Genomic DNA, 57,671 nt, shown 5'->3' with positions numbered 1-57,671 from the left:
GTGATACTCACTTCAGAAGATCCGATAATGCATCAGCAATTAATAATCCGTTCGTAGGCAATTACATTATGGACAGTTTCACTACTGAAGCTTTTGGTGAAGGATATGTTTTCTACAAAAACTTTATAGGTGTAGTGGGTGTTTCTAATGGTAAACTAGACCAAACAGCAGTGAAAACTACGCTACAATATTCACCTACTGTATATGGTAAAATTGGATATGACAAGCAGATTGATCAGGATTTAAGAGTGAGATTAACAGGATCCTACCTTCAGACTAATGGAGATAATACTGCGAGATTGTACAATGGAGACAGAGCAGGATCAAGATACTACTTTGTGCTTTTAACTGAAAATGATGAAATGGGTGAAGCTAATTTTACAACTGGTAGATTTAACCCAGGATTCAAAAATGTCAAAGCTTTCCAAGTGAATCCATTCGTTAAATATCAAGGACTCGAATTCTTCGGAGTTTATGAATATGTAACAGGTCTAAAAGGAACTGCTGCGACCAGAGGAAATTATACTCAACTTGGTGGTGAATTGCTTTACAGACTTGGTGGTCAAGAACAGTTCTACCTCGGTGCAAGATATAACTCTGTAACAGGAAAAGATAATGACACTGCAGCTGAAAGAAAAATCGACAGACTGAACTTAGGTGGTGGTTGGTTTATGACCAAAAATGTACTTGCAAAAGTAGAGTATGTTAATCAAAAATATAACGATGATGCAGTTTGGGGAGCAACTAGTGCTCTAAGAGGAGGTAAGTTTAACGGTGTAATGTTTGAAGCGACCATAGGTTTCTAATTTTTAAATATTTTAAAGGGAAAAGGGGTTGATTATTAACCCCTTTCTCTATCTTTAATCATGAAAAATAAAATCATCATATTCACGCTCATTCTTTTCTCAGCAAGTCTTTTCGCGCAGAAAAATGGACTGGAGATTAATGGTTGGACGAATATTAATACATTTAAATGTAGTAATCCTAAATTCAAAAACTCAAGTTCGGTTTATTCTTTTACCGGAAGTCAACTGCCAAATATCAGCGTTGCTGTAGAGGATTTTGATTGCAGAAATAAAATGATGACTGCTGATTTTAGAAAAGTATTGCAATCGGATAAATATCCGTACATGACGATTAAGTTTTTAGAATTCAAAAAATCTACAGGCAATAGATTTGAAGCAGTAGTCGAAGTGAAAATGATGACCGTTGCTAAAAAATATAACATAGAGTTTTCTAATTATAACAACAGTTTAGTAGGAAATAAAAGATTGAAGTTTTCTGACTTTAAGATTGTTCCCCCGAAAAAAATGGGCGGTATGGTCTATGTTAAAGATGAACTCGATCTCGTATTCAGTCTAGAAACAAAAGATTAAATTTAATTGATTTTCCTTTTTTAAGTTCCCTTCATCGGGAACTTTTTTTGTAATATTCCCAAACTGTTTCTAATTCTTAATTGTTTTGTGACAAGTTAGTAAAGCAAGAAATAATTAATTTTTACAAACAAATGCTTGTTATTCATTAAAATGAAACGACATTTCAAAGTAGTAGAAAAAATAAAAATCAGGTTTATTTATAGTGCTGAAAAATCCCGAAATCAGTCGGAGTCCAAAGTGCTGCTTTTTGCCCAGCGGTTTTCAATGCATCATTCGTCCAGGTATTACAGGTGTATAGAAAACTATAACTTCCTTTGGCTTCATAAAATGCATCATCGTTGCTATAGACAGCATTCGTCGGAATTAAAATATTCTGTCCTGCTGAGTTTTTATCAAATTTTGAATCTACAAATTTAATTAGATCTGCATATTGTGATCGAGTGAGCAGTATTTTTTTACAATCCTCACCTTCTTTCATTGTTTTATAAAAAGTGCAATGCATAGCCGAATCTCCCAACCAGAAAGCTGCATAAAATGCCGTAGACACTTTCAGTTCTGCCCAAGTTGGCGTATCTAAATAGAATCCTTTGTCGCCCCAACCAATTCCAACATAATTAAAATCTGAACTTTTAGAAAGAGTATTATCAAATAAAATCTTATTGCTCCAATCTATTTGATTATTCTTAATTGGAAGAACAATATCAGTATGAACGCCGTTGGTGTAAATATAAATGGGAACTTCCGCAATTTCAGTCGTGGCTTTTTTCGGAACAGGAATTAAAGGTATTGTTACTGCAAGAATAACGTAGAGTAGAATCAGGCCTATAATTCCGGCAAGACCTTTAAAGATAATTTGAAGTGTTTTTTTCAATGTGAATATTTTTACTTGATAGAGATGTTATTATTGTATTAAAGGGTTTGCGCTTTTATGTTTACAAAAAAGGACGCAATTTTACGTTTAATAATTTTAATTAAAGTTTTGGAATCGTAGAATCGGTCAAAAATTCTATATTCCTTTTCAGCCCTGCAAATTTCGTTCTCTTTACTGGCGATTTGCGAAATATTTCTGAAAATAATTCTTGGGATAGTTCTTTCCAATCCGATTTTTCTAAATTTTTTAGGTAAGAATTGGGCTTAAATTTTTCCTGTTGATGAGGTTTTGCAAATCGATTCCACGGACAAACATCCTGGCAAATATCGCAGCCAAACATCCAGTCTTCCATTTTATTTTTGAAACTATCTGGGATTTCATTTTTTAATTCAATGGTTGCGTAAGAAATGCATTTGCTGCCATCGATGACACGGTCAGAAACAATCGCATTGGTCGGACAGGCATCAATACATTTTCTGCAAGAACCACAATGATCTGTTGTAGAGTGATCTGTTTGCAATTCTAAGTCGCAAATGATTTCTGCTAAAAAATAAAAGGATCCGGTTTGTTTGGTGATGAGGTTTGCATTTTTTCCAACCCACCCAATTCCAGATTTTCGAGCCCAACTTCTCTCCAAAATCGGTGCAGAATCGGTGAAAACTCGATATTGAAAATCGCCAATTTCTTCCTGAAGTTCGGCAACCATTTCCCGTAAAATTTCTTTAATGATTTCATGGTAATCTTCACCATAAGCATATTTTGAAATTTTTAACTGATCAATTCCAAACAAATCTTCTTCTGGGAAATAGTTATATGAAAGAGAAATTACTGATTTTGAACCTTCAACCAATAATCTTGGGTCCAGTCGTTTGTCGAAATAATTTTCCATGTAGGACATTTCGCCATTGTAATTTTTGTTGAGCCAACTTTCAAATGGTTTTGCATCTTCCTCTAGAAAATCTGCTCGGGAAATTCCACAACTATCAAAACCAAACTTTTTTGCTTTGGCTTTGATGAGGTTGGCGTAACTTTCGGGACTTTGTAACATAGATTGCATTGCAAAACTAACAATATTTTATAAATTTGCTACTTAAATATTTACAACCAATAAATTACATAATATGTCAATAGAAGAAATTTTAAAATCAGGAAAATACCATTTAATAGATGTTCGTGAACCAATGGAATTAGAAATGGATGGTGAAATAGAATCAGCGCTTAATATCCCTTTAGGTGAAATACAAGATCGTAAAGAAGAAATTGAGAAATTGGAAGGTCCTAAAATCTTTTTCTGCAGAAGCGGAAACAGAAGCGGAAAAGCAGTTGATTTTTTTAGGTCTCAAAATTTAGATGAGATCTACAACGGAGGTGGATATGTTGATGTTAATAATGCATTAGAAAATCTGTAAAGAATTTTTTCTAAAAAAATAAGAGAGTCGATATTTCGGCTCTCTTTTTTTATTTAAAATAGGTCGTTTAATTATTATTGATAAAATGGCACAAAAATCTAAATGCTTGTTTAATTTGTTATTTTGAACTATATACCTGTTAGTCAGTTATTTAAAGTGATTTAATCTAAAATATTTAAAAGATTATTCTATTTTGGCACGATTTTGACAATTATGTTCCTGTAAAATTTAAACGTAAAAAAATTTAGAATTATGAAATCAATGAAGAAAACAATCCTTGCATTAGGATTAATGACCGCAGGATTAGTAAGTGCACAAAGTGCAGATATGACAAACATGCTAAAAGTAGGAATTAACGGTGGTATCGCTGTTCCTGCAGAGAATGCTGGTGGAACTGTAGGGGTAGATTTATCTTATCAAAATTTAATAACTCCAGGATTCGGTTTAGGTATTGCAACAGGTTATAACCATTTCTTTGGTAGAACAAATAACGTAAACGGAGTGGATATTAATAACAACGATTTCGGAGTAATCCCTGTAGCCGCTTTAATTAGAGTTTACCCAAAACAAATGGGATTCTATTTAGGAACTGATATTGGTTACGGTTTTATCGTAGGTGATGATAAAGTTGCTTCAAATGTTGGATCTGCTGACAGACCAGATGGTGGTTTGTATATTAAACCAGAAATTGGATACCACAATAAAGATTGGAACTTCTCTTTGAACTACCAAAAAACCTTCACAGGTGACAAAGGAGAAATGCTTGGACAAGACTTTAACGCTGGTGCAATCGGTGTAGGAGTTGGTTACAACATTCCACTAGGAAAATAATCTTACTCAACAAAATTTTTTCGACCTTCTCTGGCAACAGAGGAGGTTTTTTGTTTTTTTTAGTGCTTTTTTAAAAACTATTATTATCTTTGGTTGACAACATTACAACATGGAAACTAACAATAAATTCAAACTTTTTTTGCCTGGTATTACTTCAGATAACAATGATAATGTCTCTTTAATCGCTGCCGATCTTAGAGACGGAATCACATTGATCGGACATTATGGCGCTGAAAATAAAAAGGTGTTTCTAAAAACTGAAAAGTCATATTCAACTAAAGAATATAGTTCTTTTTCAGAAATGGTTAATCTTTTTATTAGTGAACATTCCTTAGAAAATATTTCAAAAATTGCGGTTGCCGTTCCTGGTCCAGTGATTGGTGGGAAAAGTGCACCACAGCGTTTACCTTGGAAATTAGATGCAGAAGACATAAAAAACGATACGCAGGCTAATGAAGTTTATTTAATTAATGACTTAGAAGCGTCGGCTTATGGATTAGAAAATATGGCCGAAAGTGATCTTTTGGTAATTCATGATTCTGGAAATTTTACACCTGGGAATGCTGTTATATTGTCTCCTGGTGTAGGATTAGGTGAGGCGGCTTTATTTTGGGATGGTTCTTATTTAAGACCTTTTGCGACCGAAGGAGGACATTGTGAATTCTCCCCAAGAACAAACGATGAAGTTGAATTTTATTCTTTTCTACAAAAAATATATGGAATTGTAAGTTGGGAATCTGTACTTTCAACTGCCGGTTTATTTAATGTTTATCGATTTTTGAGAGATGTAAAACGTCAGGTTCAGCCAGATTGGCTGACTCAGGAAATCGAAGCTGGAAATTTTACTGAAGCAATTATTCGTGGAGCGGTCGAAAAAAGAGACCGTATTTGTACCATGACTATTGAAACCTTTTTGATTTTTCTTGCGCGGGAAGCCAACAGTTTAGTCCTAAAAATGAAAGCAACCGGCGGATTGTTCCTTAGTGGAGAGATCCTCATCATGCTGGAAGAATTTCTTAACAACAAAAAGTTTTATAAGAATTTCATCATTAGTGACAAAATGGAAAATATCCTAAAAGATATTCCAATTTATTTGGTCAAAGATGAGAAAACAATCATCAATGGAGCAGCCTTGTACGCCGCTTTTTATAAAAAATGTTAATTACATTAGCATATCTAAACTTCGCTTCTTGGCGAAGTTTTTTACTTTTAATAGTGTTATAGTTTCATCAAATATATTGTAATGAAAAAGTTAGTTCTTATACTATTGGGTTTATTCTCAATTGCGTTATTTTCTCAATCCAAAGAAGTCATTTCATCCGAGATTCGCTGGAAGGCTTATAAAACACTGAGAGCAGAATCTCTTTCTCATTTCGGAACGGTGAAATTAAAATCTGGGAATCTTGTTTTTAATGGATCAGAACTTATCGGCGGTAATTTTGTAATGGATTTGAAATCCATTGATGCTGAAGATATGAACAGCGATCCCAAAATGAAAAAGATGCTCGAGAATCATTTAAAGAGTGATGACTTTTTTGATACCAATCAATTTCCGGTTGCTTCTTTTCAAATTAAATCGGTAAAAAAGATAAATAATTCCAATTATAATTATCAAATTGCCGGAACATTATCCATCAAGGGAGTTTCTAAACCACTTGCTTTCCCGGTGAAAATTTCTCAAAGCAATGCTGTTTATACTTTAACTTCTGCGCAATTTACTTTTAACAGAAAACATTTCGGACTGAAATATAATATATTCGAAGATATGTTAATCAGCAATGATGTTGAAATGAATGTCATGCTTAAGGCTAAATAAGTTTTTCTTATCCTACATCAATGCTTACTTTATATAATTTTCAATAAGTTTGCACTTGAAAATTTAACAAAAAAATATGAAAAATTTAGTATTAGCTGCACTTTTAGCCGGAGGAATGATGTTTGGACAAACTAAAAAAGTGATTAACTCAAACGTTGAATGGTGGGGTTATAAATTAGCAAAAACAGAAGCATCATCTCACAATGGTGTAGTTAATTTAAAATCTGGCGATGTGATTATGAAAGGAAATAACATCGTTGGTGGTACTTTCTCTTTGGATATGAACAGCATTAATGCAACTGATTTAACAGGAGAGTATCAAACCAAATTAAACAACCATTTAAAAAACGGTGACTTTTTTGAAACCGATAAATTTCCGCAAGCAACGTATAAAATCACTTCTGTAAAAAAGAGCAATAACAAAGCATTTCCTTACTTAGTTAATGGAGATTTGACTGCAAAAGGAAAAACAAATCCTGTTTCTATCCCTGCGAAAATTTCATTGAAAAACGGAGTCTTAAATATGGTTTCAGACAAGTTTTCTTTTGACCGTCAGAAATTCGGAATCGCTTATGCTTCAGCAGCCAAAGACGTTGTCGTAAAAGATGAAATCGATATGGTGATCAACATTACAGCGAAGTAAATTTAACAAAATATTAGTATTGAAAGAGCAGCATTGTCTGCTCTTTTTTCTATTTTTACTTTATGAAATTGTATGTCATCAGTGGTCTTGGAGCCGATTTTAAAGTCTTGGAAAAAATCGATTTCCCCCATAATTTAGAAGTCGTTTTTTTAAATTGGCTCATTCCGGAAAACAAAGAAGATTTTCATCATTACGTTTCAAGAATGGCTGATAGAGTAGATGGTTCAGAGCCTTTCGCTTTATTAGGTTATTCATTCGGTGGCCTTATCGTACAGGAAATCGATAAAATAAAACCGGCAGAAAAAGTAGTAATTCTCGGAAGCATCAAATCTGATAAAGAGAAATCAAGATTTATAAAGTTTGGTGAAATTTCTAAGATTACCAAATATCTGCCTACAAGCATGTTCAATATAAAATCTGCCGCAATCTATTCGGTCGCCAGAAATATTGTTGATCCGAAAAATCCAAAACTGATGGAATACTTTACGGTTCGCGATCAATATTATTTAAAATGGGGAATCGACAAAGTTTCCAACTGGAAATTCGAAGCGAATCCAAAAGTTATTCAAATTTTAGGTAGCAAAGACATCGTTTTCCCCGTCAAATATTCGAAACCAGATTACATTGTTGAAAATGGAACCCATCTTTTCCCGGCGACCAAACCAAAACAAGTTTCCAAAATATTAGCAGAGATTTTTAAATAACAATAAAATCCCCTCAATCTGCGAGAAATTTTAAGCGCACAGATTCCACACATTTTCACAGAGCATTTATCCGTGCAAATCTGTGAGATCCGTGAGGAGAAAAATCCGCTCAATCTGCGAGAGTCTATAATCGCACAGATTCCACACATTTTCACAGAGCATTTATCCGTGCAAATCTGTGAGATCCGTGAGGAAAAAAATCCGCTCAATCGGCGAGAGTTTATAATCGCACAGATTCCACATGTTTTCACAGAACATTTATCCGTGTAAATCTGTGAGATCCGTGATTGAAAAAAATCTGCATAATTCGCTTAATCTGCGAGAGATTGCAAACAGACAGATTGAACAATTTAGTGGTCTTTGTTCGCCCTTGAAAGTCTATGAATAAAAATACATTGCTAAGTGTAACGCCTTTCCGTCCTTAAAAAGCATTTCAAAAACATTCGAATCGGAAAGATTTCTTTGCGTCTTTGCGGTTAATAACTGCCGAATTAGAATACCGAATTTCATTCAAAACTCACTTCCCCAAATCTCAAAAATAGAATTATCTTTGTTTAGACAAATCCTTTAGAAATAGATATGGAATCAATCAGTGTTTTTGAAATTATAAAAGTTGGAATTGGCCCTTCAAGTTCTCATACCATGGGACCGTGGAACGCAGCGGAAAGTTTTATCAGAAAAATAAAAACCAGTCACCAGCTTCACGATGTAAAAGAAGTTTTTGTGGAATTTTTCGGCTCACTCGCAAAAACCGGAATCGGCCACGGAACCGATATCGCAGGAATGCTCGGACTTTCCGGGGAAAATTTTAAACTGATTGACACTTCTAAAATTGATGAAAAAGTTCAAGCCATTAAATCTTCAAGCACTCTAATTCTAAATGGGGAAAAAGAAATTCCATTTATTTACGGGCATCATTTGATTTTAAACAAACAGAAATCACTCGATTTTCATCCAAACGGAATGATTTTCAAAGCCATATTTGAAAATGGCGAAGAACTCATTCAGGATTACTATTCCATCGGTGGCGGATTTATCGCTACCCAAGAAGCCAATTCTTACGAAAACCATTGTACCAGAACATTATATCCATGTCACAATGGAAAAGATATCGATAAAAATATTGCAAAATTAGGTTTGGATAAAATTTCAGATCTCGTTTTTCTAAATGAAGAATCTTGGCGAACCAGAGAAGAAACTGAAAAAGAAGCATTATATATTTGGCAACAGATTAAAGAATGTATTTATAAAGGCGTAAACAAAGAAGGTGTTCTTCCGGGTGGACTTAATGTTACCCGTCGTGCTGCGGGTTTAAATAGAAAACTGCTGGGCGATAAAGTCTATAAAAACATCCACGAATGGTATCAATATTTGGTCGATGCCGATTTAAGTTTCACCAATATCAACAAATGGGTTTCCTGTTTTGCCTTGGCTGTGAACGAAGAAAATGCCAGTTTCGGACGAATTATCACGGCGCCAACTAATGGTGCAAGTGGCGTAATTCCCGCGGTTCTCATGTATTCCCAAGTTTTCACAGAATTTAAAAGTGACGAAAATGTCATTCGTTTCCTTTTGGTAGCGGGTGAAATTGGGACGCTCTTTAAAAAGAACGCCACCATTTCTGCAGCCATGGGCGGTTGCCAGGCCGAGATTGGCGTTTCCTCTGCCATGGCTGCGGCTGGTCTCACCGAAATCATGGGCGGCACTCCGGGTCAGGTTCAAATGGCTGCCGAAATTGCTATGGAACATCACCTCGGCATGACTTGCGATCCGATTGGTGGTTTGGTTCAGATCCCGTGTATTGAGCGTAATTCTATGGGCGCCATGAAAGCGATTACTGCAGCCAATATTGCTCTAGAATCCGATCCTGCCAAAGCGCGTGTGACTTTAGACGAGGTTATTCAATCCATGTGGGAAACTGCTCAAAGCATGAATGACCGTTTCAAAGAAACTTCCGAAGGTGGTCTCGCCATCGCGGTTAATGTCGCTGAATGTTAGAATTATATTTCTGATTTTTAGGAGCAAGAAGATTTTCGTTTCTTTCAAAAACCGTCCCGCTTTCCACTTTATCTTTTGCTCGTCCTTCGTCCTCACAAAAGGATGCCGTTGCAATCGGGGCTAAAAATTCTTTTATTTATTATTTGAAAGAACGTAACTATTTGCATTCAATAAAAAAGTTATTTTTGATTGATGTTAAGTGATTTTTACTATTTTAGCAATGATGTAATTTATCAATAAGTTCATAGAAATACATCATTATTTGGTGGTCTTTATGTAATTTTGACATATGCATAAATCGTTAGCGTTCATGCTAAAAAAAATGAAGACTTAAATAACTTTAAAAATGAAAAAATGAAAAAACAAATCAAAACATTATTTGCAAGTTTAATTTTAATCTTTGCTAGTTTTAGTGTGAATGCTCAAGACAGAATCATAACTGAAAACAAACTGCCAAAAGAAATTAAAACATATATTAAAAAACATTTTCCTAATAATACTATAATTCAAGCATCAATTGATAAAGATTTGATGTCTAAATCTTATGACGTAATATTAAAAGAAAATATTAAATTAGAATTCGACTCGAAAAATAAAATAAAAGAAATAGAAGGAAATTCTAAATTACCTAAAAGTGTAATACCTAATCAAATTCTAAAATATGTTCAAATTAATTATCCTAAAAACTTTATTACTGACTGGGAATTAGACAATAATAATCAAAAAGTTGAACTAGAAAATGGTATTTCTTTGGAGTTCAATATGAAGGGTGAGTTTTTAAGAGTAGATAATTAAATAGATGCCCGAACTTGGCAATATGCAAAATTGAAAGCCAGGGGATTGGAGTCATTAACTTTATGCATCAAACCTATATTTTCAGCACCTTAAGAACAACCACAGACCATATCACCCCATTTCTTTTTTAAATAAATCCTTTATCATTTCCAATTCCTCTGCATAAGAAGTCTTTTTTCGACAGGCAAAATAAAGCGTATTGACTAATTTATTGTGACCTTCCCAAAGCATTTTTACTTGTCCATTTTCTATCGCCTTGTCACAGAGAAAATCAGGTATCACCGCCAAGCCGGTGCCACTGCTTAAACAACGTACAATTGAGTTAAGGTTCGGGACAATATAGTTAGGCCGGAAATCAGGGGTATGCCCGAAATTCAACTGCCAAAAACGAAATAAATGTTCCATATCGCCAGTCGTTCCGTACCACTTTTGTTGATTCAACCATTCTTCTGCTTCTGAATAGTTTTTCGCCTTAATCAATTGGTCAAAACTGACATCATCCGTGTTTTTTCCACCTACCAATACAATAGTTTCGGAAGAAAACTCTTGGTATTCTATATTTGGCATATTCCCTTTTTGTGGCGTAACAATTAAGTCCAAAATACCTTTGTCTAAGTTATCCAACATTTCATGGTAATCACCAAAGCGAATAATTACATTAAAAGGCAAGGAAGAAATATACTGCTCTAAAGTAATTTGAAATGTTTCAAAACACATCCCGATACTAATGGTAGGGGTATGTTTTTCGGTACTGCGTTTAAAGTTATTTTCTGCTTCTTCTAATATCTCTAAGCCTTGCGAAACTACATTAAATAAAATTTTTCCCCGTTCGGTCGGTATCATTTTTCTGCCTGTTCGGTCAAAAAGTTTGTAACCTACATAATTTTCCAACGAACTCAAATGCAAACTCACACCAGGTTGCGAAATAAACAGAGATTCTGCTGCACCCGTAAGCGTTCCACATCGATATATTGCTTTAAATGTGCGATACCATTCTAGATTTACCATTACTAATTATTATTTTTATGATACAAAGGTATAAAACATATTATTTGTATGATGGTTTTATTCGACCTAATTTTGCCCTGTAATTAGAAAGAAACAAAAATGAAAAATGTATTTATAATTAATGGAGGGCAAAAATTCGGTCATTCTGGTGGAGCATTTAATAAAACTGTGACAAGTTGGACACAAGATTTTTTAACAGAAAACGGATTTGAAGTACGTGTTACAGACATCGACAGCGAATTTATTCCTATTGATGAAGTTGAAAATTTTAAATGGGCAGATATAATTATTTACAACACGCCTATTTGGTGGTTTCAAGTACCTAATCGACTGAAAAAATATATTGATGAAGTGTTTTCTGCCGGACATAATAATGGCATTTATAAAAATGATGGCCGCTCGCGTAAAAATCCAGCAATCAATTATGGTACTGGCGGATTGATGCACGGAAAAAAATATATGGTCAATACCACCTGGAATGCTCCAGACACTGCTTTCACATTACACGGAGAATTTTTTAATGAAACCTCGGTAGATGATGGTGTTTTGTTTGGGTTTCACAGAATGAATGCTTTTACCGGAATGGAAAAAATGCAGGGATTCCACTTTCACGATTTGGAAAAAAACGCCACTTTAGAAAGAGTAGAGAATTACCGAAATGAATACCTAGAACATCTTAGCACAATTTTTAAAACTGAGAAACAATTGATATGAAAATTTATCTAACAGCCATCATCAAAATAAAGCCAGCGCATTTTAATGAAGTAAAATCGATTTTGGATAATATGGTTAAGCAAACCCGAAAAGAAACAGCCTGCTTACAATACGATATACATCAAGGCATTGACGACAAAAATATTTTTGTTTTCTACGAAATATGGGAAAATCAACAAGGTTTAGATCACCATAACGCGCAACCTTACATCAAAGAATTCGGGGATATTGTTAAAGAAAAATTACAGGAATTACCGCAAATTATTAAAACAACATTAATTTAAAATTAGAATATATGGAAACATTCACATTATATAACGGAATAAAAATTCCTTCATTAGGATACGGAACCTTTAAAACCGAAGAAAATGTAACTGCAAAAGTAGTTCAGGAAGCAATTGAATTAGGTTACAGACATATTGATGCAGCGGCAATTTATGGTAACGAAAAAGAAGTGGGACAAGGGATAAAAAATAGCGGTATCAACCGAGAAGCGCTTTTTGTAACCGGTAAACTTTGGAATGAGCATCGTGGTTATGAAAGTACTTTGAAGGCTTTTCAAAAAACACTTGATGATTTGCAACTCGATTATTTGGATTTGTATTTAATCCATTGGCCAGCGAATGCAAAACAGTTTGCCAATTGGCAAGAATTGAACAATGAAACCTGGCGTGCTTTTGAAAAATTATATGCAGACGGCAAAGTGAAAAGTATTGGTGTCAGTAATTTTTTGAAGCATCATTTAGAAAGTCTTTTTGAATTTGCCACCGTAAAACCAATGGTAAATCAGATAGAAATACATCCTGGGCATCAGCAACAAGATTTGGCAAAATACAGCCAATCTCTGGGAATGGTTGTTGAATCTTGGGGTTCGCTCGGACAGGCTCGTTTACTGGATAACCCTGTGTTAAAATCGATTGGTGAAAAATACAAAAAATCGGCTGCACAAGTTTGTTTACGTTGGCTCTTGCAGCGAGATATTCTTCCGTTAGCAAAATCGATTACACAAAGTAGAATGCAGCAAAATTTTAATGTTTTTGATTTCACCCTTTCCAAAGAAGATATGGAGGCTATCAGCATCCTTCCCGAACAAGGATTTTCGGAACTCAATCCTGATGAAGTAGAATTTTAAAGCAAAAGAAAAATAGTATAGTCAAAAATTTAAGTTTAGGGATGGTAATATCAATAATTGTTCTAGTGGCAAATACACAAACCTTGTCAATCGATGCGGCAGATAACTTGTTGTAAATTGCCTCATGCTCCAAAGGATGAAATTAAAGACCCTAATTTAATAAGCCTGAATTGCTCTTACAACAAAACATTCCCTCGGGCACTTCCTGTTAATGAAAATTTACCTGCCTACAGACACCTTATTTTTTTTAATAAACAATAAATTTTTAAAAAAAATGGGACAAAAACTTAATAAAAAGTTTTTGTCCCATAAAGGTTGTCAGAAGATATCTAATTTAAACCAGTGGGAATCTGAACTGACTGAAATTGCATTTTAAAAATTTTGAAAGAATGAAAATTAAAAATCAGAGTGGCAAAGAAAAATATTAATTTATTATCTGTAATATATTTCTCACCATTATTTTAATCCCTTATTATTTTTTGGTGGGTTTAGTATTTTATGGCCCAAAGATGGCGACAAGCGGTGCAGGTAATAAACCAGTTTTGTGATGCCCATTCTCATGGTGTATTTATTTTTTCTCAAACCAGAAATAAGTCCTTTAACTAAATCTTCTGATGACATTTTGCTTACACCTTCAAATCCTTCTGTCATTCCTGTAGCAACAACAGGCGGTAATAATTCGAATACTTTTACATTACTGTTGATCATTTTTAAATGTTCACGTAACGAAACGGTGTAAAAACGAACCGCAGCTTTTGAAGCGCAATAAGTAGGAGAACCGTTTAGAGGTACATAACTTAAAAATGAAGAAACATTGATTATTGCGGCTTCTTTTCTTGATTTCAACATCTCCATAAATAAATTATTTGTACGGATAATGCCCAAATAATTGATATTGATTTCAGCTTCTGCATTTTGGAAATGTTGCTCACTGGGAATACCATAATTACTTGCCGAGGTCATAATTCCAGCATTATTGTATAGAATATCGATGCCTCCCAGTTTTTCAATTTGGTCAAATAATGATTTTCCATCTTCGGATTTGGACGAATCACTTTGTATAACCGTAATTGACGGATATCTTTTCTTTGCAGCATCTAATTTATCCTGATTTCTCCCTGTTACGATTACTTTGCAACCTGCTTCTAAAAACTGTTTAGCAGCCTCTAATCCCATTCCAGCAGTTCCGCCAGTAATTAATATTGTTTTGTTTTTTAATTCCATTTTTTTGTTTTTTTAAATTGATCAATTAATTATGTCCAAGGATTTAAAACTACTTTCCCAAATGATTTTATACTTTCTGTAAAACGATGGACTTTGGCTGTTTCGGATAGAGGTAAAACAGCCCTTTTATTTAAAGGGTTAGGAACTTTTAAATCCTAAGCATCAATCAAAAGGAAGTTTACAATTTTACGGACTCAAATAAATCATTCGACCAAAAGAGGCTAATGTTTTTAATGCTTGTTAAGTGACCTCACCACATGCCATTTCTAGCACAATGTGAAAGAATTTACCATTTGTCAACTTTTTTACTTTTCCTAAATAACCTTTTTCTGGGTGGTCTTTTCATTGATGATTGAAATTTTATCACTAAATTGCTTGCATATTGCAAGTGCAAATATATAACAACACTTTTAAAATGCAAGTAATAATTTCAAATAATGGAAAAAACAAAGAAAAGGTCTGAATGTCCGGTTAGTAATTCGCTTGATATTTTTGGTGATAAGTGGTCTTTATTGATTATTAGAGATATGATGTTTTCTCAAAAATCAACTTATGGAGAATTTTTAAAATCAGGAGAGGGAATAGCGACTAATATTTTAGCATCGAGACTTCAAAGTTTGGAAGACAGCAAACTTATTGAAAAATTAGAACACCCAGAAAGTAAAGCAAAAGTGCTATATAAACTTACTCAAAAAGGAATAGATTTATTACCAATTATTTTGGAAATTCATTTGTGGGCAGAAAAACATCTTAACATTCCTGCAGATATAGCAACAATGCTAAAAGAGGTAAAAAAGGACAAAGACGGATTTATAAAATCATTCATAAAACAATTAAAAAAATAATAACAGCAGAAAAAAGTAGCAGTTAAAAATCTAACGCAAATTTCAATACAAACTATTACAATGAAAAACTATCTATTTCTTGCAGGTGCAATTATTTTCGAAACAATAGGAACATCATTCTTAAAGAAAACCGAACACTTCAGTAAACCATTGCCTACACTGATTTTTATTATGGCAATGATGACTTCTTTTTATTTATTAACACTTGCATTAAAAGGAATTCCGATAGGCGTTGCTTATGCTATTTGGTCTGCAGTTGGCATTGTATTAATCTCCTTAGTAGGTTATTTTGTTTACAAACAAAGTTTAGATTTTCCAGCAATATTAGGAATTGCTTTTATCATACTAGGAGTGGTAATTATCAATTTTTTTTCAAAATCAAATGTTCATTGATTGAATGAAAATAGTGAAATTGAAAAAAGCATTGGGCATAACTTGCGTAAGCAAAAAACATTGTCTCTATAAGGAGTTTTGCGTAGTGGCAGATTTAATACTAAAATTGAACATTCCGAATTTTAATCAATATTTGTACTGAATTGATAATTTACGCATCGGATTTCGTCCCAGAACAACCCTCCAAAATAATAGCAGAAAGTGCATTCAAAATTCCGTTAAAAAGTAAGGTTCTAAAATGAAGAAAAAATTTATAATTATATTTATATTACAAAATCTTCTAGAGTTTTAAAAAAATAAAACTTCTACCAAAGTAATAATTTCGACCTCAAAAAGATATATTCCAAACGCAAGAAGAAATAACACATCCACAAAGAAGGTTATAACACCCGCAAAGAAAATTCTACAACACTCAAGGATGATTATAGCGTCCGCAGAAAGGAGTATAGCCTTCACAAAGTAGATTATACCATCATCCAGGAGGATTATAGTAGCCGAAAAGAAGATTACATCAACCTCAAGAATGGTTGTGGCATCCGATGTCCCGGATTTGTAATCCGTGACGATCCGCCGATCCACCCTCGCTCCCGCACGAATACTTTCGTGTGGTTTTCAACTTTTAACTTCTACCTAAGAATACCCCTAATCTTATTGGCATTCCGGATCAACTCTTCCAAATAGTCGTAATTATCTTTTTCCAACGCAGATTTAAATTTACGAAGTTGGGTGATATGTTCATTCAAAACATCCAGCACATTTTCTTTATTCTGACGGAAAATCGGAACCCACATTTCAGGATGAGATTTCGCCAAACGAACCGTACTCGAAAAACCAGAACTCGCCAATTGGAAAATAGTATCTTCTTCCCGTTCCTTTTCTAGAACGGTATTTGCAAGCGCATAAGAAGTGATATGGGAAATATGAGAGATATAAGCAGTGTGAACATCGTGACCTTCTGCATCCATATACAACAGATTCATTTCTAAATGTTCCGCAACTTGCTCAACCATTTTCAGAGCATCTGACGCAGAATCATCTTTGTCACAAATAACGCCCGCTCTTCCTGTAAAACTATCTGAGATCGCCGATTTTGGCCCAGAATTCTCTGTTCCCCACATCGGGTGAAAAGCCACGAAACGGTTTCTGTTTTGATGCGTATTTGCGACGTGAACAATTCCGGCTTTCGTAGAGCCAACATCCATTACGGTTTGCTTTTCATTAACCAAATCTAAAACAGTTGGCAATAATTTTCTGGCCGAATCAACTGGAATTGCCAGGATAATTAAATCAGAATTTTGTACGGCATATTCTAGTGAAGAACCTTCATCAATGATCCCTAATTCTTTTGCATCAGTTAGATGCTGCTCATTTCGATCAACGCCATAAACGTAATCTATAAAATGTTTTTCACGTAATTTTAAGGCAATTGACCCACCAATTAAACCAGTACCGATGATGGTTAACTTCATATGAAGATGTTTGTTTTTTTAAACGTTATGTGGTCTCGCTAAACTTAATTTGTGATTGTTTACCACGTTCGTTAATAGCGATTTCATAACGATTGAATTCTAAAGAAAGGAATTAGCGTAATTTTTTAAGACTTTGGAAATTCGATGTTTCCGCACATTTTTCATATCCAATTTCGTATCGAGGATTTTTCTTCGGATAAATCAATACATAACTCGGACAAGGTTTTTTCTGAGCATCGCTATTTTCGAAATCAATAGATCCTTTGGTAATAATACTGTCTTTTAAAAATTTTTCGTCGATTTTCCAAAGTTCCATTTCCTTTTTAAATTGATCGGAATAGGTAAAATCTTTTGATAAAGTTTCTGCAATTACTCGTGAATTAGGAAGATAACCACTGCAACTCGCTCCTTTTTTGTTGAGGATAAAAAACACGAGAATAAGTCCGGGAATTAAGCCCAGTAAGAAGAATTTTATTTTTCTCATTTAAAAAATTAAAAGGTTGATATCGTGGTAAGTAAGATCGAAACGGTCACAAATTATTTTTTTTGTGTGACGACCCTTGTACATATAAAGCGATTGCTTCATTTCATTTTTGTGAACGAGCATGTTTTCAAAACCTCCTTCTTCATCGTAATTTAACAGATAAGAAAGGAAGAAATTCGAAATCGCTTTTGTTGTCGTACGCGGCATTTTCGAGGTTAAGTTGGGTAAACCACAATGAATCACGCCGTGCTTAATGATATACGGATTTTCCATATCGGTCAATTCCGACGTTTCAATCATTTTTCTATTGTCAATCGTAACGTCGATAATTACACTGCCTTTTTTCATACCGATCACCATTTCTTCAGTGATGATGGGAGTAGTACTTAATTTTGCAAGCGCACCGATAACGACATCGGCTCTTTTCAGACTTTTCGCCAATTCTTTCGGATCAATGATTGAAGTAGGAACGCGTCCATCAACCATCATGTGTAAACGACGAAGTTTTGATAAAGAATTGTCGAATACTTTTACCGTCGCTCCTAAGCCTAAAGCCGCTTTAGTCGCAAATTCACCTACAATTCCGGCACCAATAATCACCACTTCTGTAGGTCTAACACCAGTGATTCCACCTAACATTAACCCATTAGAAAGCGCTAATAATTCAGCGGCATACAGAATAGAAATATTTCCTGCAATTTCGCCGATTAATCGAACTAATGATAATTGTTTGTATTCATCAGCAATGAATTCAAAAGCGATGGCATTTATTTTTTTCTCTGCGAGTTTTTTAAAATATTCTTTATCGCGCAAATTGATTTGTAAAGCTGAAACCAGATAGGTGTTCATTTTTAACAATTCAATTTCTTCCGTAGTCGGCGGATTAATTTTTAAAACCAGATCCTGTTGAAAAGCTTCTAGTGGATTTTGAGTAATTATTGCTCCGGATTCAGAATACTGTAAATCGGTAAAAAAAGAGCCTTCTCCAGCACCGGATTCTACGATGATATGATGACCATTCGCCACTAAAACCTGCACTGCATCTGGTGTAATACAAGTCCTGCGTTCATTCAAACAGGTTTCTTTTGGAACGCCAATGCTAAACTGTTTTCCTTTTTTTACGATTTCTAGTTTTTCTTCCTGTGGAAGTAAGTCTTGTTCGGAAAATGGTGTAAAAACGTGGGTATGACTCATTTTATAAGGTTTGATAAAGGCGACTCATTCAACTGAATCAGCACGCAAAGATACGATGATTTGATTATTAATTCAGTACAATTTAATGGAAGTTAATGACGCGGTAGTCACCCTCATTTTCAATCGTCATTTCATGATGTGGAAAATGGGCTAGTTCGACTTCGTAGACTTCTGGCCATTCGATGATGCATAAAAAAGCATTATCTAAGTATTCGTGAATTCCAATATCTTCCACTTCATCCGCAGACTTCATGCGATACAAATCGAAATGAAATACATTTCCTTTTGGTGTATCATATTCATTTACAATCGCATAAGTAGGAGAGGAAACTTCATCTTGGCTGCCTAAATTCTTCAACAGAAACTGGCTGAACGTTGTTTTTCCAGCACCAAGGTTTCCTTTTAATAGCAAAATATTGTGTTGAAGTTGAGGCAGAATTTTGTCAATGACCGTTTGCCAGTCTTCCAGTTTATTAATTTTGAATTCCATGTTTATTTATAAATTTCAATAAATATTTCGCCTTGATCGGTAATTGCACCACGGTACATTCCTGCAGTGTTAAAAGGCATTGCGATATTTCCGTCTTTATCCAAAGCGATCAAACCGCCATCGCCACCCATTTTTTCAATTTCATCAATGGTTTCCTGAGTTGCAGTTTTCATATCTTTATTTTGATATTCCATTTTTGCAGCAATCGTTCTTGCAGCCGTGGCTCGAATGAAATATTCGCCCCAACCTGTGGCAGAAATTCCGACTTGAGAATTGGCATAAGTTCCAGCACCAATAATTGGAGCGTCTCCAATTCTGCCATATTTTTTGTTCGTCATTCCACCTGTGGAAGTTCCGGCGGTAATATTTCCGCTTTTGTCTAATGCCACTGCACCAACAGTTCCGAATTTCTGATCTATTTCGTACGATTCTGGCAAAGTATTTTGCGAGACTTTTTTAGTTGTATTTAATGCTTTTTGTTTCAATTTTTGCAAACCATCCCAGCGTTCTTTGGTCCAGAAATAAGAAGGTTCTACAATTTCTAAATTTTGCTCTTTGGCAAACTGTTCTGCGCCAACTCCCGATAACATTACATGTTCTGATTTTTGCATCACTGCAATCGCAGTTTTAATAGGATTCTTGATGGTGTGAACTCCCGCAATCGCGCCAGCTGATTTGTCCTTGCCATACATAATAGAAGCATCGAGTTCATTTTTTCCATCAGCGGTGAAAACGGCTCCTTTTCCCGCATTGAATAAGGGCGAATCTTCCATGATCATAATGGACGCAGCAACCGCATCAATTGAAGTATTGCCTTTCTGAATTTCTGCGTAACCGGCTTTAAGGGCTTCTGTCAATTTTGTTTGATAAGCGCTTTCTTTTTCAGCCGTCATGCTTGATTTAAGAATGGTTCCGGCACCACCGTGAATCACAAGAACGTATTTTTTTTGTGCCGTTATCATCAGTGAAAAAGTGACGATGGAAGCGAGTAGGAGTTTTTTCATAATCAATGGAAATGTTCGTCAAATTTATTGAATTTTTTTGGAGGCGCGAGCGAAGCGAGCGTCGAAAAGTTTTTTTGCAGAGATAATTTTGGAATTGAGATTCAGATATTTTAATTCGTACTCTGAAATCTTCCATTACATTTCTAGATTCTTTTTACTTTTTACTTGGTTCTTCCTTTTAGGATACGCCCAAAATAATAGGAAAAAGAAAAACTTATTCCTTATTTTTACCAAATGATTTCTAAGCAAACAATTGACAAGATATTTTCTGCCGTTCGGGTAGAGGAAATCATCGGTGAATACGTACAACTCAAAAGGGCAGGCTCCAATTATAAAGGTCTCAGTCCCTTCCACGACGAAAAATCGCCGAGTTTTGTTGTCTCGCCAAGCAAGCAGATCTGGAAAGATTTTTCCTCCGGAAAAGGAGGAACTGCTATTTCTTTTCTAATGGAAATTGAAAATTTCACTTATCCTGAAGCACTTAAACATGCGGCCAAAAAGTATGGAATTGAAATTGAAGAAGATTTACGAGAACTAACAGAAGCGCAGAAGCAGGCACAAACCGATAAAGAATTACTCTATAAAATTCATGAGATTGCTAACGATTTTTTCCAGGATCAACTGTTTGAAACGGAAGAAGGAAAGACGATCGCTTATTCTTATTTTAAAGAGCGTGAACTTCGGGACGATATAATTAAAAAATTCCAGTTGGGATATTCGCCGGAACAGCGAAATGCTTTTACAGAATTTGCTTTGAATAAAGGATATTCCAAAGAGATTTTAGAAAAATCAGGACTTTCTATTTTTCCAGAAAATGCGCCGAATGGAATCGACCGTTTTCGGGAAAGAGTTTTATTTCCGATTCATAGTTTTTCGGGAAGGGTTTTAGGTTTTGGAGCAAGGATTCTTAAGAACAATATAAAAACTGCGAAATATCTGAACTCTCCTGAAACGGAAATTTATCATAAATCGAGCGTTCTTTATGGATTAAGTCAAGGAAAGCAAGCGATTTCTAAAAATAATCTGTGCCTTTTGGTAGAAGGTTATATGGATGTCATCGCGCTTCATCAAAGTGGAATTGAAAACGTTGTCGCCAGTTCAGGAACGGCTTTAACGGTTGATCAAATTAAACTGATTAAGCGTTTGACAGAAAACGTAACCATTCTTTTTGATGGCGACCCAGCCGGAATTAAAGCGAGTTTTAGAAGCATCGATTTATTGCTCGCCGAGGAAATGAATATTCGGATTCTCCTTTTTCCTGACGGCGATGATCCGGATTCTTTCTCCAGAAAACATCCACAACACTATGTGGAAGATTTTATTAAAACTCAGGCGAAAGATTTTATCGATTTCAAAGCCGAGATTTTATTGAAAGAAGCCGGCGATGACCCGATTAAAAAAGCAGAATCGATTCGGGATATCGTAAAGTCCGTGGCATTTGTTAAAAATGCTTTGAAACAGGAGGTTTATCTGAAAGAAGTCGCCACAAAATTTGGACTTTCTGAGCAATCACTTTTCAATGAACTGAATGTTCAGAAACAAATTCAAAACAAACAGTTTTCTCCGCAACAAAGACCAGAGCCACAAGAAAGGCCGAAAATGGAAATTGTGCCGCCAACTTCAATATCTGTAAATCCATTGCTGGAGTTAGAGGAAAAACTGGTGAAACATATGCTTAACTTTGGTGATCGGGTTTTAGAAAAGTCAGATGCCGATAATCAGCCGTTTAAAATTACCGTGATTGAAGAAATCATCAGTCACTTTAATGAAGATAATTATGAGGCTCAATCGCCTATTAATAAGAAAATAATTGAAGAATTAAAAAACGGATTGGCCAATAATGAAATTATTCAAAGTAATTTTTTCTTAACTTTAATGGATGAAACGATTGTTTCTAAAGTTTCTAACGCAATTCTTGAAGATGATGACTTAAGCGACTGGGAAAAAAGTAATATTTTCCCTCCGAAACCCGGTGATAAATTAGAAGCCGAAATTGAAGATGATATTCTGATTCATAAAAGTCATTTTATTGAAAAGTTAATTTATGATATCGTCAAAAAGTTAGATTCAGTAAGAGATGAAAATCCTGAAGAATATTATGAATCAGTGAAAAGGATTATGATTTTAAAGAACCTCTTGAATGAAATTAATTTGAAATTAAACCGGCAACTGACAAAAGGGCACAGTTTTTTTAGGGAACAGAAATTGTAAATTATAAAACGAAAAAAATAAATAATGGATATTAAAAAAGATTTCAGAGATTTCTCTGTAAAACATTTAGGAAACAGCGGATTGGCGACTGATCAGTATATGGGAATGTATGGACCAACCAATCTAACTCCGTATATTATGGAAGAAAGACGATTGAACGTTACACAAATGGACGTTTTTTCGCGTTTGATGATGGATCGTATTATTTTCTTGGGAACCGGAATCGATGACCAAGTGGCGAATATCATCACGGCTCAGTTGCTTTTCTTAGAAAGTTCTGATGCGTCAAAAGACATTCAAATTTACATCAACTCTCCTGGTGGAAGTGTTTATGCAGGTTTGGGAATTTATGACACGATGCAGATCATCAAGCCAGATGTTGCCACAATCTGTACCGGAATCGCTGCCTCAATGGGTGCTGTTCTTTTGGTTGCAGGTGAAAAAGGAAAACGTTCTGCCTTGAAACATTCAAGAGTTATGATTCACCAGCCGAGTGGTGGTGCGCAAGGTGTTGCATCTGACATGGAAATTAACTTACGTGAAATGTTGAAATTGAAGAAAGAATTGTACGATATCATTTCAGAACATTCCGGACAAACTTACGAGTGGGTTGAGAAAGCGTCTGACAGAGATTATTGGATGACCTCTTCTGAAGCGAAAGATTTCGGAATGGTTGATGAAGTTTTAGAAAGAAAAAAAGAAAAAAAATAACTTTTCTTTAAAGATAAGATAAAAACAAAAATGCGTCTCAATTTTGAGACGCATTTTTTATGATTGAAATCGAATTTCTTAAGAATTAAATCCTTCGATAATTTTACCAAAGTCTTCTACTTTCAAAGCCGCACCCCCGATTAAACCACCGTCGATATCTGGTTGAGAGAAAATTTCTTTCGCGTTATCAGGTTTTACAGAACCACCATATAAAATCGAAATTTCGTTAGCAACTTCTTGACCGTATTTAGCAGCGGTTATACTTCTGATGTGTGCATGAATTTCCTGCGCTTGTGCAGGAGAAGCCGTTTCACCCGTTCCAATTGCCCAAACGGGTTCGTAAGCAATCACGACTTTTTTAATTTCTTCTGCAGTTAAATTGAAAAGTGCAACTTCAGTTTGGTTTTTTACCACTTCTAAATGTTGACCAGATTTTCTTTGCTCCAAAGTTTCCCCGTTACAATAAATAGGTGTTAAGCCTTTATCTAAAGCCAATTTTACTTTTACGCTACAGTGAGAATCGGTTTCACCGTGGTATTGTCTTCTTTCAGAATGACCAATAATTGCTCCGGTTGCGTGAATCGATTCGAGCATATCTGCCGAAATTTCTCCTGTGTAAGCACCATATTCATGCTCGCTCATGTCTTGTGCAAAAACCCCGATTTCATTATGTGCAAAAACATCTTTTGCCATCATTAAATACATTGATGGTGGCGCAATCCAGACTTCACAATTGGTTGCATTATTCTTTTTGTATTCTAATAATTGAAACATTAACTGTTGTGCTTCAATTACATTTTTATTCATCTTCCAGTTTCCTGCAACGATATTCTTTCTCATGGTCAAATATTTATTTAATTAATCGAGTTTCCAAATGTTTTTCAAAAGTTGATAGAACATATGTTCACGTTCCGTCACTTCTTCATCAGCTTTTATTAAGGTCTTAGCAAACTTTATAAAAGATTTTCTTTCTTTTTCAGTAGAATCATCTAAAAAGCAATGTGCATGAAATTCAAAGTGATCTTTCCACTCTTCGGCTTGTAAAAGTGCAATTGCATCAAGTTCATTATCCAAATTCATTTTAAAAGGAAATTCCTCCGCAAGATATTGCTGAATAAGCATTCCTTCTTCGGGTGAAAATTCACCATCAACGGCTGAAAGAATCATTAGTAAATGATATCCTGCGATTGATTTGTTGGATTTTTGTTGGTTTTGATTCATTATCGTTTAATTTTTTTGTTTAATATAATCTTCTGCAGATCGTTTATCCACAATTTTTCCTTTTTCTAAAGTAAGCACAAAAGGATTACTTCTCGCAATGGTTTTAATTGCAGTTCCGTCCATCATTGCATTATTAATGGTTTTAAAAGTATTCGGGTCGGTAGAAACTCCCAAAACTAAAGCTTTTTTTTGTTGACTTAATTTTGCTTCTGCCTGGGCTAAAATATTGATGTTTGCATTTTTAGGATCGTAAGAGAAAATTAGAATTGCTTTTGGTGCTTTCAAGATTTCGTCTGTCAAATCAGCGCCTTCTGCGGTTTCTGGTTTAAACTTCGCAATCTCCGAAGCATAACCTTGTTTAATTAGTTTCGAAGTTGTTTTACCTTCCTCAATAATCCATGGCGAACCTTCTTCCCAATATTTTTTTTCGTTCACATAATCATCCTGATTTACCTCTTTAACTTCGCCTGTTTTTTCATTTTTAATGGAATAAAAACTTTTAAATTCAGAGGGATCTTTTTCTATTTTTTGTTTCTCAGCATTTAAATCTGTTCCGATTTTATAATCTCTAAAGTCGATTACCGGTTCGTGCGTAATTCCCCAATTGATAACGAAAACCATGGACAGGAAAGCAAATGCAGATAGATATTTTTTAAACTTGGTTTTTTCTTCTGGCTCATTAAAGTCATTTCGGTAAAGGAAATAAACCAGTAATAAACCGAACAATAAGATAATATCTTTCCAGAAACTTTGCCACGGTTCCATTTTCAAAGCATCTCCAAAACAGCCACAATCGGTGACGACATTAAAATAGGCCGAATAAAAAGTGAGAAATGCAAAGAATACACACAAGGCAATAAGCATTGAAAGTGTAAATTTTAACTGAGTTTTAATTAACAAGAAAAAACCAAAAACCAATTCAAAAACTACGACAATCACCGCTAAAATGATCGCTTGTTTTTCTAGGAAAGGAATGTTGAAAACTGCCGGTGAAAAATATTCCTCTAATTTGAAAGAGAATCCAACAACATCTACGGCTTTTACAAATCCCGAAACGATAAAAATAAATCCAATCAGGATTCTTAAAATTGCTTTCATAAAATATTGTTTCAAATTAAAATTCTATATTATTTTTGGCTTAAATACTGCTTTTTCCTCAGAAAATTTAATCAGACAAAAAACCGCATAATTCAGCATATCGAAATAATTAGCATCAATTCCTTCTGAAACCAAAGTTGCTCCGGCGTTGTCTTCTATTTGTTTGGTTCTCAGTACTTTCTGGTAAATTAAATCGGTGATTGAAGAAATTCGCATTTCTCGCCAGGCTTCTCCATAATCGTGATTTTTTTTGAGCATTAACTCTTTTGCTTCGTGAACAAATTTGTCGTACAACTCCAGAATTTCATTTCTGTCCTGTTTGAAATCATCTGCAAAACCTTTCTCCAACTGAATTAATCCAATGATAGAGTAATTCACAATGGCGATAAAATTCTCTTCTTCCGATTCGCCAACTTTGGAAATTCCCGTTGTTTGAAAATTTCTTAAACTTTTAACTTTAATAAAGATTTGATCTGTTAATGAAGAAGTTCGTAAAACACGGAAAGAAGCACCGTAATCACTCAGTTTGTTACTGAATAATTCCCTGCAGACTTTGATTACTTCGTCGAACTGTTTTGATGTTTTTTGCATATGATTTCTAAACTTTTCAAAGATAAGAATTTCGTTTGAGAGTTGTCTGTTGATAGTTGTCAGAAATTGTATTTTTGTGAAATGAATGCTGATATTTCTAAAAAGCCGTTTTTTAATTTTAAAACCATGAATTGTCGTGGTCGGTTAATCGATTTGTCGAAACCTCAAATCATGGGCATTCTGAATGTTACGCCGGATTCCTTTTCAGATGGAGGACAATTTAATAATGAAATTGATGCTCTTCTTCAGGTTGAGAAAATGATCAGTGAAGGAGCCGCAATCATCGATATCGGTGCGCAATCAACCCGGCCAAATGCTCAACTGCTTTCTTCACAGGAAGAAATTTTGAGAATTGGAACTCTAATTTCAAACCTTAAAAAAGAATTTCCGGAGATTCTAATTTCTATAGATACTTTTTATTCTGAAACGGTCAAGTTTGGTTTCGATGAAGGAATCGATTTGGTGAATGATATTTCAGGTGGGATGTTTGATGAAAAAATGTTCGAAACCGTTGCTAAAACTGGACTTCCTTATATTTTAATGCACATTAATTCCACTTATGAATCGATGCATGAAAAGTTAATTCAAGACGATATTATCTTGAATATGAGTTATTATTTTTCGGAAAAAATTCAACAATTAAGAAGTCTCGGAATTAAAGATATTATTCTCGATCCTGGTTTTGGGTTTGGAAAAACAGTGAAGCAGCAACATCAAATGATTGATGAACTCGATGCAATTAGTTTTGGTGAATATCCTTTACTTATCGGTATTTCCCGAAAATCTTTTATCTATAAACCCTTAGGCAAATCACCTTTAGATATTAAGGAAGAAACTCAGAAACTTCATTTAAAAGTTCTGGAGAAAGGTGCGAAAGTTCTGCGTGCTCACGATGTTTCGGCAACTAAGAAAACGATTGATTTATTTTTAGGAAAGTGATTCAATCTTTATTTTTTAACCGCAAAATATGTAAAAGACAACTTTGAAATCTTTTGACTGGCTTTCTAAAACTGAACTTTTAAGTCTTTTGCTGTAAAAAAACCAAAGACTAGTTCAATCCAGATAATTTTTCAGCGTATTCTTCTGCAAATTTTTTCCGGTCGTCATTCAATTTGTCTAAATTATCGGGTAAAAAATAATTAAAAAGAATTTTTTCGTCATCGTCTAAAAAGATGATTTCCTTTTCTTCACCATCAATCATCTGGGCGAAAATTTCCCACATTGAAGTATCTTTTGCTTTTAACAATTCAAAAAAAGAACTTGCTTTAATCTGTATGTTTTTCATTTCTAAAATCCTAAAAAATTGAGTTTTAACTGAATGGCGAAATTTTCTTTAAACGTCGAAGTTGCATAATAACCAACACGATAGAAGAATCCAAGATTGAATGGGCTTCCCAAAAAGTTATTGGCTTCTAAACCAATTTCCTGATAAAAGTGATTCAGTTTCTCGAACTCGAAATCATGAATTGCTGTGTTTTTCATATCACCCGTAATTCCACGATAAACCATATCAAAACTGGAAATTTTCTTGCCGAATGTGCTGAAATAAAATGGAACTCGGTGTGTTAAATAATAACCTACAAATTTGTCATTATAATATTTTCCACCTTCCATCGTCGCAAAACCGAGGTAAGAAGTAAGGTTGAAATTCAAAGAACTTCCGCCGTTTCCTAAACCGTTAATCGCATACTGATGCCAGATTGGAGCGTTTCCTGTCACTAAACCAGTATACAAACGAACGCCCGTAACACCGATTTTTGTTTTGAAACTATGCTGAACTAAAAAGTCAAATCTGCTGAAATCGAAGTCGCCGCCAAAAGTTTTTAAACCTTGCTCATAATTGAAATAGAACTCCGGATAATTCTGTTCGTAAGTCAGTTTTCCTGAAGGTGTCATCATACTTTTTGAATTCGGCGAATATTTCAACGTTAACTGAGTTGCAAAGTTTTCAAAACTGTTTCCCAGATTGTTATAATTATAATCAAATTTTGCTTCCTCCTGATCTCTTTTCGCCGAAACTCTTAAAGTCAAAGCATTTGATAAATCATTTTCATAAGAAACCTTAAAACCTTCAAAATGGTAAAATCGGTCGTTGTTTAAGTCAACACCGGAATTGTTTATTTTCATTTTAAAGTTCCAGAGATTTTCATTAAATCGCCCGGCTGCATCGACATCATTATAATACTCTGCACGAAAATAGGAAGTCTTTTTTAAAGTTGTTTTAAAGTCAATTCCAGCGCCGTATTTCCAGCCAGAATCTTTAAATCCATAGGCAATATACGCATCTGGAGAAATGTACTTGTTAAATTTCTCATTCATTTTAACCCCGATACCTAGGCGGAATCCTTCGTATTGATTGTATTTTAGCAGTTGAAGTGCATCGAAATCTACATTTCCAACCCGAATTTTTCCTTTGAGAAAACCGGTTAAAACATTCAGTTTTTGATCCAGATTATATTTTTTTCCCACACTGTCAATTTTGGTGTAAGTCATTCTCTCACGCGTGGTTAGCGAATCCGTTCTGTATTTTTCAAGAATATCACCATCGGAATTTTCCACCGACATTGAATAGCCGGAAAAATCTTTTTTGTTTTCGTCAATAGAAGTTTTAAAATCGAAATAATCAGCCATTACAAAAACGTAGTTCCCAAATTTTTGTTTTAATTTTTCGTCTGAATCATCTTTTTTCTTGTCGGATTTCTTTTCATCAAAAACGGTTGAACCCATTTTTATTTTAAAGTTCTCTTTAAGTAAAAACCATTTGTTGTCAATTGGTTTCCAAATACTTGTGATGGAGCCTTCACTTTTTTTCTTACTGTTACTTTCGATTTTTTTCAGACCATAGGTCGCCGCGTCGACGTACAGATATCCGTTGAATTTTCTTCTTTGAATTGGATTTTTATAATCTGCCTGTCGAAACCGAATTACATAATTTTTTCTACCGTCAATATCAATACTGTCTGTTAAAAAGTAACGATAAAGTGTTCGGTTTTCCTCCTGGATTTCTTTCGGAATTTTATTTCTGTTAGAACGCAACGCCAACATTTCATATACCGGTTGCTTCAAACCAGCAACACGATTATCTAAAATATTCACTTTTTCACCATATTTTTTTGAGTATAAAAATTCAGAGGCTCTTTCCCAAAGGAATAATTTACTCGTCGTCATTAACTTCATCACGTTCAAATTTTCTAGTGAATCTTTCTTTTTCTCGGCAGACTGTACTGCTGTAGAAACCAGTTTCAAAGAATCCAAACGATGCATTAGATATTGATTGTACTGTTTAATGCTGTCCTCATCAAAGTCAAACGATATTTTTTCGTATGATTTAAAGGAATAAGAATCTAAACTATGTGGAGAATTATTTTTAAAATTATCATTTACCTTTTGTAAAATAGCCAAAGCCCGAGGATCACTTTTATCAGCGATAATTATTGCTTCAATCGATTGTGTTTTCGGATCGATTTTAGAAAGTCCTATTTCCATAATTTTATCAACTACGGCTTCGTCCTCATAAAAGCCATTGGCTTTTATGTCAACTCTTTTACATTTTGTTTTAAAGGTTAAAGTTCCTTCATTATTTGTTTTTCCTAAAGTTTTCCCTTTACAGAAAACCGATGCATTTGGAATCGGCGATCTTTCACCAGTTTTTAAAACTGTTATTTTAGATTGGCCCAAGAAGAAAAGACTTAAAAATAAGAAGAGAATTGAAATGTGTTTTTTCATAGAAAACAAAAGTATTCAAAATATTTAAAACCTAACGCAAATAAGGCATTGTGGAATGTTAAAGTTTTGTACTTAGGAAATTCGGCTCCATTTATTTTTTCCTTTGTATTGTTTGGCGTAATAGGTTCGCAATTCAAAATTAACGGGATGTTCCAGATGCGGATCGTTTTCGAGTAATTTTTCAACGGTTGATTTTGCGACTTTAATGATTTTTCCGTCTGCAATTAAATCCAATTTTTTAAAATCAACGACACCACTTTGTTGGGTTCCCAGAATATCGCCGGGACCTCGAAGTTTCATATCAACTTCAGAAATTTTAAAACCATCATTTGTTTCGACCATGGTTCTCATACGAGTGCGGCTGTCACTCGAAAGTTTGTCTGAAGTGACCAGAATGCAATAACTCTGTTCCGCACCACGACCAACTCTTCCACGAAGTTGATGGAGTTGTGACAGACCAAACCGTTCCGCACTTTCAATAATCATTACAGATGCATTCGGAACATTTACGCCGACTTCAATTACCGTAGTAGCAACCATAATATGGGCTTTTCCTGAAGCGAAATATTGCATCGCTTCTTCTTTTTCAGCGGGTTTCATTCTGCCATGAAGCATTGTAACATTAAAGCCTTCATAAAATTCCAGTATGTGATCGAAATTCTCCAGTAAATTTTTGTAATCTAAAGTTTCAGATTCTTCAATTAAAGGATAAACGAAATAGATCTGTCGGCCTTTTTCAATCTCATCTTTAGCAAATCGGAAAATCGATAATCGGTCTTTTTCGCGTCGGTGAGCCGTGATGATTGGTTTTCTTCCAACCGGTAATTCATCGATGACAGAAACATCTAAATCGCTGTAGAAACTCATCGCTAAGGTTCTTGGAATTGGCGTTGCCGTCATCACGAGAATGTGTGGAGCGATTTTATTTTTTGCCCATAATTTCGCACGCTGAGCAACGCCAAATCGATGCTGTTCATCAATAATAGCCAATCCTAAATTTTTGAACTGTACGATATCTTCTAAAACTGCGTGCGTTCCTATTAAAATTGAAAGTTCACCAGTAAGAAGTTCCTTATGAATAATTTTTCTGTCCGAAGTTTTGGTAGAACCCGTTAACAATCTGACTTTGATATCTGTTTTTTCTAAAAGTTCCTGAATCGAATTAAAATGCTGTTGCGCCAAGATTTCAGTTGGCGCCATCAGACAACTCTGAAAATTGTTGTCGAGCGCAATTAACATTGAAAGAAGCGCGACCATTGTTTTTCCTGAACCTACATCGCCTTGAAGAAGTCGATTCATCTGAATCGGCTTTTTCATATCGGTTCGGATTTCCTTTAAAACTCTTTTCTGCGCATTGGTCAATTCAAACAGAATATAATTGTTGTAAAACTGATTGAAATTTTCACCGATTTTAGGAAAAGGATTTCCGATAACGGTGGCTTTATGATGCTGTTTTTTTAAACCATAACCTAACTGAAAGAAAAAGGCTTCTTCAAATTTGACTCGATTGTCGGCATGTTGAAAATGGATCAAATCTTTCGGAAAATGAATATTGTACAAAGCCGGAACTCTTCCGATTAAATTTAAACTTTTCAGTAAAGATTCGGGAAGATTTTCAGAAACTAAATTGGGTAGGTTTTTAACAATTTCAGCAGTTACCGTTTGAAAAAACTTATTGTTCAATCCCCGTTTCGAGAGTTTTTCGCTTCCAGGATAAATGGGCAAAAGTGTTCCAGATAAGGCCTTCTTTTCATCAATTTCAATTTCCGGATGTGGCATTGAAAAGAGGCCATTGAACTCATTAATTTTACCGAAGACGAAAATTTCCTGATTTAAAGGAATCTGTTCTTTCATCCATTTAGAATACCGAAACCAAACCAATTCCAGTGTTCCGGAATCATCCCGAAATTTAGCGGTTAATCTCTTTTGCCCTTTTCCGTAAGCAACTTCCTGAATGTCGGTTATTCTTCCTTTTAACTGAATTTCAGCCTCAAGGTCTGCTTTTAAATTTCCAATTTTATGAACGATACTTTTATCGATATACCGTAAAGGGTAGAAGGTTAGAAAATCTTCAACGGTCGTAAACCCTAAAACATTTTTAATGAATTTGGCACGTTCGGGACCGATTCCCTTTAAAAATTCGATGGAAGTTTCTAAAGTCAAGTTGTGAAGTTATTGCTTGTTTGTAGTTCAGGAGCGAATTTCGTTAAAATTAAAAAGACTTCCAAAATATAGTTGAAAGTCTTGAGTTTATTAATCTAAAGAACGATTTAATCTTTAATGCTGTATTTAAATTTCTTGCGATAATTTTCCCATTGCTCTCGGGAATTTATTTTTTTGAATTCGTTATTAACAACAAAAGGCATGTAAGGTTCTAATTCTTTCGCCGTTAAAGCACCTTGTAAAATCGTGATTGGATTTGCATTTTCATCTAAAAAAACGATGGAAGGAATTGCATTCACATTCATATATTTAGTGAAATCATGCATTGAATTTTTTGTCTTTCCCTCTACAAAACCTTCATTGGTAAAGGTTCTGCCAAATAAATTTAGACTTTCTTTCCTTTCTGCATTAAATTTTACGGGATAATAATTTTCATTCAAATACTTAGATATGATAGGATGATTGTAAGTGTTTTTATCCATCACTTTGCACGGAGCACACCAATCGGTATAAAAATCGATTAGTATTTTTTTGGGAACCGTTTTCTGTGCTTTAATCGCATCTTCCAAAGTCATCCAGTTCACTTGAGCAGAAGCCAAGAATATGGACAGGAATGCGAATATAAGGGCAAATTTCTTCATCTTAGGCTTGATTGCTAAATTTATACCAAATTGAACATTATCTCACTTCCTGCATTAATTTTTTAACTAAAGGTGAAATCAATATTAAGATAACTCCCGCTATCACAGCATATAAACCTAAATCTTTGTAGCCAGAAGTATAGGCTTGTAGTTTTTCTATATTAGAAGCGCTTTCACGTGCTGTTGCCATATTTGCGCCAATTAGTCCTGCTACATATTGTCCGTAAGCAGAAGCCAAAAACCACATTCCCATCATCATTCCCTGTAATTTCTGGGTAGAAAGTTTAGTCATAATTGACAGACCAATAGGAGAGAGGCACATTTCACCAAGCGTAATAATAAACAGTGCGATGGTGAATAAACTTAATGAAGTAATACCGGCTGCATTTGCGAAAAATTTGGTCGCATAAATTGCGTAGAATCCTAAGCCCAGGAATAGAAAACCCAAACCGAATTTAATAATGGTATTCGGCTCTAATTTCTTTTTACTCAGCCAGATCCAGAGCAAACCGATTGGTACAGCAACTAATAAAATAAAAAAAGCACCACCAGAATTATTAACACCATTGGGATCTAAACCAAGCAAATCATTATTTAAATTATGAGCGGCAAAGATACTTAGCGAACCTCCACTTTGTTCATAAATCCCCCAAAATATGATGGAGAATAAGATGAATATTAATGCGGCAAAAAGTTTATTTCTTTCTTGTTTATTAACTTTAGACATTTCATAGAGTAAATAAATCAATGTTAGCGGACCAACAATGTACATGAAATAATCTGTATACTCAGTTTTAGCAACCATTACCATAATCATTGGAATAAAAACAAGTGATAAAGCATAAACGCCATATTCTTTCCATTTTTCCATGGCTATTTCTTGGCCATCTTTCAGAACCTTCACTGGTTGAAGTCCGATTGGACCTAGGCTTCTTTGAGTAAAAACAAAATTAACCAGACTGATGATCATTACGAGGGCTGCTAAACCGAAAGCGACGTTCCAGTGAAGTCCTTCCGGGATCAAGTGAGAAAGCAATTCGCCTTTTCCGATAGCGATACAAAGGTACCCACCGAGCAAAGCGCCTAAATTAATTCCGGCATAAAAAAGGGAAAACCCCGCATCGGTACGGTTGTCGCCTTTTTTGTAAAGTTTACCGACCATGGTAGAAATATTTGGTTTAAAGAATCCAGTTCCTACAACGGTAAAAGAAATTCCGAGAAAGAAATAATCGTGTGGGTTTGTGGCTAAAATCATACTTCCAAGAATCATTAAAAACCCTCCCCAAAATAATGATTTCCGGAATCCCAAAATTTTATCTGCGAACAAACCACCCACAAAAGTAAAAGCATATACAAAAGCCTGGGTTGCACCGTACTGTAAATTGGCTTCTTTTTCAGCTAGATTCAACTGTGAAATCATAAAGAAAACGAGCATTCCGCGCATTCCGTAGAAACAAAAACGTTCCCACATTTCCGAGAAAAAGAGTGACCAGATTTGTTTAGGATATTTTCCTTTGAAATCCTGAATTTGTTCCAGAGTTAGGTTCATAAGTAATGAGTCATTTGTAATTAGAGTTGGTGAACAACCATTTATAGGAAATCTTTAATCAAGATATTCGCTGTTCATAAATTTTGGACAAACGAAAATAGAAAAAACCACCGAGTTATCGATGGTTTTTGTGATTTTATTTAATATTCTATTAATGAATACCTTTCATAAATTTATTTAATATAGGCGAAAGAAGAAGTAAGCATACTCCCGAAGTCAACATTAAATAAGTAATAAATGGATACAAAGCGAAATCATAAGTAGTTAAGATTTGCTCTAAAGTTGCTGCAAGGTAATTACCTAAAGCCAAACTCGCCATCCAAACTCCCATCATAATTGAGGTAATATTACTTGGGGAAAGTTTGGTCACCATGGATAGCCCAATAGGTGATAACATCAATTCTCCTATCGTTAAAAGGGTATATACAACCACTAACCACATAGGACTAACAATATTGCCCGCATCTGCACCATTTTGTGCTTGGGTCATAATAAAAAAAGCGATTGCACCTATGAACATTGCCATTGCAAATTTGACAGGCGTTCGCGGATTCATTTTTTTTGCAGCTAATTTCACCCATAAGATTGAAAATAAAGGCGCCATTGTTACAATTACAATTGGATTAATATTTTGGAACCACGTGGTAGGAATTTCAAATCCCCATACAACTCTGTCTGTATTCTCTTGCGCAAAAAGATTAAATGTTCCACCCGCTTGTTCAAAGCCTGCCCAGAAAACAATATTAAAAAATGCCAATATTAAGATTACAAAAACTCTCGTCCATTCTGTAGATCCTGTTGTTCCTTTAAAAATGGAAGTTCCGATAAATCCAACTCCGCCTATTCCTAAGATCCACACCAAAATGGTATGAATGGTTTCGGAGCTGTTATTCCATATAAACATTACTAAGAAAACGAAAGCAACAATCCCAATGGTGTAAAGAAATACATCGATCCAGTCTTTTCTTACCAAATCAGTTAGACCTTTCTCTTTATAAGTTGGTGGAAGTCCTTTATCTCCCAAAGTTCCTCTTCGTGCATAAAACCATAAAATACCAAAAAGCATTCCTATAGCTGCTACGAAATAACCGTAAGGCCAACCTACCTTTTCACCCAAAGTACCCGCTACAAAAGGAGAAAGAAACGCACCAATATTAATTCCCATATAGAAAATAGTAAATGCACCGTCTTTTCTAGGATCATCATTGTCATATAAATCACCCACGATGGTTGATATATTTGGTTTAAAGAATCCATTTCCTAAAATTAAAACACCTAAACCTAGGTAGAACAAGTTTTTTCTTGTCTCAAGATCTGGAAATAATTCAAAAGAAGATCCAGCAGCTAACATAAACTGACCAATCGCCATTACCAGCCCACCAATTATAATTGATTTTCTTTGGCCCAAGATTTTATCTGCAAACCAACCCCCTAAAATAGGAGTAAGGTACACTAAAGCAGTAAAAACACCGTAAACTGATAATGATTCGGCACGATCTAGCCCAAAACCTCCAGTCGCTAGTTCAGCGGTTAGAAAAATTGTAAGTAAGGCACGCATTCCATAATAGGAAAATCGTTCCCACATTTCAGTAAAGAACAAGGTGTATAATCCTTTAGGATGTCCTTGTTGCGGCTGTGTAGTCTCCATTTTTTTTAATTGTTATTTTTCGATTAGGGAACAAATATAGTTTTTTTTTCTTTTTGTGAAGAATGATATTCTGTAATTAAATGAGAAAAGTGCTGAATGATACAGCACTTTTACCTTTGTTTTTTATTGAAGCGATTAATTAATCCCTCTTTCTTTCATGATTTTATTAAGTCTCTTTAAAATCGATAGACCTAAAATGGTTGCTATAAGCAGTAAACCAAAGTTGACAATAAAGAAATATGCCTTATTATCATATTCATACCAAAAACTCGCTAAAACTCCAGACAGTTTATTTCCGATTGAAGTTGAAAGGAAGAATCCTCCCATCATTAATGCTGTAATTCTGGGTGGTGAAAGTTTTGAAACCAACGATAATCCCATTGGCGATAAACATAATTCTCCCAAAGTAATTACCCCATAAGAGGCGATTAACCATATTGCAGAAACCTTTACCAATCCATTATTACCAGCGTAAACGGCACCAACCATTACCAAACACGATAAGGCGGAGATAAACAAGCCAAGAACAATTTTTGAAGGAGTGGTGGGTTCTTTGCCCTTTCTCCGAAGGAACATAAAGAATCCGACGACTACAGGAGTTAGTAAAATTACCCAAGCTGGATTAATTGATTGGAACAATTCAGTATTGTAAAGCGCAACTTCCTGCCAAGGATTTGCTTCGAGTTTTGCTCGCTCAGCATCCGAAATATTTCTAAAATAAATATCTAAACCTTGTTCTTTAATTGGTTTTCCACTTTCATCCTTTATCGTTCTGTACTGATCATCGTAAAGAGAAACCTCTTTGATTTGATAGGTTTTTCCTTGAACTCCGTCTTTTCCATCAATTAAATTAATTGCTCTTAATGGCTCTATTAACGGGGCTGGAATCGAACGGTCTGTATAATTATTTGCCCAACGGGTCAATGCTGTTCCATTCTGTTTGAATACAGCCCAAAACATTAAACTTACGGCGAAAATCGCAAGTAAAGCACCAATAGGTTTTTTATCTTCTGCATTTGCTTTCACGTAAAGCATTATGTAGAAGTAAATTACCGGAATACAAGCGAAGATAAAGGCATCTGTAGAATCGCTTCCAAAAATATTACCAGGCAGCATCCAACCTATTACTCCAGCGATGATTGCAGGTAAGAAAACCTTTAATAAAACATCTGAAATTTTAGTGTCTCCCTCTTGAGATGGCTTTAGAATATTAGCTTCTAAAATGTGTTTTCTACCCAATGTAAAGACGAAAAGTCCAATAAACATTCCGACACCTGCGGTCATGAATGCTGGTCCCCAACCGTATTTATTACGCATGAACGCGGCAATAATGTTACAAATAAACGCACCGATATTAATTCCCATATAGAAAATGTTATATCCTGCATCTTTATTGCCTTTATAGGGTTCTTCATTGTAAAGGTTTCCTAAAAGGGTAGAAATACTTGGTTTAAAGAAACCATTTCCTAAAATAACCAAGCCGAGAGAAGCATAAAAAAGTGGCAATTCTTTAAACAAACCAACACCTAAATATCCCAGTCCCATTAAGGCTCCACCAAGATAGATTGCTTTGATATAACCTAAAACTTTGTCCGCAAGGAAACCTCCCAGAAACGGAGTAAGATAAGTTAAGGCGATAAATGTTCCGAAGATATCGTCCGCATTTTTATCATTAAATGCAAGTCCGCCTTTTTCGCTATCGATCATGTAGAGCACGAAAATTCCGAGTATTAAATAATAACCGAATCGTTCCCACATTTCCGTAAAAAACAGATAGGGTAAACCCTTAGGGTGTTTGCTGGTTGTTTTTTGTTTCATTTTCAAATTTTAATGTTAGCAAATATATATTATTAAGATTAAAGATAAAAGCTCTCTTATGAGAGCTTTTATAGCTGTTTTAAACAGCAGATATTTAAAGATTTTCTATTATAAAATCAGTCATTTTCTGGTACAATTGCGGTCTGGTTTGTCCACCATAAATACCATGGTTCTTATCAGGATATGCCATAAATTCAAACTGTTTTTTGTTTTGAATCAGCGCTTCTGCAAATTCCATAGAGTTTTGGAAATGCACGTTGTCATCGGCTGTACCATGAATTAAAAGATATTTTCCCTTTAATAAGTTAGCATAAGTTGTCGGTGAATTATCATCATAACCTCCAGGGTTTTCTTGTGGCGTTCTCATGAATCTTTCGGTATAAATCGAGTCGTAATATCTCCAGTTTGTTACTGGTGCAACTGCGATTCCTGCTTTGAAAACGTCTGCGCCTTTGGTCAAAGCCAAACTGGCCATATATCCACCAAAACTCCAACCGAAAATCCCAATTCTATCTTTATTAATATAAGATTGTTTTCCGAACCATTTTGCAGCAGCAATTTGATCATCAATTTCAAATTTCCCTAAATTTAAATAAGTAGTCTTTTTGTATTCTGTTCCTTTATAACCTGTTCCCCGACCATCAACACAAGCAACAATATATCCTTTTTGAACCAAGTGGTTGAACCATAGACCGTTACCCATATCCCAAGCATTGGTAACCTGTTGTGAACCTGGACCGGAATATTGGAACATGAAAAGCGGATATTTTTTATTAGGATCAAAGTCTTTTGGCTTCATTACCCAAGCATTCATTTGATCTCCAACTTCGTTTGGAATCGTAAAATACTCCTTAGCCACCCAATTATCTGCCTGTAATTTTTTTAGTTGTTCGTTATTATTTTCAAGTTCTTTTAATGTTTTTCCATCTCCATTTTTCAAAACATAAGTGTAAGGATTTGTTGCTGAGGAAGATGTTTCAATAAAATAATTAAAGTTTTGGCTGAAGTTTGCACTGTTCGTTCCAGAAGGATTTGAAATTAACGTGTGTTTCCCAGTTTCAATATTCACTTTAGAAACTACTTTGTTAATGCTTCCTTTCTCAGTTGTTTGAATAAAAACTTCTTTCGATTTTGGATTAAATCCGTAGTAATTGGTTACTTCCCAATCTCCTTTCGTAATTTGTTTTTTCAATTTTCCGTTTTGATCGTACCAATACAGATGTCTGTTCCCGTCTCTTTCGGCTCCCCAAATAAAAGAATTATCTGCCAGAAACTCCAGGGTTACATTGTCGGTGTCAATCCATCTTTTGTCAGATTCGGTAAATAATTTGGTAACCGCTCCTGTTTTGGTATTCACTTTTAAAACGTCTGATGCATTCTGTAATCGTTCAGAAGTAATCAAAATTATTTCGTCTGCTTTTGCAGTTTTATAAACATCAGGAATATAATAATTCTTGAAATTGCTTAAATCTAAAGCCATTGTCTTTGCAGAATCCAAACGATATAACTGAGCCGAAACTACCGAATTATTTTCGCCTGCTTTTGGATATTTAAAACGCATTTCGGAAGGGTAGAGTTGTTTTCCATAAATAGGAATCGACATTTCTGGAACTGCTGATTCATTGGATTTTACAAAAACAATTGCATCAGAATTTTTGGTCCATTCGTACAACTTTGCATGGCCAAATTCTTCTTCATACACCCAATCTCCAAGTCCGTTCAGAATTGAATTTTTCTTTCCGTCAGTTGTAATTTGAGTTATTTTTCCAGAATTTAGATCCTGATAAAAGAGGTTATTATCTGCAATAAATGCAACCTTGTTCCCATCAGGTGAAAAAGTAGGTTCTTGCAGGAAATTACCATTATTAATGTTTAATACTTTTCCTGATTTTAAATCTTTAACATCGAATTTTCCTAAAAATGAATGTCTATAAATGGGTTCACTTTGTTTTAACAAAAGTATTTTAGATTCATCATCATTAAAAGTATAAGACTCAAATCTTCCGTCGACGATATTTCCTTCTTTTTTTGTGGTTTTATAAGAGTATTTTGCAATTCCATCTTGTTCAATGATCACATAATTTTCACCATTTTTTAGAGATGAAATTCCAGAAATCCCTTTGCCGCGATAATATCCAGAATAGATTTTATCTAAAGTGATCTCTTGGGAGAAAAAAGCGACCGAAGTCAAAATTGAAATTGAGAATAGGAGTTTTTTCATATTAAATTTGATAAGATCTCAAAGATAGGAAAATTCTTAAAATTTCGTTAAACTTTATATTATTGTATTTAATGGCTAAAAAATTGATATTATTTAACAAATAATTAAATAAAATTAACTATGGAAACATATAATTCAGAAAAATTAGTAAAATATCAAATGAGTGATCAGGAAGTAATTGTAGGATTTGGAACATTTGAAGATGCAGAAAATTATGCTTCCCAAAACAACGGAAATTTGGTAGAAGTTGGTTTTAGAGACGGAAATGATAATCCAGAATTAACTCAAGACGTAGGATTAGTTGCGAAAAAACTTCATTTTTTTGTAGAAGCAGGTTCAGAATATCGTTTTCTTCATTCCGCAGATCCTGAATTCAAAGATTTTGCAGACCATCTTCAGAAAAGAAAATCAGAATTAGATGATGAAAGTCCAGAAGAAAAATACATCTCAAATGCGGAACCACAAATTGCCGAAGATCCGATTATTGTTTTAAAGAATAATGAGTTTGAATCGATAACTTCTCGTGAACGTTCTAAATATTTGAAACATGCAAAAGTTTACGAAATTGGAGTTTCTAAAATGATTGAATCTTAATCTTTTAATTAGAAATATATAAAATAACCATTGAAAATCAATGGTTTATTTTTTTATTTTTCTTCATCATTATGGCTAAAACCGATTGGTTTTTTAGGTTCATCAATGATTTGATAATGTCTTAATTCACTTTTTAAGGTTTCAATTCTTTGTGTAAATTCTTCATAATTATTTAAAGAAACATCAAAAAGGAATTGTTGAATTTGATCTAAATACGTCGCAGTTAATTTAGAAGAAACATCTCTTAAAGAAGCATCAATCATTTTTTTGGAGATGTTTATTGTTGTAGAATGATCTTTCAAATATAGATTTCTAATTCTTTTTTTAAGACTTTGCGTAAAATCAATCAACATGGTGTTTGAAAATGCCTGCATTTCTTTAGAAATCTCCACCCAAAATGGAAGTCGGTGTGCTTTATTATGTTCCAATATTTTCATTAATAATGCATCATCTGAAAGATTTTCTGACATATGGAAAAAGAGCATTTCGGATCGTTCTTTTAAACTAGGTGGGAATATTGGGATAAAAACATCGAAGCGACCAGGTGCAAGAATTTCTTTATCAATGTTCACTAACGAATTTGCTGCACCAACCATCAGAATTTTTTCTTTTTCGAAATGACCTATATAATGTAAAATAATTTCTTTCGTCTCGTCATCGCAACTATTTATGGATTGATCTTCGGTAGGTACGCTCATGAGTTGATCAAAGTCTTCAAGAAAAAGAAGTACTTTTTCTGATTTCATCATTTGAATGAGAAAATCATTAAAAGTTTTTTTCTCGTTATTGACAAAAGAGGTTCCCAAGAAATGTTTTTTAATCTCCTTAAATTCGTACGAAATAATTTCTGCAATTTTATTGGCCCAAAAGATTTTGCCACATCCGGGCGGTCCATAAAGAACGATTCCTGCTGGTTTATGGATGCCCCAATCCTGCACAGATAAATCACTTAAATAGGGTTCTAATGCTTGGGATATAAAGAAAAACAAATCACGATATCCGATAAAATCACGTTCATCTAGCCTCGTACTTTTACCGAAATAATTGTAGACAAATTTGTAATTTCCGCCCAACTGATTATCGATTCCAAAACTGGAAACTGATGATTTGTATTTTCCGTTATCAAATAGTTTAGGTTTTTCTTTTTTAATGATTGCTGCAACTTTATCAGTTGGCTGATCGATATTTTCTGCAATATCTTGAATCGATTTAGTTTTGTTTAGATCCTCTGAATATTTTTTTAAAAAGACGATATTTTCTTTGGCAAATTTTGCAAAGTCATCTTTAACATCGAAGTTGGTCGTAATACATTCTGAAAGTTCTAAATCAAAATCCTGAATAAATTTTATAAAACTTTCAGTGGGGATTTTAAGTTCTTTTGCAAGGTCAGCCAATTTCATGTCGATCTGTTTTTAGAGTAGAAGTAAATGTACAAATTAAATTACTCAAGATTATTCAGAAATTCGAATGAAAAATAGAATTTAAGGTTCGAAGGTTTCAAATTTACCATTTTCATAAAATAGAACGATTCTTTTAACCTTAACTTCTTGTTTATCAACTGATTCTAAAATAGATTTTGATTCTGGAATCTCTAATCGCTGAGAATCGGATATTTTATCCGTTTCAACTATGTGTTCAGGAATATTTGATTCTCGCGGAATACCAATTTTGATTTTATCTTCAGATTCTGTTACGCCAAATGATTCATCATTAATTAATGAGAATAAATCGGGCAGGGAAGTTGTTTTTGGTTTTTCAGGGATTATCTTAATTTCTTCAGGAGTTTCAATTTTTATAAGCATTTCACCTTTACCTTCAATCAGCCATTCCCATTCTAATTCGGGAAAGCGATTTTTTATCTTCATCAGAAAATCCAAAGATGGTTTATTTCGGCCAGAAGTGATATGCGAAATACTCGAACGCTGCACTTCGATTTCATCTGCAAATTCTGAAAGTGATAATTCAGAATAAGCGATAATTTTTGAAATTCTTTCCTTTAAATCCATATTACAAATGTAAATATAATTTTACAATTATAAATTACAAAAGTAAACTATCTTAAAATTAATGAGATTACAAATGTAAATAAGCAATGTAACCAATTGATTTTAAATACCATTACCTATTTACAATATTAAATTATTTACGATAATGATCATCATTTTTAGGATTGTATTTAAGTTTTCTATCCTTTTTGTGTTCAGGCAAAACCAGAGAAAGGAAGATGCTTCCACCTAATATTCCGACGATAATGAATAAAGAATCTGTCGTTGAAAAACCTATTTGATCAAGAAATTCATGGAACAGCATCTTCAAACCGATAAAGGTCAATAAGAGTGCTAAACCTACTTTTAAGAATCTGAATTTATCGATAATTCCAGCCAGCAGAAAGAACATAGAACGCAATCCGATGATGGCAAATATATTTGAAAAGAAGACGATGTAAGGATCTTTAGTTATTGAAAATATTGCAGGAATACTGTCAACAGCAAATATTAAATCCGTGAATTCAATGATGACAAGAACTAAAAATAAAGGGGTTAATTTTTTAACTCCGTTAATGGTTACAAAGAATTTATTGCCCACAAAGTGATTATGAACTTTAAAATGCTTGTTCGCAAACTTCACAATTGGATGCTTCTGTGTATCGATCTTTTCATCATGGTCTTTATCAAAGAACATTTTTATACCAGTAAATACTAGGAAAGCACCGAAAACGTACATAATCCATTCGAACTTCTGAATAAGTGCTGCACCTATGAATATAAACATGAACCGCATCACAATCGCACCCAGGATTCCCCAGAAAAGGACACGGTGATAGTTTCGGGGCGCAACCCCGAACGCTGTAAATACCAAAACGATTACGAAGATATTATCTATTGAAAGCGCATATTCTACTACGTAACCTGTCAGATATTCGAGTCCTAAATTTTGGTTGTATAAATAAATGCTACTTACTAAATCACCAGGTATTATTTTAACAGGGTGATGATGCTTAGAAATGATCTGTTGTAATTTTTCAATACTATCGATGCCATGGAGTAGGTGACCGTAGTTTGTTAAAACAAAATAAAAACACATGGATAGCGCCACTACGAAAAAACTCATCAATCCAGCTTGTTTCATAGAAACTGTGTCGGATTTCTTATGTAATAGTCCTAAATCCAGTGCAAGGATAAGAAGAATAAATGCGATGAAACCTAATAAAAAAATACTCTCGTTTGTCATAAAAATATAAACCACAAATATAATCAAATTAAAGAATTTCGTCTAGTTTACATTTGTAAATAAAATAAAATACAAAGCGTTAAAAACCAATTATGTGTTTATGTTTATTACTCTCAAACAGAGTTTTCAACACTGTTTTACACTTCAAGTAAACTTTAATTTTTGATTTAGGTGAATCTAATAAAATATTGATTTTAAGTAAATTATTAATATCGATTAAAAATAATGTAATCCACAATTTTACCAACAGACATTCTGACATTTTTCAATGTTTAATTAATTCACAAAAGTAAATTTCTTTTTTAGAAAAGAAAAATCTAAATTTGGAAATTGTAAAATTTAAAGAATGCCATCAAGTTTAAACTACCGACAAAACCCTGATTTCCCAAACCGGTATATTTCCCCAGAAAAATTATTTTTTTTCCTACAGACGAATTACAGCGATATTATTGAGGAGATTGGTTCATCATATTCAGGCAAGCCTATTTATAAAATGAGAGTAGGTTCGGGTGATATTAAAATTCTAGCATGGTCGCAAATGCATGGCAATGAATCGAATTCTACGCATGCAATGCTCGATTTATTAGAAATCTTTAAACATCAACCAGAATTGAAAGAGCAGTTATTTTCAAAAATTACATTGGATTTTATTTTTATGCTGAATCCAGACGGATCGGAAAAATGGACCAGAAGAAACCACCTCGATATTGATCTTAATAGAGACTTTTTGAAACAATCGAGTAAAGAATTCCCCATTTTGAAAACTTTGGCTCAAAATGGGAATTACGATTATGCACTAAACCTTCACGAACAAAGAACTATTTTCAGCACTAATGATCTTCATCCTGCGACTTTATCTTTTCTGGCACCGAGCGAGGATTTCGAAAGAACCATTACTGAAACGAGGAAAAAGGCGATGGCTGTAATTTTTAAAATTTATCAAAAATTAAATAAGGAAATACCTGAGCAAATCGCTAGATATTCAGATGAGTTTTACCCTAGTTCTACAGGAGATAACTTTACCAAAATGGGAATTCCTACCATCTTATATGAAGGCGGTCATTTCTTGAAAGATTATAAAAGAGCCGGAACGAGAAAATATTACACCTTTGCATTGTATGAAGGTTTATTGGCAATTGCTGAACTCAATGGCTCCACTGATGGGTGGGGATTTTATCGTGAAATTCCAGAAAATAAGGAATCCCATTTCGATCTTATTTACAGAAACGTAAGATTGAATACCGATTATGAATGTATATTAGACATCGCGGTCCAGTACAAAGAAGAAATAAAACCTGGTGCTGATGAAATTATCTTTACACCAATCATTGTAGAAGTAGGTGATATCGGTAGGAAGAAAGGTTGGAAAGAAATTGACTGTACTGGAAAAACATTTGTTTCCAAAAGAAAATTTCCAAAATTAGATGAAGAGGTTGACTTCATTATAGAATAATAAAAAAGCGAAGTCTCTGGACTTCGCTTTTGTTTTGATATTCAAATTAAATTTAGTTTACGACTTTAATTCCGCTCGCCATAAATCTGATTTCTTCTTGTGGAGTAGTGATTGCGTCAATTTCTGCTTGGGGCTTTTTAGCATCTTCTGCATAGTGTTTTTGTTCATCTACTGAAGTAACTTTCGTTTCTACATTTCCTTCCAGAACGACCGTTTTACCTTCTAAAGCCATCGGCACGAAAAAAGCGTAATCTTTCATTTTCACGAAAAATTTCTCGTTGTTATCGGTTTCTACCGTTAACCAGCATCCTTTTTTATCACAAACTTTAACAACTTTACCTTTAACAGCAACATTTTCCAGTTTAGTAGACTTCTTTAATTTAGCATCTAATTTCTTCGTTGTCATTGCAGACTTCTCTGCTTTTGCAGAAACTCCTGCTCCATAAACTTCTCCAACTGTTGCGTTTCCTTCAGGTGGGCCGGCTTTCTTTGCGGTCGATTCTTGAGAGAAAGCGAGGGTTGAAAGCGCTATGGAAAATAAAAGAACTAATTTTTTCATTGATTTAATTTTTACAAAAGTATAAAATATTTTTTAATCAGATTTCATTCAAAATCAATGATTTACTTTATTTGCTTAATTTTTGTAATTAAAATTTTAAAATCTTTACATAAAATTTATATATTTACCTCTTTCAAAATCAAATTCGAAATAAGACAGACGTTTTATTCAAAAAAGGAATTTTTAAATAATAATTAAAAAATTTTTAAAGAAGAATATTTCTTTAATATAAATAATCTATGAATAAGAAACTCAAACTTTGGGATGCCACCATGCTCGTAATGGGCTCTATGATTGGAAGTGGAATATTTATCGTCAGTTCAGATATGATGCGGAATTTAGGTTCAGGCTATTGGTTAATTGCTGTTTGGATCATTACTGGTATTATGACGGTGGCCGCTGCAATTTCTTATGGCGAACTTTCCTCCATGTTTCCAAAAGCGGGCGGACAATATACTTACATTACCGAAATTTTTGGGAAAATGTCGGGATTCCTTTATGGGTGGGGTTTATTTACCGTTATTCAAACCGGAACGATCGCTGCAGTAGCAATGGCTTTCGGAAAATTTACCGCCTATTTAGTTCCTGCACTTAATTCACAGCCAATTTTTCAAAGTGGTGGCTTTAAAATTACCTGGATTCAAATTCTCGCAATTGGAATTATTTTGCTCCTTACTTATATAAATTCCCGCGGCCTCAAAAACGGAAAAATTCTACAAGATGTTTTTACGTCCTCTAAAATAATTGCGCTTCTAGGAATTATTATTTTCGGAGTTATTTTAGTAAAAAATTCCCAGTGGGCTGAAAACATGAGTTTTGGATGGGATGCTTTTCAGAATTTCGGTGTTGAAAATGGAAATATTTTAGAACCTTCCGGTTGGAAATCTATCGGTGGAATCACACTTTTAGGCGGAATTGCGGCGGCGATGGTTGGTTCTGTTTTCAGTTCTGTAGCGTGGGAAAACGTAACATTTATGTCTGGCGAAATCGAAAATCCCCAGAAAAACGTTGTCAAAGCGATGGTTTTGGGAACAATAGTGGTCATGATTTTATATCTTTTTGTGAATTTCATTTACCTTCACGCCCTCGGTCGCGATGGAATCGCATTTGCAGATAATAACCGGCCGGCTGTGGCTGCTTCCGAAGTTATTTTTGGAAGTACCGGAACCATAATCATGGCAATTTTGGTCATGGTTTCTACTTTTGGTTGTATCAATGGATTGGTATTGGCAGGTGCAAGAGTTTTTCAAACTATGGCCAAAGATGGCTTGTTTTTCAAATCTGCGGCAGAAAATAATATAAACAATGTCCCCGGTAAATCCCTTTGGATGCAAGGAACTTGGGCTTGTGTGCTCGCACTTTCCGGACAATATGGTGACTTGCTTGATATGATTTCGTTTATCATCGTGCTTTTTTATATGGTTACCGTTTTCGGCGTAATTTGGATGAGATTTAAACAGCCAAACCTTGATAGACCTTATAAAACCTGGTTGTACCCAATCACACCAATTATTTATTTACTCATCGGAACCGCGTTTTGTGTCCTCTTAATCATTTTCAAACCGCAATATACATGGCCAGGATTCATTCTTATTTTATTAGGCGTTCCCGTGTATTGGTTCATTAACAGAAGAAAAATTAGCTAATTAATTATTAAAGATATTTTTTTAGGAGCATCCATATTTCCGTTTTCTACAAAACCAGTCCCGCTCTGCGCTTTATCTCTGTGTTTTCTGAAAAAACACAGAGGATATCGCTTTGATCGGGGCTAAAACTTCTTTTTGTTTTTCTTTCAAGTGTTAAAAATCAATAATTTATAAAGAGTACGTTCAGATTGTGAAACGTATATAATCTTTTTGAAGATATTCCTTTATAAATTGAGGTGGAAATATTATTGAAAAATAGTTACAACCGTAATTAGATTGCACGATAATTGTTACTGAATATTTGTCTGAACGATTAAGTTGATGCAGGTTTTATTATATTTAAAAACATAAAATTACTTCCGTAAATAAGACTTAATCAATTTTAGATTCCTAAATAATGAGTAACTTTCCAAAAATAAAATATGTCAGAATTAGTTCCCATTTTTCAATCTTCTTACTTGTACGAGATTGAAGTAGCCAAAACAAAACTCGCTTCCCGAGAAATTCCGAGTTATATTAAAAACGAATACGTTAACAACATTACAGTATTTCCCATGTCCCAGAATTATTATTTATTGGTAAGTGAACGGGATTTCGATGAAGCAGAGAAAGTACTTCAGGAAGATGATGAAATTTCCGAAAATGACACGCTCTAGCAATGTATTCCTTGCCGACTTCTGACTTTCAACATCGAACATACCTATGGCCCACAATCATTCCCACGATCATTCTCACCAAATAAATGTAAGCAATTTGAATCGTGCTTTTTATATTGGTATAGGATTGAATTTAGGCTTTGTCATTATTGAAGCAGGTTACGGTTGGATGTACAACTCACTTTCTCTGCTTTCTGATGCCGGACATAATTTGAGTGATGTAATGAGTTTGGTTTTGTCGCTTATTGCATTTAAACTTTTAAAAAGAAAACCAACTTCTACCTATACCTATGGCTATCGGAGAGCCACAATTCTAGCCTCGCTGGCAAATGCGATATTATTAATATTTGCGGTCGGATTTATTATTTATGAAGCCATCGGGAGATTTATAAATCCGCAACCTTTAGAAGGTGGGGTTGTTTCAATCGTCGCCTTTGTAGGAATTTTTATCAATGGTTTCACTGCTTGGTTGTTTTTAAAAGAAAAAGATAAAGACCTCAATATTAAAGGTGCTTATCTCCACATGGTTGCTGATGCTTTGGTTTCGCTGGCAGTGGTGATTGGCGGTGTAATTATTATCTATACCAATTGGTTTTGGTTAGATTCTTTAATGAGCATTTTAATTGCGATTGTTATTTTAGTCGGAACCTGGAGTTTACTGACTCAAAGTTTGAAATTATCTCTAGACGGCGTTCCTGAAAATGTGAATGCTAAAGAGGTAAAAGAGAAAATACTAAAAATCAATGGAGTAGAAGATTTTCAACATGTTCATATATGGGCCTTGAGTACGACAGAGAATGCTTTAACGGCGCACGTACAAATATCAGAAAAATTGACTGTTTCCGAAATTGAAGAAGTGAAAGAAATAATTAAGCACGAATTGGAGCATCTTCAAATACAGCATTCTACCATTGAAACTTATTTTGGACAGAAACATTTTGAAGAGGATGTTGTTTAGAAAATGTCAATTTTTTAATGAATAATTTATCACAGATTTAGATTGCATTCCTCCGAACCGCCGCGCCATAATTACAATCTATTTACAATGAAGATAGCGTTCCTCCGGAACGCGAAACTATTACAACAAATTGATCTTCTACGGAGTTATTGCTCCTCTGGAGCAAGGTTTCGGTTGATTAGAATGTGGAGTTGCAGGTTCTATAAATATTTTTTCTATTTCAAATATTTTTTGATAATGTAATTCCTGATTCCAGAGGATTACATCTCTGTAGAATAAATATAGAAAATAGTTAGGGCGTTCGGAGGAACGCTATCTTTTAAATCATTTTGACAGATCTTCTACTGAGTTATTGCTCCTCTGGAGCAAGATTTTGGTTAAACAGAATCTAGAGTTGCTCATCGTATAAATGATTTTTCTGTTTTTAGATTATTTTTTCATAATGTAAATGTTGATTCTGGAGGAATCGTATCTCTGTAGAATAATTATAGAGAATAATTGAGGGCGTTCCGGAGGAACGCTATTTTTTGAATCGTTTTCATTAAAATAGATTTACTATTTCTCTTTCGTAATTTCTACCAGATCATTTAGTTTCCTAAAAAAAATTGAAAATAGAGACCCCATTTCTTTATAGCCCCGATTAAAACGGCATCCTTTTTTGAAGAGGCACGACGAGAAAAAGATACAGTGGAAAGCGGGTGGAATCTCCTGAAAAAAATCCAGTCTTCATGCTCCTGAAAACTTCGAATCCGTCCTAATTTAAACGTCTTTTCATTTTGACGAGGCTTTTTATTTTCCTTATCTTTACGCAAAATTTTACGCAAAATGACAGACTGGAAAACCGTCAAAGAATACGAAGATATTACCTACCAGAAAAAAGGTGGAGTAGCAAGAATAGCGATTAACAGACCGGAAGTGCGCAACGCCTTCCGTCCGAAAACAACCTCAGAATTATATGATGCATTTTACCACATTTCCGAAGATTCTTCGGTAGGCGTTGTTTTGCTTACTGGTGAAGGTCCAAGTCCGAAAGATGGCGGTCACGCTTTTTGCAGTGGCGGGGATCAGAGAGCACGTGGCGAACAGGGTTATGTAGGCGAAGACGGACGACACCGGTTGAATATTTTAGAAGTTCAGCGATTGATTCGTTTCATGCCGAAAGTGGTGATTGCCGTCGTAAATGGTTGGGCAGTTGGCGGTGGACATTCATTGCACGTGGTTTGTGATTTGACTTTGGCGAGTAAAGAGCACGCTATTTTTAAACAAACCGACGCCGATGTTACCAGTTTCGATGGTGGTTACGGTTCGGCTTATTTGGCAAAAATGGTCGGACAGAAAAAAGCCAGAGAGATTTTCTTTTTAGGACGTAATTATTCCGCGCAGGAAGCGGCTGATATGGGAATGGTGAATGCCGTAATTCCTCATGCTGAACTGGAAGACACTGCATACGAGTGGGCTGAAGAGATTTTAGGAAAATCACCAATGTCGATCAGGATGTTGAAGTTCGCGATGAATTTAACAGACGATGGAATGGTTGGTCAGCAGGTTTTTGCTGGTGAAGCAACTCGTTTGGCATACATGACTGAAGAAGCAAAAGAGGGAAGAAATGCTTTCCTTGAAAAAAGAAAACCCGACTTCGGAGATAATAAATGGATATCGTAAAGCAGATGTTAGAGTTTAGAAATTAGATGTTAGAATTTTCATTCACTCTAATATCTAAAATCTAGTATCTTATATCTAAAAATATATGACAGATTGGATTAAAGCAGCACGGCTGCGAACATTACCGCTTTCTATGAGTGGAATAATTTTAGGTTCTTTCATCGCAAGATGGAGAATTGTTGAAGAAGGAGGAACTTGGGATTGGCAGATTTTCGCGATGGCCTTGCTTGTTACTTTACTCTATCAAATTCTATCAAATTTCGCCAATGATTATGGCGACGGAATTAAGGGAACGGATAAACTGCGAGTCAATGAAGCGGAGCAAAGAGCCGTGGCTTCCGGAAGAATCACCGCAACTCAAATGCGAAATGCCGTGATAATTTTTTCTATTTTGTCTTTGGTTGCGACGATTGCACTTTTGTATATGGCTTTCTTTAAAGATAATTTAATGAACGAATTTTATACGTTTGTTGGGCTGGGGGTTGCCTGTATTTTGGCCGCGATTGGTTATACTATTGGTAAAAAGCCTTATGGCTACTTAGGTTTGGGTGATATCATGGTATTTATCTTTTTCGGATTGGTATCGGTGGGTGGAAGTTATTTCCTTTTTACCAAACATTTCGATTGGGATATCTTACTTCCCGCAACGGCAGTAGGTTTGTTAAGTGCAGCAGTGCTGAATCTTAATAATATGAGAGATATTGAAAGTGATGCCTTAAGTGGAAAGAAAACTTTAGCATTAAGGTTAGGTTTTAAAGGTGCAATGGTTTACGAGATTATTTTGTTGCAATTACCATTAATCATTATGTTGTTTTTTATGATGATGAATGATTTACATACGGAAGGAAAATATTATGCTTTTATCTTTTTCATCTTAATGCTTCCCATGACTGCTTTGCGAAGAAAAATTATGCAGGTAAAAGAACCGAAAGAGTTGGATCCATTCTTGAAACAAGTTGGGATTATGACTTTGACTATGGCAATTTTGGTTGCGTTCGGGCTAAATTACTTTTGATTAAAATTTTAAAAACTTAAAAATTCCAAAATGAAAATAAAATTTCTCGGACAAAACTGTTTTTTGTTCACTTACAACGGAAAAAATATATTATCAGATCCTTTTTATAATTATCAGAAAGAGAAATCTGGCTTTGATATTTCAGCGCAAAAAATAGATTATGTGTTGATTACGCATGCGCACGGAGATCATATTGCTGATGTTAAAGAAGTGCTTCAACATCATCCAGAAGCGACTGTAATTGGGCAACCTGAGATTTGTGGGTACTTTGGTCATCCGAATTCGATCGATATTAATTTCGGTGGATCTGCGAAGATTGAAGATTTAAAAATTTCAATGGTTCCCGCAAGTCACACGAGTTCTTTTCCTGATGGAACTTATGGTGGGGAACCTGCTGGCTACATTTTCAGATTTCCAGGTAAGAATATTTATTTTGCGGGCGATACCGGCGTAATGGCAGATATGGAAATGTTCGCGAAACTATTTGGTTATATCGATTTAGCAATACTTCCTGTGGGATCACATTATACAATGTGTGCAAGAAAAGCGAGTTTTGCCGCCGCAGAATTATTAAAAACGAAGAAAGTAATTGGCTGTCATTTCGATACTTTTCCTCCGATCAAAATTAATCATGAGGAGGCTCACCAACTTTTCTCAGAAAGAAATATAGAATTCACTTTACCGAAATTAGGGGAGGATTTTGAAATTTAAATTGATGACTTGTCGATTGAGAAATATCAAATCAGACTGAGAAAAAACTTTAAGAACAATGAAATTACGAGAATATAAGGCACAAAAAATGGCAAGCTACCTAAATCACACCGCTACAACCGATTACCTTTGCTGCGTTCCCACCCTGGAGGATTCTCAGGAGCTGGTTGTTTAGGACTTGCCGTTGCAAAGATACGCCTTTAATTGAAATTTCAAAATTCTAAACTTTAAAAAATTAAAAAATATTACTTTCAATATGATTAAAAATGTCTACACCATTGGTTTTGTGTTATTTATAATAACCATGGTTATTTTCTTCGCTATGTACTTTTTCGGAATGAATACCAATTATTTTGATAATACCATGCTTATCAATTCTTTTGTTCTTCCTGTTGTTTATTTAGCGGGTTCCTATTATTCGGTGCATTATCTTCGAAAGACTGGAGCGAGAATGAGTTTTCCAGAAATATTCGGGCGGGCCTTTAAACCAATGTTTGTTGGTGGGTTTCTTTCCGTAGTAACCATGTATTTATTTTTAAACTTCGTTGATCCTGCGGCCAAAGATTTATTGAATTTTCAATATCTTGACAGACAGAAAACTGAAATGGAAAAAGAGTATAATACTGCGAAACCAATTTTAAAAACGGAGGAACAAAAAGCAGAACTGGAAAAAGAATATGCCCAAAACAAACTGCGAATTTCGCATGAAATGACAAAGGATAAAGACTTTTTTAGTTTTCGACAATTCTCCTACTATTTTGCTGCAATTCTAGTTTTCTATGTTATTTTATCTACTTTCTTTGCAAGTTTTTTCCGCAGTAGAACAGAACTTTGATTTTAATCATCAAAACAAATACGGTTTCAAAAAAATAAACCCCTAATTTTGTATCAATAATCTTTTATTAATTAATGAATTTATCCATTATCATACCCCTTCTTAATGAAGAAGAATCTCTTGAAGAACTATTTTCAAGAATCGACAAAGTTTGTAATTCTCACGATCTTTCCTACGAAATTTGGTTTGTAGATGATGGAAGCACTGATCTTTCCTGGAGCATCATCGAAAACCTGAAAATTCAATTTCCTCAAATTCATGGAATTAAATTTTCACGTAATTACGGAAAATCTCAAGCCTTGCATGCGGCCTTTGCCAAAGCAAAAGGAGAGGTTATTATTACCATGGATGCCGATTTACAAGATTTTCCAGAAGAAATTCCGGAATTGTATGCTATGATTAAAACGGAAGGTTACGATATTGTTTCGGGTTGGAAAAAGAAACGTTTTGACAATGTGATGACCAAAAACATGCCTTCAAAATTATTCAATGCTGCAGCAAGAAAATTATCGGGAGTAGAATTGCATGATTTTAATTGTGGTTTAAAAGCCTACCGAAAACAAGTTGTAAAATCGATTGATGTGTATGGAGACATGCACCGATATATTCCAGTTTTGGCTGCCAATGCTGGTTTTAGAAAGATTACAGAAAAACCGGTTCAACATCAGGCGCGACCTTACGGAACTTCTAAATTCGGAACAGAGCGCTTTGTTCGCGGGTTTTTGGATTTAATTACCCTTTGGTTTGTAAGCAGATTTGGAGGAAGACCGATGCATTTCTTTGGAGCCGTCGGTACAGTAATGTTTATCGTCGGTTTTCTATCAGCATTATGGTTGGGAATTTCCAAGTTAATCGATGTTTCGCAGGGAATTTACGGACATCTATTAACCAATAATGCCTGGTTTTTTATCGCATTAACAATGATGGTTTTGGGAACACTTCTTTTCATTGCAGGTTTCTTGGGAGAAATGATTATCAGAACAAATCGTCAGCATGAGAATTACCATATTGAGGAAGTGATCTAATTAAATAAAATTCAGGTTTGATAAAATTTAATAATGAAGAATTTAATTTGTATCGTACTTATTTTCAGTTTATTCTCTTGCGGAAAAATTGCTCCCAAAGGTGATATTGTCAGTAAAGACATCAAAGTGGAAGATTTTGTGAACCTTAATCTCCATGGGAAATTTCGGGCGTTTTATATTAAAAGTGACAGCAGTTATGTGAATGTTGAAACGTATAAAAACATTGGTGATAATTTGAAAATTAAGGTAAAGGATGAAACATTAACCATCAATGAAAAACGTGAAACAGAAGGAGTTGATTTTTATAATATCACCATTTATTCGAAATATAATCTGGAACAGGTTTCAATGTCAGAATCGGTGGAACTGAATATTTCGAGCGAAATTAAGACCGATAATTTTCGACTCAATTTAAAAAATAACGCTAAATTTATTGGATCGGTTAATTCGAGAAGAGCAGAAGTTGAAATGACTCAAAAAAGTCGGGCTAACTTTTTAGGAAAAACCAAAGATGCTGTTTTAAAAATCTCCGATACCGCAAGTATTATCGCACCTTACTGGATGATTGACCATTTGAAAATAGATTCTAAGAACGGAAATTATGCAGAGGTAAATGTGAAAGATTCTTTAAAAGGAAACATTAAAAATACAGCGAAGTTGAATTACTACAATGAGCCAATCAGCGCTTTGAAAATAGATGAAACGGCGACCGTTCAACACAAAGAACTGGATTAAATTTCAATTGCTTTAAATTGAATTTAGATAAACTTTAATTAGAAATAAAAAAATATTGATATGACAACTTTAGAAAAAGCAAAACTCTGGTTAACAGATACTTTCGATGAAGAAACGCAAACTACAATTAAAGAATGGATTGATACCAATTCTGATGAATTAGAAGATTCTTTTTATAAAGAATTAGAATTCGGAACGGGTGGAATGCGCGGGATTATGGGTGTTGGAACCAATCGTTTAAACAAATATACACTTGGTCAGGCAACTCAAGGTTTAGCCAATTACCTTCATCAATCGTTTCCTAATCAGGAAATTAAAGTTGCGATTGCTTATGATGTTCGACATAACTCAAAGGAATTCGGTAAAATGTGTGCAGATGTTTTAACTGCAAACGGAATTAAAGTTTTACTTTTCAAAGAGCATCGTCCAACTCCTGAACTTTCTTTCACGGTGAGAGATAAGAAATGTAATGCAGGAATAGTGTTAACCGCTTCTCACAATCCGCCTGAATATAACGGTTACAAAGTATATTGGAATGACGGAGCGCAAATCGTTCCACCAGATGATGAAAATATTATCAAAGAAGTTTATTCAGTAAAATTCAATGAGATTAAATTCAACGGAAACGATGATTTAATCGAATGGATAGGTCCGGAACAAGACGATGTTTACATCGATGCTTGTATGGAAAACTCTCTTTATCAGAATGTTGGCAGAGATAATTTGAATATCGTATTCACTTCAATCCACGGAACAACTTATGCAACTGTTCCTCAGGCGCTGAAAAAAGCAGGTTTTAAGAAAGTTGATTTGGTAAGAGAACAGATGATTCCAAGCGGAAATTTCCCGACCGTTGATTCTCCAAATCCTGAAGAACCCGCAGCACTCGAAATGGCGATGGATTTAGCGAGAATTACTAATGGCGATATCGTTTTGGGAACCGATCCAGACGGCGATCGATTGGGAATTGCTGTTAGAAATCTGGAAGGAGAAATGCAATTGTTAAATGGAAATCAAACGAATACGATTTTAACGTATTATATTTTAGACCAATGGAAAAAAGCCGGAAAAATCACCGGAAAAGAATTCATCGGTTCTACGATTGTGACTTCTGATATTTTTTATGAGATCGCTAAAAAATTCGGTGTTGACTGCAAGGTTGGTTTGACTGGTTTTAAATGGATTGGTAAAATGATCCGTGATTTTGAAGGAAAAGAAAAATTCGTTTGTGGTGGTGAAGAAAGTTTCGGTTTTATGACCGGAGATTTTGTTAGAGATAAAGATTCTTGTGGTTCAATTTTATTGGCTTGTGAAATCGCAGCCTGGTGTAAAGCCAATAATACAACCATGTTCGAATATATGATCGAAATTTACAAAGACCTTGGAATGTATTATGAAGGTTTGGTAAATGTAGTAAGAAAGGGTAGAACTGGTGCGGAAGAAATTCAGCAAATGATGAAAGATTTCCGTGAAAATCCACCGAAAGAAATCGCAGGTTCAAAAGTGGCGATCGTAAAAGATTTCCAGGAGCAGACTTCTTTAAATATGATGGATCATAAAAAATCGGTGATGGATGAAATACCAAAATCGAACGTATTGATTTATTATACAGAAGATGGAACCAAAGTTTGTGTTCGTCCATCGGGAACAGAACCGAAAATTAAATTCTATGTTTCTGTGAAAGATCAAATTGCTTCAAAAGAAGAATTTAAAGAAAAAGCAGCTTTACTAAGTCAGAAAATAAATCAGGTTAAAGAGGATTTAAAACTCTAATTAACTGCAAAATTCAGATTTCAAACTTTCATTTTTTCGTTTGAAATCTGAATTTATCTATCACCAAATTTCTACAATAAAAGTCCATACTCAATACTAAAAGTATATGAAAGTATCAAAATTGGCAGCCAACCTTATAGGCTCAGAAATCATCAAAATCGGAAATCAGGTCAATGACATGAAATCCCAAGGTGCTGAAATTGCGAATCTTACGATTGGTGATTTGAATTCAAATATTTATCCGATTCCTGATTTATTAAAGGAAGAAATTCAGAAAGCCTATCAAAATAATTTAACGAATTATCCGCCGGCAAACGGACTTTTATCTTTACGGAAAGCGATTTCAAAGGATATTAAAAACCGCTGGAATTTAGACTATTCTGAAAATGATGTTTTAGTTGCCGGAGGTTCACGACCTTTGATTTATGCAGTGTTTAAAACGATTGTTGATGAAAATGATAAAGTGATTTATCCTGTTCCGTCCTGGAATAATAATCATTACGCATATTTAACTGATGCTCAGAAAGTTGAAGTTGAGACGACTCAGGAAAATAATTTCTTACCGACTTCTGCAGATTTAAAGCCTCATTTAAAAGGTGCTGTTTTACTTGCGCTTTGTTCGCCTTTAAATCCTACCGGAACAATGTTTACAAAGCAGCAACTCGCTGAAATTTGTGAATTAATAATTGAAGAAAATAAAAGTCGTGGTGAAGGAGAAAAGCCACTGTATTTGATGTACGACCAAATTTATGCGATGCTGACATTTGGTGCAGATCATTTTGATCCGGTTTCTATGTATCCAGAATTAAAGGAATATACC

The 57,671-nt window shown here is 34.6% G+C and carries 56 protein-coding genes and 1 other RNA gene (2 of these 57 running past the window's edge); 31 read left to right on the top strand and 26 right to left on the bottom strand.

Translation table 11 applies throughout. From position 1 onward, the window contains the following. Together PUH65_RS08915 and PUH65_RS08910 are read left to right on the top strand one after the other, a co-directional pair. Positions 1–806 carry the 3' portion of a hypothetical protein gene (locus tag PUH65_RS08915; RefSeq protein ID WP_305519635.1) on the top strand. Its footprint begins 514 nt before the window's first position, so only the last 806 of its 1,320 coding nucleotides appear in the window; the start codon falls outside the window, past its left edge; it ends in the stop codon at positions 804–806. Between the two features lie 60 nt (positions 807–866). Beyond that, positions 867–1,376 carry a hypothetical protein gene (locus PUH65_RS08910; protein ID WP_305519634.1) on the top strand — a complete coding sequence of 170 codons (510 nt, stop codon included), beginning with the start codon at positions 867–869 and terminating at the stop codon, positions 1,374–1,376. 193 nt (positions 1,377–1,569) lie between these two features. On the opposite strand, the gene PUH65_RS08905 is transcribed toward PUH65_RS08910, so the two are convergent. Continuing rightward, a complete protein-coding gene (locus PUH65_RS08905) occupies positions 1,570–2,247 on the bottom strand; it encodes a TIGR02117 family protein (protein ID WP_305519633.1) in 678 nt (225 codons plus the stop codon). Between the two features lie 100 nt (positions 2,248–2,347). Further along, complete coding sequence (gene queG / locus PUH65_RS08900) at positions 2,348–3,295, bottom strand: tRNA epoxyqueuosine(34) reductase QueG (protein WP_305519632.1); 948 nt, start codon at positions 3,293–3,295, stop codon at positions 2,348–2,350. 73 nt (positions 3,296–3,368) lie between these two features. On the opposite strand from queG, the gene PUH65_RS08895 reads away from it, so the two are divergent. From PUH65_RS08895 to PUH65_RS08860, 8 genes are all read left to right on the top strand, one after another. Further along, entirely contained in the window at positions 3,369–3,656 is a 288-nt protein-coding gene (locus PUH65_RS08895) for a rhodanese-like domain-containing protein (RefSeq protein WP_305519631.1), read from the top strand. A 252-nt stretch (positions 3,657–3,908) separates the two neighbouring features. Beyond that, positions 3,909–4,487 carry a hypothetical protein gene (locus PUH65_RS08890; RefSeq protein ID WP_305519630.1) on the top strand — a complete coding sequence of 193 codons (579 nt, stop codon included), beginning with the start codon at positions 3,909–3,911 and terminating at the stop codon, positions 4,485–4,487. A gap of 109 nt (positions 4,488–4,596) precedes the next feature. Then, positions 4,597–5,649, top strand: a complete 1,053-nt coding sequence (locus PUH65_RS08885; protein ID WP_305519628.1) for a glucokinase — start codon at positions 4,597–4,599, stop codon at positions 5,647–5,649. 81 nt (positions 5,650–5,730) lie between these two features. After that, positions 5,731–6,303, top strand: coding sequence for a YceI family protein (locus PUH65_RS08880; protein ID WP_305519626.1), 573 nt, complete (start codon positions 5,731–5,733; stop codon positions 6,301–6,303). A 76-nt stretch (positions 6,304–6,379) separates the two neighbouring features. Then, positions 6,380–6,946, top strand: a complete 567-nt coding sequence (locus PUH65_RS08875) for a YceI family protein (RefSeq protein ID WP_305519625.1) — start codon at positions 6,380–6,382, stop codon at positions 6,944–6,946. A 62-nt stretch (positions 6,947–7,008) separates the two neighbouring features. Further along, on the top strand, positions 7,009–7,650 hold the full coding sequence (locus PUH65_RS08870; RefSeq protein ID WP_305519624.1) for an alpha/beta hydrolase: 642 nt from the start codon (positions 7,009–7,011) through the stop codon (positions 7,648–7,650). A 579-nt stretch (positions 7,651–8,229) separates the two neighbouring features. Continuing rightward, the gene (locus tag PUH65_RS08865) at positions 8,230–9,648 is read left to right on the top strand and encodes an L-serine ammonia-lyase (RefSeq protein ID WP_305519623.1); all 1,419 of its coding nucleotides are present in this window, start codon (positions 8,230–8,232) and stop codon (positions 9,646–9,648) included. 354 nt (positions 9,649–10,002) lie between these two features. After that, a complete protein-coding gene (locus PUH65_RS08860; protein ID WP_305519622.1) occupies positions 10,003–10,443 on the top strand; it encodes a PepSY-like domain-containing protein in 441 nt (146 codons plus the stop codon). Positions 10,444–10,554: 111 nt separating this feature from the next. Here the strand turns inward: PUH65_RS08860 and PUH65_RS08855 are convergent, their stop codons facing one another. Next, complete coding sequence (locus tag PUH65_RS08855; protein ID WP_305519619.1) at positions 10,555–11,451, bottom strand: LysR family transcriptional regulator; 897 nt, start codon at positions 11,449–11,451, stop codon at positions 10,555–10,557. Between the two features lie 99 nt (positions 11,452–11,550). On the opposite strand from PUH65_RS08855, the gene PUH65_RS08850 reads away from it, so the two are divergent. The 3 genes from PUH65_RS08850 to PUH65_RS08840 are packed head-to-tail and all read left to right on the top strand — an operon-like array spanning position 11,551 to position 13,297. After that, positions 11,551–12,165: an NAD(P)H-dependent oxidoreductase gene (locus PUH65_RS08850; protein ID WP_305519618.1), complete on the top strand. Its 615-nt coding sequence runs from the start codon at positions 11,551–11,553 to the stop codon at positions 12,163–12,165. Continuing rightward, complete coding sequence (locus PUH65_RS08845) at positions 12,162–12,449, top strand: putative quinol monooxygenase (protein ID WP_305519616.1); 288 nt, start codon at positions 12,162–12,164, stop codon at positions 12,447–12,449. Before PUH65_RS08850 ends, PUH65_RS08845 begins: the two co-directional genes overlap by 4 nt. A gap of 11 nt (positions 12,450–12,460) precedes the next feature. Further along, a complete protein-coding gene (locus PUH65_RS08840) occupies positions 12,461–13,297 on the top strand; it encodes an aldo/keto reductase (protein WP_305519615.1) in 837 nt (278 codons plus the stop codon). 456 nt (positions 13,298–13,753) lie between these two features. On the opposite strand, the gene PUH65_RS08835 is transcribed toward PUH65_RS08840, so the two are convergent. Continuing rightward, entirely contained in the window at positions 13,754–14,521 is a 768-nt protein-coding gene (locus PUH65_RS08835) for an SDR family oxidoreductase (RefSeq protein WP_305519614.1), read from the bottom strand. 437 nt (positions 14,522–14,958) lie between these two features. On the opposite strand from PUH65_RS08835, the gene PUH65_RS08830 reads away from it, so the two are divergent. Next, positions 14,959–15,366 (top strand): helix-turn-helix domain-containing protein, encoded by a 408-nt coding sequence (locus PUH65_RS08830; RefSeq protein ID WP_305519613.1) that lies wholly within the window; start codon positions 14,959–14,961, stop codon positions 15,364–15,366. A gap of 60 nt (positions 15,367–15,426) precedes the next feature. Continuing rightward, positions 15,427–15,759 carry a multidrug efflux SMR transporter gene (locus PUH65_RS08825; protein WP_370692029.1) on the top strand — a complete coding sequence of 111 codons (333 nt, stop codon included), beginning with the start codon at positions 15,427–15,429 and terminating at the stop codon, positions 15,757–15,759. A gap of 626 nt (positions 15,760–16,385) precedes the next feature. On the opposite strand, the gene PUH65_RS08820 is transcribed toward PUH65_RS08825, so the two are convergent. From PUH65_RS08820 to PUH65_RS08800, 5 genes are all read right to left on the bottom strand, one after another. Then, positions 16,386–17,228: a prephenate dehydrogenase gene (locus tag PUH65_RS08820; RefSeq protein WP_305519612.1), complete on the bottom strand. Its 843-nt coding sequence runs from the start codon at positions 17,226–17,228 to the stop codon at positions 16,386–16,388. Between the two features lie 112 nt (positions 17,229–17,340). After that, a complete protein-coding gene (locus PUH65_RS08815; protein WP_305519611.1) occupies positions 17,341–17,712 on the bottom strand; it encodes a hypothetical protein in 372 nt (123 codons plus the stop codon). Beyond that, positions 17,713–18,906 carry an alanine dehydrogenase gene (locus tag PUH65_RS08810; protein WP_305519610.1) on the bottom strand — a complete coding sequence of 398 codons (1,194 nt, stop codon included), beginning with the start codon at positions 18,904–18,906 and terminating at the stop codon, positions 17,713–17,715. It abuts the gene before it with no gap. 82 nt (positions 18,907–18,988) lie between these two features. Continuing rightward, positions 18,989–19,396, bottom strand: coding sequence for a tRNA (adenosine(37)-N6)-threonylcarbamoyltransferase complex ATPase subunit type 1 TsaE (gene tsaE, locus PUH65_RS08805; RefSeq protein WP_305519609.1), 408 nt, complete (start codon positions 19,394–19,396; stop codon positions 18,989–18,991). A 2-nt stretch (positions 19,397–19,398) separates the two neighbouring features. Next, complete coding sequence (locus PUH65_RS08800; RefSeq protein ID WP_305519603.1) at positions 19,399–20,400, bottom strand: isoaspartyl peptidase/L-asparaginase family protein; 1,002 nt, start codon at positions 20,398–20,400, stop codon at positions 19,399–19,401. A 234-nt stretch (positions 20,401–20,634) separates the two neighbouring features. Here PUH65_RS08800 and dnaG point away from each other — a divergent pair, with 234 nt between their 5' ends. Both dnaG and clpP read left to right on the top strand, forming a co-directional pair. Further along, positions 20,635–22,611: a DNA primase gene (dnaG, locus tag PUH65_RS08795; RefSeq protein WP_305519602.1), complete on the top strand. Its 1,977-nt coding sequence runs from the start codon at positions 20,635–20,637 to the stop codon at positions 22,609–22,611. Positions 22,612–22,635: 24 nt separating this feature from the next. Then, the gene (clpP, locus tag PUH65_RS08790; RefSeq protein WP_305519601.1) at positions 22,636–23,322 is read left to right on the top strand and encodes an ATP-dependent Clp endopeptidase proteolytic subunit ClpP; all 687 of its coding nucleotides are present in this window, start codon (positions 22,636–22,638) and stop codon (positions 23,320–23,322) included. A gap of 78 nt (positions 23,323–23,400) precedes the next feature. On the opposite strand, the gene tpiA is transcribed toward clpP, so the two are convergent. The 4 genes from tpiA to PUH65_RS08770 are packed head-to-tail and all read right to left on the bottom strand — an operon-like array spanning position 23,401 to position 26,232. Next, the gene (tpiA, locus tag PUH65_RS08785) at positions 23,401–24,162 is read right to left on the bottom strand and encodes a triose-phosphate isomerase (RefSeq protein ID WP_305519600.1); all 762 of its coding nucleotides are present in this window, start codon (positions 24,160–24,162) and stop codon (positions 23,401–23,403) included. 18 nt (positions 24,163–24,180) lie between these two features. Further along, the gene (locus PUH65_RS08780) at positions 24,181–24,543 is read right to left on the bottom strand and encodes a TerB family tellurite resistance protein (protein ID WP_305519599.1); all 363 of its coding nucleotides are present in this window, start codon (positions 24,541–24,543) and stop codon (positions 24,181–24,183) included. Between the two features lie 6 nt (positions 24,544–24,549). Beyond that, positions 24,550–25,641 carry a BT_3928 family protein gene (locus PUH65_RS08775; protein ID WP_305519598.1) on the bottom strand — a complete coding sequence of 364 codons (1,092 nt, stop codon included), beginning with the start codon at positions 25,639–25,641 and terminating at the stop codon, positions 24,550–24,552. A gap of 24 nt (positions 25,642–25,665) precedes the next feature. Next, positions 25,666–26,232 (bottom strand): DUF1599 domain-containing protein, encoded by a 567-nt coding sequence (locus PUH65_RS08770; protein ID WP_305519596.1) that lies wholly within the window; start codon positions 26,230–26,232, stop codon positions 25,666–25,668. Positions 26,233–26,313: 81 nt separating this feature from the next. Between PUH65_RS08770 and folP the strand changes: the two genes are divergently transcribed. Further along, complete coding sequence (gene folP / locus PUH65_RS08765) at positions 26,314–27,171, top strand: dihydropteroate synthase (RefSeq protein ID WP_305519595.1); 858 nt, start codon at positions 26,314–26,316, stop codon at positions 27,169–27,171. 109 nt (positions 27,172–27,280) lie between these two features. On the opposite strand, the gene PUH65_RS08760 is transcribed toward folP, so the two are convergent. From PUH65_RS08760 to PUH65_RS08725, 8 genes are all read right to left on the bottom strand, one after another. Beyond that, positions 27,281–27,517: a hypothetical protein gene (locus PUH65_RS08760; RefSeq protein ID WP_305519594.1), complete on the bottom strand. Its 237-nt coding sequence runs from the start codon at positions 27,515–27,517 to the stop codon at positions 27,281–27,283. A gap of 2 nt (positions 27,518–27,519) precedes the next feature. Then, positions 27,520–29,958: a DUF5686 family protein gene (locus tag PUH65_RS08755; RefSeq protein WP_305519593.1), complete on the bottom strand. Its 2,439-nt coding sequence runs from the start codon at positions 29,956–29,958 to the stop codon at positions 27,520–27,522. A gap of 72 nt (positions 29,959–30,030) precedes the next feature. Then, on the bottom strand, positions 30,031–32,121 hold the full coding sequence (gene recG / locus PUH65_RS08750; protein WP_305519592.1) for an ATP-dependent DNA helicase RecG: 2,091 nt from the start codon (positions 32,119–32,121) through the stop codon (positions 30,031–30,033). A 107-nt stretch (positions 32,122–32,228) separates the two neighbouring features. Then, the gene (locus tag PUH65_RS08745; RefSeq protein ID WP_305519590.1) at positions 32,229–32,762 is read right to left on the bottom strand and encodes a thioredoxin fold domain-containing protein; all 534 of its coding nucleotides are present in this window, start codon (positions 32,760–32,762) and stop codon (positions 32,229–32,231) included. A gap of 37 nt (positions 32,763–32,799) precedes the next feature. Next, entirely contained in the window at positions 32,800–34,311 is a 1,512-nt protein-coding gene (locus tag PUH65_RS08740; protein ID WP_305519589.1) for a peptide MFS transporter, read from the bottom strand. A gap of 151 nt (positions 34,312–34,462) precedes the next feature. After that, the gene (locus PUH65_RS08735; RefSeq protein ID WP_305519588.1) at positions 34,463–35,959 is read right to left on the bottom strand and encodes a peptide MFS transporter; all 1,497 of its coding nucleotides are present in this window, start codon (positions 35,957–35,959) and stop codon (positions 34,463–34,465) included. A 135-nt stretch (positions 35,960–36,094) separates the two neighbouring features. Further along, a complete protein-coding gene (locus tag PUH65_RS08730; protein WP_305519587.1) occupies positions 36,095–37,777 on the bottom strand; it encodes a peptide MFS transporter in 1,683 nt (560 codons plus the stop codon). A 94-nt stretch (positions 37,778–37,871) separates the two neighbouring features. Further along, positions 37,872–39,998, bottom strand: a complete 2,127-nt coding sequence (locus PUH65_RS08725; RefSeq protein ID WP_305519586.1) for a S9 family peptidase — start codon at positions 39,996–39,998, stop codon at positions 37,872–37,874. 120 nt (positions 39,999–40,118) lie between these two features. Between PUH65_RS08725 and PUH65_RS08720 the strand changes: the two genes are divergently transcribed. After that, complete coding sequence (locus PUH65_RS08720; RefSeq protein ID WP_305519585.1) at positions 40,119–40,592, top strand: hypothetical protein; 474 nt, start codon at positions 40,119–40,121, stop codon at positions 40,590–40,592. A gap of 53 nt (positions 40,593–40,645) precedes the next feature. On the opposite strand, the gene PUH65_RS08715 is transcribed toward PUH65_RS08720, so the two are convergent. The 3 genes from PUH65_RS08715 to PUH65_RS08705 form a co-directional block, all read right to left on the bottom strand. Beyond that, positions 40,646–41,992 carry an AAA family ATPase gene (locus PUH65_RS08715; protein WP_305519584.1) on the bottom strand — a complete coding sequence of 449 codons (1,347 nt, stop codon included), beginning with the start codon at positions 41,990–41,992 and terminating at the stop codon, positions 40,646–40,648. Between the two features lie 81 nt (positions 41,993–42,073). Then, positions 42,074–42,598, bottom strand: coding sequence for a helix-turn-helix domain-containing protein (locus tag PUH65_RS08710; RefSeq protein ID WP_305519583.1), 525 nt, complete (start codon positions 42,596–42,598; stop codon positions 42,074–42,076). Between the two features lie 133 nt (positions 42,599–42,731). Then, entirely contained in the window at positions 42,732–43,823 is a 1,092-nt protein-coding gene (locus PUH65_RS08705) for a TerC/Alx family metal homeostasis membrane protein (RefSeq protein WP_305519582.1), read from the bottom strand. A 346-nt stretch (positions 43,824–44,169) separates the two neighbouring features. Here PUH65_RS08705 and PUH65_RS08700 point away from each other — a divergent pair, with 346 nt between their 5' ends. After that, positions 44,170–45,276: a M14 family zinc carboxypeptidase gene (locus tag PUH65_RS08700; RefSeq protein ID WP_305519581.1), complete on the top strand. Its 1,107-nt coding sequence runs from the start codon at positions 44,170–44,172 to the stop codon at positions 45,274–45,276. Positions 45,277–45,328: 52 nt separating this feature from the next. On the opposite strand, the gene PUH65_RS08695 is transcribed toward PUH65_RS08700, so the two are convergent. Beyond that, positions 45,329–45,835: a DUF4920 domain-containing protein gene (locus PUH65_RS08695; RefSeq protein WP_305519579.1), complete on the bottom strand. Its 507-nt coding sequence runs from the start codon at positions 45,833–45,835 to the stop codon at positions 45,329–45,331. A 239-nt stretch (positions 45,836–46,074) separates the two neighbouring features. Here PUH65_RS08695 and PUH65_RS08690 point away from each other — a divergent pair, with 239 nt between their 5' ends. The 6 genes from PUH65_RS08690 to PUH65_RS08665 all read left to right on the top strand — a co-directional run bounded on the left by PUH65_RS08690 (position 46,075) and on the right by PUH65_RS08665 (position 52,483). Beyond that, complete coding sequence (locus PUH65_RS08690; RefSeq protein ID WP_305519578.1) at positions 46,075–47,481, top strand: APC family permease; 1,407 nt, start codon at positions 46,075–46,077, stop codon at positions 47,479–47,481. A 422-nt stretch (positions 47,482–47,903) separates the two neighbouring features. Continuing rightward, complete coding sequence (locus PUH65_RS08685; protein WP_305519577.1) at positions 47,904–48,137, top strand: putative signal transducing protein; 234 nt, start codon at positions 47,904–47,906, stop codon at positions 48,135–48,137. A 46-nt stretch (positions 48,138–48,183) separates the two neighbouring features. Next, complete coding sequence (locus tag PUH65_RS08680) at positions 48,184–49,095, top strand: cation diffusion facilitator family transporter (RefSeq protein ID WP_305519576.1); 912 nt, start codon at positions 48,184–48,186, stop codon at positions 49,093–49,095. Positions 49,096–49,920: 825 nt separating this feature from the next. Further along, positions 49,921–50,757: a 1,4-dihydroxy-2-naphthoyl-CoA synthase gene (locus tag PUH65_RS08675; RefSeq protein WP_305519574.1), complete on the top strand. Its 837-nt coding sequence runs from the start codon at positions 49,921–49,923 to the stop codon at positions 50,755–50,757. Positions 50,758–50,842: 85 nt separating this feature from the next. Then, positions 50,843–51,772 carry a 1,4-dihydroxy-2-naphthoate octaprenyltransferase gene (gene menA / locus PUH65_RS08670; protein ID WP_305519573.1) on the top strand — a complete coding sequence of 310 codons (930 nt, stop codon included), beginning with the start codon at positions 50,843–50,845 and terminating at the stop codon, positions 51,770–51,772. Positions 51,773–51,802: 30 nt separating this feature from the next. Continuing rightward, complete coding sequence (locus PUH65_RS08665; protein ID WP_305519572.1) at positions 51,803–52,483, top strand: metal-dependent hydrolase; 681 nt, start codon at positions 51,803–51,805, stop codon at positions 52,481–52,483. A gap of 86 nt (positions 52,484–52,569) precedes the next feature. Here PUH65_RS08665 and ffs read toward each other — a convergent pair. After that, an RNA gene (gene ffs, locus PUH65_RS08660) (signal recognition particle sRNA small type) lies at positions 52,570–52,667 on the bottom strand. 72 nt (positions 52,668–52,739) lie between these two features. Between ffs and PUH65_RS08655 the strand changes: the two genes are divergently transcribed. From PUH65_RS08655 to PUH65_RS08635, 5 genes are all read left to right on the top strand, one after another. Next, positions 52,740–53,318, top strand: coding sequence for a DUF4199 domain-containing protein (locus PUH65_RS08655; protein ID WP_305519570.1), 579 nt, complete (start codon positions 52,740–52,742; stop codon positions 53,316–53,318). A 74-nt stretch (positions 53,319–53,392) separates the two neighbouring features. Next, positions 53,393–54,343 (top strand): glycosyltransferase family 2 protein, encoded by a 951-nt coding sequence (locus tag PUH65_RS08650; protein WP_305519569.1) that lies wholly within the window; start codon positions 53,393–53,395, stop codon positions 54,341–54,343. A gap of 33 nt (positions 54,344–54,376) precedes the next feature. Further along, complete coding sequence (locus PUH65_RS08645; RefSeq protein WP_305519568.1) at positions 54,377–55,078, top strand: GIN domain-containing protein; 702 nt, start codon at positions 54,377–54,379, stop codon at positions 55,076–55,078. A gap of 60 nt (positions 55,079–55,138) precedes the next feature. Further along, positions 55,139–56,851 (top strand): phospho-sugar mutase, encoded by a 1,713-nt coding sequence (locus PUH65_RS08640; protein ID WP_305519567.1) that lies wholly within the window; start codon positions 55,139–55,141, stop codon positions 56,849–56,851. A gap of 106 nt (positions 56,852–56,957) precedes the next feature. Then, positions 56,958–57,671, top strand: partial view of a pyridoxal phosphate-dependent aminotransferase gene (locus tag PUH65_RS08635; RefSeq protein ID WP_305519566.1) — the 5' portion only. The gene runs 540 nt beyond the window's last position; the window shows 714 of its 1,254 coding nt (coding positions 1–714); the start codon lies at positions 56,958–56,960; its stop codon lies off the right edge, out of view.

It is taken from the genome of Kaistella sp. SH40-3 (assembly GCF_030686865.1).
Classification (GTDB): domain Bacteria; phylum Bacteroidota; class Bacteroidia; order Flavobacteriales; family Weeksellaceae; genus Kaistella.
The sequence above is the reverse complement of the archived record's forward strand: the minus strand, read 5'-3'. Positions and strand labels throughout refer to the sequence as shown.

What these genes read in the sequence shown, in the direction of transcription:
- PUH65_RS08810 (WP_305519610.1), bottom strand. Translation starts at nt 18,906, where the DNA reads ATGAGTCATACCCACGTTTTTACACCATTTTCCGAACAAGACTTACTT.
- PUH65_RS08715 (WP_305519584.1), bottom strand. Translation starts at nt 41,992, where the DNA reads ATGAAATTGGCTGACCTTGCAAAAGAACTTAAAATCCCCACTGAAAGT.
- PUH65_RS08875 (WP_305519625.1), top strand. Translation starts at nt 6,380, where the DNA reads ATGAAAAATTTAGTATTAGCTGCACTTTTAGCCGGAGGAATGATGTTT.
- PUH65_RS08775 (WP_305519598.1), bottom strand. Translation starts at nt 25,641, where the DNA reads ATGAAAGCAATTTTAAGAATCCTGATTGGATTTATTTTTATCGTTTCG.
- PUH65_RS08655 (WP_305519570.1), top strand. Translation starts at nt 52,740, where the DNA reads ATGATTAAAAATGTCTACACCATTGGTTTTGTGTTATTTATAATAACC.
- dnaG (WP_305519602.1), top strand. Translation starts at nt 20,635, where the DNA reads ATGATTTCTAAGCAAACAATTGACAAGATATTTTCTGCCGTTCGGGTA.
- PUH65_RS08705 (WP_305519582.1), bottom strand. Translation starts at nt 43,823, where the DNA reads ATGACAAACGAGAGTATTTTTTTATTAGGTTTCATCGCATTTATTCTT.
- PUH65_RS08865 (WP_305519623.1), top strand. Translation starts at nt 8,230, where the DNA reads ATGGAATCAATCAGTGTTTTTGAAATTATAAAAGTTGGAATTGGCCCT.
- PUH65_RS08710 (WP_305519583.1), bottom strand. Translation starts at nt 42,598, where the DNA reads ATGGATTTAAAGGAAAGAATTTCAAAAATTATCGCTTATTCTGAATTA.
- PUH65_RS08880 (WP_305519626.1), top strand. Translation starts at nt 5,731, where the DNA reads ATGAAAAAGTTAGTTCTTATACTATTGGGTTTATTCTCAATTGCGTTA.
- PUH65_RS08735 (WP_305519588.1), bottom strand. Translation starts at nt 35,959, where the DNA reads ATGGAGACTACACAGCCGCAACAAGGACATCCTAAAGGATTATACACC.
- PUH65_RS08700 (WP_305519581.1), top strand. Translation starts at nt 44,170, where the DNA reads ATGCCATCAAGTTTAAACTACCGACAAAACCCTGATTTCCCAAACCGG.
- PUH65_RS08770 (WP_305519596.1), bottom strand. Translation starts at nt 26,232, where the DNA reads ATGCAAAAAACATCAAAACAGTTCGACGAAGTAATCAAAGTCTGCAGG.
- PUH65_RS08890 (WP_305519630.1), top strand. Translation starts at nt 3,909, where the DNA reads ATGAAATCAATGAAGAAAACAATCCTTGCATTAGGATTAATGACCGCA.
- PUH65_RS08825 (WP_370692029.1), top strand. Translation starts at nt 15,427, where the DNA reads ATGAAAAACTATCTATTTCTTGCAGGTGCAATTATTTTCGAAACAATA.
- folP (WP_305519595.1), top strand. Translation starts at nt 26,314, where the DNA reads ATGAATGCTGATATTTCTAAAAAGCCGTTTTTTAATTTTAAAACCATG.
- tsaE (WP_305519609.1), bottom strand. Translation starts at nt 19,396, where the DNA reads ATGGAATTCAAAATTAATAAACTGGAAGACTGGCAAACGGTCATTGAC.
- PUH65_RS08830 (WP_305519613.1), top strand. Translation starts at nt 14,959, where the DNA reads ATGGAAAAAACAAAGAAAAGGTCTGAATGTCCGGTTAGTAATTCGCTT.
- PUH65_RS08725 (WP_305519586.1), bottom strand. Translation starts at nt 39,998, where the DNA reads ATGAAAAAACTCCTATTCTCAATTTCAATTTTGACTTCGGTCGCTTTT.
- PUH65_RS08840 (WP_305519615.1), top strand. Translation starts at nt 12,461, where the DNA reads ATGGAAACATTCACATTATATAACGGAATAAAAATTCCTTCATTAGGA.
- PUH65_RS08855 (WP_305519619.1), bottom strand. Translation starts at nt 11,451, where the DNA reads ATGGTAAATCTAGAATGGTATCGCACATTTAAAGCAATATATCGATGT.
- PUH65_RS08755 (WP_305519593.1), bottom strand. Translation starts at nt 29,958, where the DNA reads ATGAAAAAACACATTTCAATTCTCTTCTTATTTTTAAGTCTTTTCTTC.
- PUH65_RS08745 (WP_305519590.1), bottom strand. Translation starts at nt 32,762, where the DNA reads ATGAAGAAATTTGCCCTTATATTCGCATTCCTGTCCATATTCTTGGCT.
- menA (WP_305519573.1), top strand. Translation starts at nt 50,843, where the DNA reads ATGACAGATTGGATTAAAGCAGCACGGCTGCGAACATTACCGCTTTCT.
- PUH65_RS08845 (WP_305519616.1), top strand. Translation starts at nt 12,162, where the DNA reads ATGAAAATTTATCTAACAGCCATCATCAAAATAAAGCCAGCGCATTTT.
- PUH65_RS08800 (WP_305519603.1), bottom strand. Translation starts at nt 20,400, where the DNA reads ATGAAAAAACTCCTACTCGCTTCCATCGTCACTTTTTCACTGATGATA.
- PUH65_RS08910 (WP_305519634.1), top strand. Translation starts at nt 867, where the DNA reads ATGAAAAATAAAATCATCATATTCACGCTCATTCTTTTCTCAGCAAGT.
- PUH65_RS08885 (WP_305519628.1), top strand. Translation starts at nt 4,597, where the DNA reads ATGGAAACTAACAATAAATTCAAACTTTTTTTGCCTGGTATTACTTCA.
- PUH65_RS08650 (WP_305519569.1), top strand. Translation starts at nt 53,393, where the DNA reads ATGAATTTATCCATTATCATACCCCTTCTTAATGAAGAAGAATCTCTT.
- PUH65_RS08820 (WP_305519612.1), bottom strand. Translation starts at nt 17,228, where the DNA reads ATGAAGTTAACCATCATCGGTACTGGTTTAATTGGTGGGTCAATTGCC.
- PUH65_RS08695 (WP_305519579.1), bottom strand. Translation starts at nt 45,835, where the DNA reads ATGAAAAAATTAGTTCTTTTATTTTCCATAGCGCTTTCAACCCTCGCT.
- PUH65_RS08850 (WP_305519618.1), top strand. Translation starts at nt 11,551, where the DNA reads ATGAAAAATGTATTTATAATTAATGGAGGGCAAAAATTCGGTCATTCT.
- PUH65_RS08645 (WP_305519568.1), top strand. Translation starts at nt 54,377, where the DNA reads ATGAAGAATTTAATTTGTATCGTACTTATTTTCAGTTTATTCTCTTGC.
- PUH65_RS08730 (WP_305519587.1), bottom strand. Translation starts at nt 37,777, where the DNA reads ATGAAACAAAAAACAACCAGCAAACACCCTAAGGGTTTACCCTATCTG.
- PUH65_RS08760 (WP_305519594.1), bottom strand. Translation starts at nt 27,517, where the DNA reads ATGAAAAACATACAGATTAAAGCAAGTTCTTTTTTTGAATTGTTAAAA.
- tpiA (WP_305519600.1), bottom strand. Translation starts at nt 24,162, where the DNA reads ATGAGAAAGAATATCGTTGCAGGAAACTGGAAGATGAATAAAAATGTA.
- PUH65_RS08680 (WP_305519576.1), top strand. Translation starts at nt 48,184, where the DNA reads ATGGCCCACAATCATTCCCACGATCATTCTCACCAAATAAATGTAAGC.
- PUH65_RS08665 (WP_305519572.1), top strand. Translation starts at nt 51,803, where the DNA reads ATGAAAATAAAATTTCTCGGACAAAACTGTTTTTTGTTCACTTACAAC.
- PUH65_RS08640 (WP_305519567.1), top strand. Translation starts at nt 55,139, where the DNA reads ATGACAACTTTAGAAAAAGCAAAACTCTGGTTAACAGATACTTTCGAT.
- PUH65_RS08720 (WP_305519585.1), top strand. Translation starts at nt 40,119, where the DNA reads ATGGAAACATATAATTCAGAAAAATTAGTAAAATATCAAATGAGTGAT.
- PUH65_RS08740 (WP_305519589.1), bottom strand. Translation starts at nt 34,311, where the DNA reads ATGAACCTAACTCTGGAACAAATTCAGGATTTCAAAGGAAAATATCCT.
- PUH65_RS08895 (WP_305519631.1), top strand. Translation starts at nt 3,369, where the DNA reads ATGTCAATAGAAGAAATTTTAAAATCAGGAAAATACCATTTAATAGAT.
- PUH65_RS08870 (WP_305519624.1), top strand. Translation starts at nt 7,009, where the DNA reads ATGAAATTGTATGTCATCAGTGGTCTTGGAGCCGATTTTAAAGTCTTG.
- PUH65_RS08835 (WP_305519614.1), bottom strand. Translation starts at nt 14,521, where the DNA reads ATGGAATTAAAAAACAAAACAATATTAATTACTGGCGGAACTGCTGGA.
- PUH65_RS08860 (WP_305519622.1), top strand. Translation starts at nt 10,003, where the DNA reads ATGAAAAAACAAATCAAAACATTATTTGCAAGTTTAATTTTAATCTTT.
- PUH65_RS08815 (WP_305519611.1), bottom strand. Translation starts at nt 17,712, where the DNA reads ATGAGAAAAATAAAATTCTTCTTACTGGGCTTAATTCCCGGACTTATT.
- PUH65_RS08780 (WP_305519599.1), bottom strand. Translation starts at nt 24,543, where the DNA reads ATGAATCAAAACCAACAAAAATCCAACAAATCAATCGCAGGATATCAT.
- queG (WP_305519632.1), bottom strand. Translation starts at nt 3,295, where the DNA reads ATGTTACAAAGTCCCGAAAGTTACGCCAACCTCATCAAAGCCAAAGCA.
- PUH65_RS08685 (WP_305519577.1), top strand. Translation starts at nt 47,904, where the DNA reads ATGTCAGAATTAGTTCCCATTTTTCAATCTTCTTACTTGTACGAGATT.
- PUH65_RS08690 (WP_305519578.1), top strand. Translation starts at nt 46,075, where the DNA reads ATGAATAAGAAACTCAAACTTTGGGATGCCACCATGCTCGTAATGGGC.
- PUH65_RS08675 (WP_305519574.1), top strand. Translation starts at nt 49,921, where the DNA reads ATGACAGACTGGAAAACCGTCAAAGAATACGAAGATATTACCTACCAG.
- clpP (WP_305519601.1), top strand. Translation starts at nt 22,636, where the DNA reads ATGGATATTAAAAAAGATTTCAGAGATTTCTCTGTAAAACATTTAGGA.